Source organism: Cellvibrio sp. OA-2007 (genome assembly GCF_000953825.1).
In the GTDB taxonomy this organism is placed as follows: Bacteria; Pseudomonadota; Gammaproteobacteria; order Pseudomonadales; family Cellvibrionaceae; genus Cellvibrio.
This window is the reverse complement of sequence record NZ_BBUL01000093.1, coordinates 173,014-230,684: the sequence shown is the minus strand read 5'-3', so window position 1 is coordinate 230,684 and position 57,671 is coordinate 173,014. Positions and strand designations below refer to the sequence as shown.

The following is a 57,671-nucleotide window of genomic DNA, read 5'->3' as shown; positions in this document are numbered from 1 at the left end:
CCCTGGGCGCGGGCTAATATCAAACGTTTGCCTGAATCTGCGACGCAGGTATCTAGCGATGCCGTTATCGTCAATGAGGGTTTGGGGCGCGGTGAGGCGGCGGACGCAATTGAATTTTTAACCAATTTAAAATTATCGCTGGGCGATGATGTGCAATTTAAAGGCTTCGGTTTAAACAGTAAGTTGTCGGGTAAGTTGACTTTGTTAAAAGAATCCCAGCGGCCATTTTTTACCAATGGTTATGTCAGTGTGGCAAATGGTAGTTATAAAGCCTATGGCCAAACGCTCACCATTGATCGCGGCCGTTTAGTATTTCAAGGCCCCTATGAAAATCCGGGGCTTGATATTCGCGCGTCGCGCATTATTAAAGGAGAAGATGGCGTGAAGGTCGGTTTGGATATTAATGGCACCTTGCAGCGCCCGATCGCCGATGTGTTTGCGGTGCCGGCAGAGTATCCAGAAAGTCAGATGATGATGATGTTGCTCACCGGTAAACCGCCGAGCGAAGCCACCAAAGCCGACGCTTCCATGTTGGTTGGCGCAATGGGTGGTCTGGGGATGGATTCTGACGGCTCTATAGCTACCGAAATTACGCGTTTTTTCCGCTTGGATGAATTGGAAGTAAAATCCGATGATGGTATAGACCAAAGCCAATTGTGGATTGGAAAATATCTCACACCGAAATTATTGGTACGTTATGTGGTGGGTATTTTTGATAATGCATTTAGTTTGGGTATGGAATATCAGCTGACCAAACAGTTGCGTTTGGAGGCGGAATCTGGCGAGGCACAAAGTGTGGATGTAGTTTATAAAATAGAGCGCTAATTCTGTAACCGTTTAATCTGGGTAAACTTGCGTTATTCACACTGCATTGATTTTTTATTTATGTTATTTCTAGCGCCCCTAATAAAAATCATGGAGGCGCTGCTATGAAATTATTCCGCTATTGTGTGAAATTATTTTTATTTCCCATTTTATTTTTTACCTGTGCAAATACACTGGCCGATGATGCCTGGCAAAATGCAAGCGGTTGGTGGAATGCAACCGATATTCCCGCATTTGATAAAAGCAAAATCACCCAGCAACTTTCACTGGTGAAAGTGCAAGGCAATAAATTTGTCGATGCCGATGGCAAGGTAGTGGTATTTCGCGGGGTGAATATTGCAGACCCGGATAAAATCGCCAACGACAAGCGTTTCACCAAAAAACATTTTGAAGTCATTAAAGCCTGGGGCGCTAATGTGATACGCGTGCCAGTGCACCCTTCTGCTTGGCGTAAACAGGGCAAAAAAGCCTACCTTGCGCTGCTCGATCAAACGGTTATTTGGGCCAATGAATTGGGTATGTATGTGATTATCGATTGGCATTCAATTGGCAATTTGAAGTCGCAAATGTTCCAAAATAATTCCTACTACACCGATAAGGGTGAGACCAACGATTTTTGGCGCACAGTCTCTGAGCGTTACGCCGGTGTAAATGCGGTGGCCTTCTACGAAATTTTTAACGAGCCAACAGTTTTTAGTGGCCGCTTGGGTGTGGTGAGTTGGGCGGAGTGGAAGGTGATTAATGAAGAAATTATCACTGTTATTCAGGCGCATAACCCCAAGGCTATCGCACTCGTTGCCGGGTTTAATTGGGCTTACGATTTAACCCCAGTGGCAGCGGCGCCTATCGAACGCGACAACGTAGCCTATGTAAGTCACCCCTATCCGATGAAAGTGGGCGCGCCCTATGAAAAAAATTGGACCCGCGACTTTGGTTATCTCGCCGACAAATATCCGGTTTTTGCCACTGAAATTGGCTATCAGTTAGCAACTGACAAAGGCGCCCATATTCCAGTGATTGACGATGGCAAATACGGCAAACGCATCACCGATTATTTTGCGAGCAAAGGAATTAGTTGGGTGGCTTGGGTATTTGATCCAGACTGGTCGCCGCAATTAATCAGCGATTACAACACCTACTCGCCGACTATGCAGGGCAAGCATTTTCGCGAGGTTATGCTGCGCGAAAACAAAAAATAAGGCATAGGTAAAGTCGCTTTGTATACCAGCACACAAGTTGTTTGTGTGCTGTGTCCTGCTTTTCGATATTGGCGTCTAAGTGGAATTGTCTTTTGCTGCTGGGCACGTAGACTCGCTGCCGAGCATTTATTTCCCGGGCTGTGCCCAACCCTCAAGCGCTTCTTCGTCCGTAGCGCATTGTTTCTGCCCAGCCTGCAAAGGCTGGGCAGTTTTTTTATGCGTGCAAGTTGGATTTTCTTATTTGGGATAGGCCAATTTTTTTTGGCATTGCCCTGGTGCGGGCAAGTAGGGGGATTTTAAGCAGAATATTTTACGTTGGCTGAGGTGTAGTTGCGCTATGTCGGCGGCGTGATGTTGTTTAAACAGCTGATCAAACTCACCGCTGCGCTGCAGCTTTTGTAAACCCAATTCCACTCGCTGGGCTAATTGCGGAAACTGCTTGCTGATGTACAAATAAATCGGGTAGTCGTAGTAAATGAGTATGTTGGGTTCTACCGCCAAAAAGGGGTATTTGTTTTTTTTGTCGCGCCAACTGTACATAACTTCATCTGCGCCCAGCGGTAGGCATTGATAACGTTTGGCCGCGAGCATATCAAACAGACCTTCAAAGGAGGGGGCTTGTTTGGGGTAGATGCCATTGTGCTTGTAAATTTCGTTATCGGCCCAGTTGAGGCCTTGTGCAATTTGCAGTTGGTTGAGCGATACCAGTTTTTTGCTATCGGGGAAGTTGGCAGGGTTGATTAAACAGACCCGGTAGCCCAGTAGGCCGCGCAGTATATCGACTGGGACAGACGTGACATCGGCGCGGGCGATAACCGTGCCGGGTGAAGCCCAGAGCAGATTGAGGATCTTGCCTTCGCTGATGAGCATTGCTTGACGTTTGGCACTGGGCTCCTCGCCAAACGGCTCGGTGCGATAGTCGCCAAACTCGGGGCGAGTCACCTCTAAAATGCGTTTAATTAATTCAAATTTGTAGGCGTGGCGCGCATCCTTTAAGCCGCGGTCGTAATAGCGCACCACCATAGGGGTGGCGACGGGCTCGGTTATATCGCCCGCGATTTGCGCACTGGTGCTGAAACTCGCCGTTAGCGTTAATAGCCATCCACACATTAGCTTGTGCCATATCGGCTTGAACATACTCGGTTCCATGGGGTTTATTCTGACCCAGAAACTATAGCAGTTGATTGGTGGCTTTCCCTCTTTGCGGTTCTGCAAAGTGAGACAGACCCAGTTTGTGTTTTGCTATCAACATGGGACGACCTGCTTGAAAGAGAAGTAGAGCATGGCAAGACTGGAGTACATCTCGCTGGTCTCTCTGGCTTTTCCTAAAATAACAACAATAACCCTAACAGTGACGTTGAAGCAGTACCCATCAGAGACGCTGTGCTCCTGGTTTCCATGATTAATAACTACGAATAATCAATAACAACCATTGGGTCACTAATATGAAACGATTCAACAGAGTCTTGCTGTTGCTGGGCGCTATGGGTTTTGCCCAGATCAGCCAATCTGCCATTCTCAATTACGGCGCTGGCAATATCAGCGATACGATTAACCCCGCGGGCTGGAAGTGCACAGTTGACTATGGCAACTGGATCCACAATGCCGGCGTGGTTAAACCCGGCGTTAGCAGTTGTAATCCAATCGGCGCACCAACGTCTCTTTACCCGCAAAAAGTCGCGCCGGCTAGCAATCAGCCCACCATGACACACCGCTGGTGGGGTTCTATCCCGTTTATGGGTGAGATGCGGGTAGGTTCCTCAAGTGATTCCGGCTATATCACCCCCGACCCGATTACCGCGCGGATTACCGAGCGCGGGGTGCGTATTTTGGGTATCCCGGGCGGTTTACGTACCGGCACTAACGAAACAATTTATGCGATTCCCGATCCTTTTAGCGAAGTGTTTGATGGCATCGCCGTAGGCAACTCGGCCTACTCCAACCTCGATGCCTTCCTTAAGGACTACAGTGATGGCTCGGTGACTGTGCAGTGGAAAAGCGGCGCTACCGCAGTGATGGAAGCGACTTTTGTGCACGGTTCACCCTATGTGTATTTCACCGCGCTGCAGGGCAATCTGGTGGTGCGCACCAAATCTGCCGATGGCGGCGAAAAGGGCGTCTTTCATCAAAGTGGCAACAATCTGGGGATCTGGACTGAGGTGGCGGGTAATCGCAACGCGTTCCTTATCGTCGGCCACGATGCGACTACATTCACTGGTGTGAATACCAACAGCATCGGAGTGAATAATGGCACCAAGCGTATGACGGTGGCTTGGCTGCCACAGTTAACCGGTACGCCCTCGGCGGCGATGATCTCCGCTTTTGCGCAATACGCTACCCAGCGGGTAGACAAGGTGAATATCAACTATGCCGTTGACCGCAACACCAATAAGGTCATCGTAAGCCATCAGTACCAATTCAATGGTGCCAACGTGACCACTATGGCGGGTCTGCTGCCGCTGCACTGGAAGAATTCCAGTCAGGGGGTGACCAGCTATAAAGTCCGCTCCGCCCGTGGGGTTACCAAGTTTGCTACCACTAGCAATTACAGCTACACCATTCCTTATGTGGGTGTATTGCCTTACTTCCCGGAAAACATTGGCGATTACAACGCCACCCAACTGCGCGCGCTGGTCAGTGAATTTATCAACCAAGGCAGCGCCAAGTGGAATACTGCGACCGACACCTACTGGGCGGGCAAAAACTACGGCAAAGTCGCCGAACTTGCCGCTATCGCACGCTCAATTGGCATGACTGCCGAAGCCAATCAGTTGATCACCTGGCTCAAAGGCGAATTGCAGGATTGGTTCCGCGCCAATACCACGGGTGCTTTGGATACCACCAAATACTTCGCCTACGACAGCAACTGGAACACGCTGCTCGGTTTTGACGAATCCTTTGGTGCGCAGCAACAGTTGAACGACCACCACTTCCACTACGGTTATTTTGTGCGTGCGGCGGCGGAGATCTGCCGTGTCGATGCCAGCTGGTGTGGATCTACCCAATACGGGCCAATGGTGGAATTGCTGATCCGCGATTACGCCGCTGGCCGCGATGACAGCATGTTCCCCTACCTGCGCAACTTTGATCCGGCCTATGGTTTCTCTTGGGCATCGGGCCACGCCAACTTTGCCTTGGGCAATAACAACGAATCCACCTCGGAAGCGGCCAACGCCTACGGCGCAATCGTGTTGTACGGCATGATCACTGGCAACAATGCCCTGACCGAGCGCGGTATGTATCTACATGCCTCATCTACTGCGACTTACTGGGAGTATTGGAACAATATCGACCGCTTTAAAGGTTTGGGTGGTGACTACGACAACTTCTCATCCACCTATAACAAACCCACCACCTCGATTATTTGGGGCAATGGCCATGTATTTTCTACCTGGTTCTCTGGCGCCTACGCGCACATCCTTGGTATTCAAGGTCTGCCGCTTAGCCCGTTGGTATTGCATATAGGTCAGCACGCCGATTATCTGAATGGCTATGTCAGTTTGGGGTTGAGTGAATCCAGCAACGGCAAGCCATCTGGTTTACCGAATGGCCAATGGCGCGATGTGTGGTGGAATATCTGGGCGATGACTAATGGCCAAGCGGCGGTAGACGATATGCTCGCCTATGGTCTGAACAATCTGATTCCGGAAGAGGGTGAAACCAAAGCCCATACCTATCATTGGGTTTACACCTTGAAACAACTGGGTCATCTGGCGACCGGTACTGGGGCATTAACGGCCAACCATCCGGCCGCCGTGGCCTTTAACAAAAATGGCACCCTGACCTATATCGCCTACAACTTTGGCTGCTCGGCGATCAACGTAGCCTACTCGGACGGCACCAACTTCTCCGTTCCCGCCAAGGGTTATGCGTTGAAACGCACCGGTCAATCGGTCGTGTCCAGCGGTGCGGGTTGCGGTGGCGCTAGCAGCTCAGCACCCAGTTCGGTGGCACCGAGCAGTGTGGCCTCTTCATCCAAGTCATCGGTTGCCCCTAGCTCTGTCGCCAGTTCCACCGCGGCCACGCCTTATGGCTATACAGTGCTAACCAGCAACAGCGTGCGCTTCCATGCGAACAATGCGGCCTGGGCGGATATTCACTACACCATCAACAACGGCCCGCAGCAAAATATCCGCATGACCCACAATGCCGATAATTCCAATACTTACAACCTCGGCAGCATCCCCGCAGGTGCCGCGGTGCGCTACTTCTTCACCATCGCCCAAGGTGCGGGAGCAATGGATACGGCTTGGGCGCAATTCAATTGCTGCTCTGGCGGCAGCACCTCCAGCACCCCGGCAAGCAGTGTTGCGGCAAGTAGTTCTGCTCCGGCCTTTACCCAGCTGGTGCAAGCCGAGGCATTTACTGCGATGAACGGGGTACAAACCGAAGCGACTACCGATGCCGGCGGCGGTCAGAATGTATCCTATATAGATGCAGGTGATTGGATGGCCTACGCCAATATCACTATTCCGACCACCGGCAGCTATCGCATCGAATATCGCGTTGCCAGTCCGTCCGGTTCACTGCTGTCATCCGACCTAAATGCGGGTGCGACTCAACTGGGTAATGTGACTATTCCGGCAACCGGCGGTTGGCAAAATTGGGTGACCGTGAACCAAACCGTGACCCTCAATACGGGGACTGTGAGCTTCGGCATCTTCGCGCAACAGGGTGGCTGGAACATCAATTGGTTCCGTATCACCAAACTCTAAACGCCACCAAGCAGCCCGCAACAAGGGCTGCAATAAACGAAATATGACGCTTAACCCCTGACAAAAATTAGTTTGTCAGGGGTTTTTTATGGGTGCCACTTTTTTCACTGAGTAGAACTTACACACCCTGCGTAGTGCGCAATTTTTTATTAACTTATTGAAATATATGAATATTATCGATTCCCACTCAGGGTGATAAAAAGTGACAAGCCTCAGGTTTGGGTAATTTTGAAGGTGGGACGACACTCTTTCGAACCAATTGTAATTATGACTGGGCTAGAAAAGCGGTTCTGGCCAAGGCTTAACGCCCAGTGCCAAGGGCGCTGGTGGATTAAAAGGTCATTACATAATTTCATACCAATAAATAAATGGAGAACTCCATGAATAAGACACTAACAACAAAGCAGTCTATGGGCTTTAAAAAGAAGCTAATCGCAACAACCGTAGCATCGGTTATGACAGCGGGATTGAGCAACGTCACTTTTGCTCAAGGCGATGGTGTAATTGAAGAGGTAGTGGTAACGGGTATCCGTGCTTCTCTGCAAAGATCGATGGATCAAAAGCGTGAAGCAGTAGGTGTGGTCGATGTTATTTCCGCAGAAGATATTGGTAAATTCCCCGATACTAACCTCGCCGAGTCATTACAGCGCGTACCCGGCGTGTCAATTGACCGCTCCGGCGGCGAAGGTACTCGTATTACAGTACGTGGGATAGGCTCAGATTTTAACCTGGTTACGCAAAATGGGCGCACTATCGCGCGCACTACCGGCGGTCGCGGCTATGACTTTGCCAACATCGCATCAGAAATGGTAACCGCAGTTTCTATCGCAAAAACCAGCAACGCTATGTTGGATAGCGGCGGTATGGGTTCCACAGTTGATATCAAAAGTGTGCGCCCGCTTAACAGCCCAGGCCAGAAAGTGGCTCTGAGTGCAAAAATGATGGATGACCAATCAACTAACAGCGGCAGTGCAACGCCGGAAGTGTTTGGTCTTTATTCCAATACCTTTGCCGATGACACAATTGGTGTTTCTATTTCTGCGGCTTATCAAGAGCGTGAGAGTGGCAGTGCAGTTGCTGAGGTTGGCACAGGCTGGCGCAGTTTTGAAGGTACGGTTGACCAGGATTGGAGTGGTGCAGCAGGCGCAAACCCGCAGTGGGGTGGTGTTCCCAAGACCCAGCAAGTTAATCGTCCAGGTCAAGGCGATATTTATTCTGTACCACAAACCACCATCTACCGCTTCAGTGAAGAACAGCGTGAGCGTTTGAATGGGCAGTTGGTATTGCAATGGCAGCCTACCGACAGCGTGAAAGCGACTTTGGACTATGACATGTACGAGCGTACTGTTCATGGCCAAACCAATGATGTGTCCGCCTGGTTTACCTTTGCTCCGTCGCAAAACGTGTGGACCGATGGCCCGGTGTCATCACCTCTGATCTACTCTGAAACCTATGCAACTCCGCAAGATCTATCCATGGCGGCAGGCATTAACGCCAACAAGTTTAAGGGCGATACCCTGGGTCTGAACCTGGAGTGGGATGTTAGTGATCGTTTAAGTCTTGCCTTTGATGTCGCCTTATCTGAGGCGGATCGCACACCGGATAGCAACTTGGGTTCAAGCGCCAGCTTGTCCACCGCAGCATTTATCAGAACCAGCGCCACGACCGATTTCTCTGGCGATATTCCCACCCTGATCGTAGGTGGCGGGAACGGCGTGCAGCCAGCCAATATGATTGTGACTGGTGGCGTAGTGGGTAACTCTGAAGATCACTCTACTGTTGATCAATATCAGGCCAAAGGTAAGTTCGAATTTGATGACATCAACAGCATCAATTTCGGTATTTCATCCACTGAAATTTCTAACCAATCCCAATCGATTAATGTGCAGCGCAACGATTGGGGCGGTGTCGGTAAAGCCGGTGATCTTGCCGGTGTATTTGTTGGCACTGAAGCCAGTGTTGGAAGCTATTTTGGCGGCTCCTTCTCCAACTTTAGCGATGCACAAGCGCTTACCGATGCGGGCATTATTACCAACAATACCCTAGCCGACGGCACTGTGCTGAGCTCGGCAAACATTCAGGATAAGTTCTTTGCCTGGGATTATGTAAAAGGGCGCGCAGCCGCTGAAGCACTTTACAACACCCCGGCGGCACAGGCTGCTGCTCCTTGGGTGGGTGATTGTGGTAGCGGTCCATCGGTGTTCTGCCCATCGGACGAATATGACCGCGATACCGACCGCACTACCGTAGAGACAACTACTGCTCTCTATTTGCAATACAACTTCAAAACCGATTTCGGTTCAATGCCATTTGAAGCCCACGCGGGTGTACGTTATGAAGAGACCGACGTTGAGTCTACTTCGGCCACGGCTACCTACGGCGGCGCAGTGTGGATTGCTGATACCGAGATTGAACTGCAACCAACTGGCAAACGCGAGTTCCTGACCAAGACCGCCAGCTACGATCACTACTTGCCTAACCTGGATTTGAGTTTGGAAGTGGCGGACGGCGTGATTCTCCGGGCTGCGGCCAGCAAAACCATTGGCCGTGCAGATTACAACTCATTGAAGGGCGGCACTGTTGTCGGCTCCCTGGCAAACCGTAATAACGGTGGTGGCTCAACCGGTAACCCAGCCTTGAAGCCATTAGAGTCGGTTAATTTTGATTTGTCGGCAGAGTGGTATTTCGCCGAGACCAGCTATGCGTCGATTGGTTATTTCCAAAAAGACATCTCCAACTTTATCTCTGCTAGTAAAGTTGTTGCGCCGCTATGGGATATCCGCAACCCGGCTTCAGGTCCGAAAGTAGATCAAGCAATCGCTGCAACCGGTTCGTCTGACGCAGGTCTGATCCGCAAGTGGATTTTCGACAATCTCGCCAGTTCAGAGGGTGTTAACGCCACGACCAAACGCATTACCGGTGTAGCTGCAGATGATTTCTTGAACTTTGAGCTGGATACCCCCGTGAATGGCAGCGAGGAGCGCTCGATCGATGGTTGGGAGTTCGCGGTTCAACATATGTTCGGTGAAACCGGCTTTGGTGGGCAGGTTAACTACACTCTTGTTGATTCTGACCTTACCTATGACAACTTCTTGTTGACGGATCAGCAGGCATTACTTGGTTTGAGCGACAGTGCAAACCTGGTGGCGTTTTATGAGAACTTTGGCTGGAATGTTCGTGTTGCCTACAACTGGCGCGATCAGTTCCTCAGCTCACGCGGCCAAGGTACTGGTGCAAACCCTCAATACACCGAAGAGTATGCGCAGATTGACTTGAGCGTAAGTTACGACGTGACAGAAGACTTGCAAGTATTCCTGCAGGGCATCAACGTTACGGACGAAGCCAACCGTGTCGTAGGTCGTTCAGGTGAACAAGTTCTTAGCTACACTGAAACAGGCGCACGTTGGATGGTGGGAGCAAACTACTCCTTCTAATCTGGCAGCACTGTTTTAGGCTAAAGGAAAGCCGCTGCTAGTCAGCGGCTTTTTTATTGAAGAATATTCTAATAAGCACGATAAAAATTAAGGGGAGCGCTAATGGCAAATCACGTACAACTCAACAATATTGAACACAAAGATTTAAAAGTTATCACCCAGCGGTCGCCTGAGTACGGCGATGATTTATGGTATGCCTTAATTGTTCCGCAAGAATTCCGCGCGGTGCAAAGTTGCTACCCTATTTTCTTTCAAAAAGACCCTACGACAGCAAAATTCTTTGCACTGAGCCTTTTTGGTTTTCAGCAGGGCGAAAATTTATTTCTTGATAACACTGGCTGGAATGCGGATTACATTCCGTTGAGTGTGCTGCGCCAGCCTTTTCTAATCGGTAAGCAAAATTTTACCGAAGATGGACAAGAGCAATCGCGCCGCGTAATTCACATTGATATGGACAGCAATCGTGTCAGCACTACAACCGGCGAACCTCTGTTTAAAGAATTTGGTGGTAATACTGCCTATCTTGATCGCGTGGCCGGTGTGTTAGAAACCCTGCACAAAGGCTTACTTGAGTCCGAGCAATTCATCAATATGCTGCTCGCACAGGATTTGTTAGAGCCTTTTACACTATCGGTTACCTTGAATGATGGCTCTGCTCATCAACTGATTGGTTTTTACACCATCAACGAAGAAAAATTAAAAACCTTGTCCGACGAAGCCATTATCAAGCTGTATCGCGGCGGATATTTGGAAGCTATCTATATGATTCTTGGCTCTCACGCGCGAGTGAGTTTTTTAATCGAGCAAAAAAATCGTTTGATTCAGGCGCGCAATGCGTGACTGTCGCGGCAACTAAAAAGAGAAAATGCTTATGAAGCCCGTGTTGCCTATGCCCAAGGAAGTCGCTGTATTGAATGGGTATCACCCCGGGAATATTCAAGATGTTTTATCCGGGTTATCCCAGCCAACCCTGCTTCCAGGGTTCGGCAATTCATGGCCTTTGGTGCAAGCCGGGAAATTATCGGGTCAAAAGGCGCTTGAATACCTCGGCGAATTCTATTCAGGTGTGCCGCTCACTACCTGTTATGGTGACTCAGAAACCAAAGGTCGCATTTTTTATAATAGCGACATGACGGCTTTTAACTTTATTGCGAAGCGGGAGCCGCTTGCGGTATTCGTGCAGGAATTACTCGCACAACAATACAATGACGGTGCGCCAACACTTTACATTCCCTCTACGGATACGGCGCAGTGGTTTCCGGGCCTTGCGCAGGCGAATAATGCGGGATTGGATGGGTTAAGCCCCATCAAATTATTGTGGGCGGGCAATCGCTCGCGCATCGCGGCGCACTATGATTTCCCCAATAATTTGGCCTGCTGTGTGACTGGGCGCAGGCGCTTCACTTTGTTTCCGCCAGAGCAAATTGCCAATCTTTATCCCGGGCCATTGGAGTTCGCGCCCGGTGGACAAGAAATCAGTTTGGTGGATTTTGCCGAGCCGGATCTTGAGCGCTTCCCTAAATTTTCCGAAGCCATGGCAAATGCCTTTGTCGCAGAATTAACGCCGGGTGATGCACTATTTTTGCCCGGCATGTGGTGGCATCACGTTGAGGGTTTGGACGCAATTAATATTTTATATACCCATTGGTGGCGAGAGTCGCCCGCCTATTTGGGGCGGCCAACCAATGCGCTATTACATGCAATAATGAGTTTGCGCAATCTGTCGTTTGAACAGCGCCAGGCGTGGAAAAGTATATTTGATTACTATGTTTTTGAGCGGGATGAAACTGATCTGCGTAATCTACCGGAACATGTTCGTGCGATGCTGGATATACCTATGTCAGAGTTGGAGGCGAGAAAACTGCGCGCCGATTTGCTTAAACGTCTCAATATTTAATGAGTAGTTATGATGACTGAATTAAAAAAACAGCGTGTCGTCATCGCCGGTGGTGGAACAGCAGGGTGGATGACCGCAGCAGCTCTTTCTAAATTGCTGGGTAAAAATCTGGCGATTACGCTGGTGGAATCCGATGAGATAGGTACTGTGGGTGTAGGTGAAGCAACAATTCCCACCCTGCATATTTTTCATCAATTACTCGGACTGAAAGAAAGTGAAATAATGGCGGCTACCAACGCCACATTCAAATTAGGAATTTCATTTGAAAATTGGCGCGATAAAAATGAGGATTACCTTCATTCATTCGGATTTTTGGGTAAGGATTGTTGGGCAGCGAAATTCCATCATTTTTGGTTGAAAGGATCCCGCATGGGGATCGCGGCACCGATTGGTGATTACTGTACAGAACATCTTGCGGCGCGCGAGCATAAATTTGCGACCTACCCGAATCAGGAGCGCAATCACGCCTATCATATGGATGCGACGCTCTATGCAAAATATCTGCGTGAATTTTCCGCGCAACATGGCGTAACGCGGGTCGAAGGTAAAATTGCCGATGTTCGCTTGCGTGAAGACAATGGATTTATCGAATCTCTAGTGCTTGAATCGGGTGCCATTTTGGCGGGAGATTTATTTGTCGATTGCACGGGTTTTACTGGATTGTTAATCGAAAAAGCCTTACACACAGGCTACGAAGACTGGTCGCATTGGTTGCCATGTGATCGCGCAATCGCGGTGCAAACAGAATCCACCGGTGAATTTCTACCTTACACTCGCTCAATTGCGCATGAGTCGGGTTGGCAGTGGCGCATTCCATTGCAAACGCGCACTGGCAATGGTCTGGTTTTTTGTAGTCGCTACTGGTCAGACGAAGAGGCCATCGCAACACTTACCGCCAATATTGAAGGTGAAATGCTCACCAAGCCGCGGGTGATTGCCTTTAGAACGGGAAGTCGCCGTAAACACTGGAATAAAAACTGTGTTGCGATAGGTTTGTCGGCAGGTTTTATTGAGCCACTTGAATCCACCAGTATTCATTTAATTCAGCGCAGTATCATTCGCTTGATGCAATTATTTCCGGCGGGTGCTGTACACCAGTCCGACATTGACGAGTTTAATGAACAGACGCGTCAAGAAATGGAAAATATTCGCGATTTTATTATTCTGCATTATCACGTAACCGAGCGTACTGACTCCAAATTTTGGCGCTACTGTAGCGCAATGACCGTGCCCGAATCGCTCGCACATCGATTGCAGCATTTCCGTGAAACTGGGCGCGTCTATAAATATGGAGCCGATCTTTTCAGTGAATCATCCTGGGTGCAAGTTATGTTGGGGCAGGGGCTCATGCCCGAGTCTTATCACCCTATTGTTGATTTAATGACAGATGCTGAGTTAAACGGTTTTCTAGAGCGAATCCGGCTGCAAGTAAAACAATCGGTAGATGAGCTTCCCTACCATAAGGAATTTGTAAAAAGTTATTGTCCTTCGCTAACGTCAGCGGCGGCGGATAATGCCGAACAATTGGCTGCAGATTTTTCTGTGAATCCACTGGCCAAACCCATGCTGTATCAAATTGGTAATAGCAAAACGCCTATTATTGTTATCGATGATTTTGCGCGCGACCAAGGCAAATCAATACGCGCAGCTGCCGCGAGTGTGCGCTTTACCCATGATGAAGCAAATTTATATCCCGGTATTCGTGCGCCCTTGCCAGTGGATTACATTAACTCCGTGGTGGCACTTATCGGAAAAAGGCTTCAAGAAGTCTACGGTATTCCCGCCGAAATGAAGTTAAAAGTCACCCAAGCCTGTTACTCGTTAGTAACTCAGCCGGCCAGTACTTTGGGGTTGCTGCAGCGCATTCCGCATTTTGACAAGCCCAGCCCATATTCCTTTGCTGTTTTACATTATTTGGCTGAGGGTAAACACGGCGGCACTGGTTTCTTTCGGCATGCTCCCTCGCAACTCGAGCGAGTGGATGAGGCCGATAAGGAGCGCTATTTCAGTATTGCGAATGATTTTATTCGTCGCGTCGGAGAACCAGAAAAATCCTATATTGGTCGCGATAATCCTAATTATGACCTCTACCATGAAATAGATTATTTGCCCAATCGGTTGGCAATTTACCCTGGTAATTTATTGCACTCTGGTCTTATTTCTCCGCAGCAGGATATCAGTGGCGATTTGGTTTCTGGGCGATTAACCGCCAATATTTTTATCGATTTTGAATAAATCGCTCATTGATTGAGGTGTAATGTGAAAACAGATGCAGTGAAAAAGGTGGTAATAGCCGGCGGCGGAACGGCGGGTTGGATTGCTGCTGCGACCCTATCCAAAGCATTTGGTCACAAGTTGGAAATCTGTTTGATTGAGTCAGATGATATTCCCACTGTTGGTGTGGGCGAGGCGACTATTCCACCGCTGCTGAGCCTGCATAAGATTTTGGAGTTGGATGAGCGCGAATTTTTAGCATCGGTAAAGGGCACGTTTAAACTCGGTATTCAATTTGAAAATTGGCGCGAGCAAGGCGACCAATATATTCACTCTTTTGGCTGGGCAGGAAAAGACAGCTATGCCTGTGGCTTTGTAAATTTTTGGCTGGCTGGATTACGGCAGGGCATTAATATCCCTTATGGTGATTATTGTGTGGAGCATTTAGCAGCAAGGTTAAATAAATTTGCAATTTTGCCCTCTGCTAATTTGAACTACGCATACCATTTTGATGCAGGCTGCTACGCAAAATTGCTCCGCACCCACAGTGAAAAACGTGGCGTGCAGCGTATCGAAGGAAAAATTGCTCAGGTTAATACACATGTTCACAATGGCTTTATTAAAGAGTTGGTGCTGGAATCAGGGAACGTTGTGAATGGCGATTTATTTATCGATTGCACCGGGTTTCGCGCCCTATTAATTGAGCAGACTCTGCATACAGGCTTTATTGATTGGAGCCATTGGTTACCGTGTGATCGAGCTGTTGCGGTGCAAACTGAAGCCGTTGGTGAACCTATTCCCTACACTCGTGCAATCGCGCATGAGGCGGGTTGGCGCTGGCGCATTCCGCTTCAGCATCGAGTTGGAAACGGATTGGTTTATTGCAGCCGCTATCTCACCGATGAACAAGCCACAGAAAAATTATTAAACAGCATTGAGGGTGAACCCTTAAACACGCCGCGAGTAATACAATTTCGCACTGGCACGCGCACCAAACACTGGAATAAAAATTGTGTTGCGCTGGGGTTGGCCAGTGGTTTTCTTGAGCCGCTTGAATCCACCAGTATCCATATGATTCAGCGCAGTGTGTTGCGGCTGTTGCAGCTGTTCCCGAGCGAAGAAATTTTGCAAGATAGTGTTGATGAGTTTAATGCACAGACCTCGCTTGAAGTGGAGCGTATTCGGGATTTTATTATCCTTCATTACTGTGTCACTGAGCGCAATGATAGCGCCTTTTGGCAACACTGCCGCACTATGGAATTACCTGAATCGCTGCGCCGAAGAATTGAATTGTTTAAAAAAACCGGGCGCGTATTTAAAGGTGATAGTGAATTGTTCGGCGAGGAATCCTGGATTCAAGTTATGCTGGGGCAGGGGATTGTACCCGCCGCACATCACCCTTTTGCCGATGCTATGCCCAGCGGTGAACTCGCATCATTTTTAGCTAAAATACGCGAGTCAACACGCAACCGAGTGGGGCAGTTGCCCTTGCACGCCGACTTTATTGCGCATTACTGCGCGGTGCAAAAATAACAGTGCAATAATTGTTTCTACAAAATACTAGCGAGATGTGAGTTGTTAATGGCCAATGAAAATTCTATTTCTACGTTGAATGCTCAGCCACTAAAAAAAATAGTTATTGTGGGTGGCGGGGCTGCGGGTTGGTTAACGGCGGGAATTATTGCGGCAGAGCATTTGGTTGATAAGCACAATGGCATAGAGCTGGTAGTAATTGAATCACCCGATGTAGCCACTATTGGTGTGGGGGAGGGAACCTGGCCCTCAATGCGTAATACGCTGAAAAAAATGGGTGTTTCAGAAACTGATTTTATTCGCGAGTGTGATGCCAGTTTTAAACAGGGCTCTAAATTTATTGGTTGGTCCAGGCCGGGCGAAGAGTTCTACTATCACCCGTTCACCTTACCCGAGGGCAATAATGACATTAATCTCGCTGCTCATTGGCTGCCATTTCGCGAGACAATTAGTTTTGCTGATGCGGTCTGTGCCCAAAGTCATTTATCCGATCGCTACCTTGCGCCCAAACAATTAACCACGCCGGAATTTGCAGGCAATGTAAATTACGGATATCACTTGAATGCTGGAAAATTTTCGCAATTTTTACAAAAGCATTGTATTGATAAGCTTGGCGTCACGCATTTAATTGATCATGTCACAGGCGTTAATAGTGGCGAAAAAGGCGATATATCGGCGCTAATCACTAAAATAAATGGTGAGATAAACGGCGATTTGTTTATCGATTGCACTGGTTTTGCCTCGCGCTTAATCGGCGAGCATTATCAAATTCCACTGGTTGAACAGAGCCATATACTGTTTAACGATAGTGCATTAGCGGTGCAGATTCCCTACTCCAATCCCGATGAACCCATAGCCTCTTGTACCTTATCAACTGCACAAGATAGTGGTTGGATTTGGGATATAGGTTTACCTACTCGTCGCGGTGTGGGGCATGTATTTTCAAGTGCTCACACCCAAGACGACGAAGTCGAAAAAAATCTGCGTGTGTATCTTGAGGCGTCTATTGGTAAAGCGGCCGCCGCTAATATTACGCCGCGTAAATTGAGCTTTACGCCGGGCTATCGCGCAAAATTCTGGCATAAAAACTGTGTTGCAGTGGGAATTGCTGCGGGTTTTATTGAGCCTTTAGAGGCGACTGCATTGGTATTAATTGAGTTATCCGCGCAAACGATTAGTGAGCAATTGCCTGCAAATCGCGCGGTGATGGACATTACCGCGAAGCGCTTTAATAACAAATTCGCGGGCAATTGGCAGCGAATTATTGAGTTCCTCAAATTACACTATGTGCTAAGTGAGCGGCGTGACACTGAATATTGGCGCGATCACTGTAATCCAACAACCATGCCAGATGGGTTGCGCGAGCAGCTAGAGTTGTGGCGTTATCAGGTGCCTTGGAAACATGATATTCGCGGCGACGAAATGTTTCCCTGGGCGAGTTACCAGTATGTTCTCTACGGCATGGGTTTTAATACTTTGCCTCGCGCTTTGGCTAAGCGCGCTGCGCAAGCGGAAACCAATGCAGCCAATCGGTTATTTAATGAAACAGTGAAAAAGACCAGTGTTGCGGTGGCCAATCTTCCAACCAATCGTTATCTATTAAGTAAGCTGGGTGAGTTTAGTTTTCAGAAAATTTAACCGGTGTACGTTGCGGCGCGATACAGCAAATCTATTGCATGCTAACGCCGGTGTTGTCTCACTTTTTGCAAATAGACGCGTTCGGCTAAATATTTAAACACGATCCCTATACCCGGTTGTCAGAATCTCTCCTGCAATAAAGTGGATCGCCCCATGTTTCGTTAATGATGAAAGTGGGACGACGCTTAATCCCGCTAATGTCACTATGGGTTCATCAAGTCTTGCTTGTGCCCGTGGTTGAGCCAATCAAGAGTTGTTGCTGATGTGTGTTTTCAGCAGATGAACCCCTGGGTGATGTCAGGTCCCCATGGGTGTTAGCAAGCATGGCTAGGTACACAATGCCAACCCTATCTGTACTTGTTAGCTCTCCTTGCTTAGCCCCCGCGTTCTTCCTCTCAGCAGAAAGCGGGGGCTTTTTTACATCAGCAGTTGTTTTTTATTTTCCAATCAACCTGTGACCCTGACTCTGACAACAACAATATTCTTACAACTACAGTTTTAATGGCGAGGTAATTTATGCCTAATTTGTATAGACCGGGCGCTTTAGCTGCCTGCAGTTTGGCCGTGCTAGCCGTGTTGAGCGGTTGCGATAAAAAATCTAACGAGGCAGCCGACAGTACAGCAAACAATTCAGCTGCAACAACGGAAGCATCTCTCTGGCCACAAGTGCAAAGTGCGGTTAAAAAAGATCCGGCTATTGAAGCAAAAATTACCGAGCTGCTCGGGCAATTGACCCTTGAGCAAAAAGTGGGACAACTGATTCAGCCGGAATTGCGTCAGGTGACACCGGCGGATATCACTGAGTATTCAGTCGGTTCGATTTTGAATGGCGGCGGCTCGTTCCCCGGCGAAAACAAACACGCGAAAGTGGAAGATTGGCTTGCACTGGCCGATGGTTTTTATCACGCCTCCATGAGCACCGAGGGTGGCCGTGTGCCAGTGCCAGTCATGTGGGGAACCGATGCAGTGCACGGCCACAATAATATTATTGGTGCAACGTTATTCCCGCACAACATCGGGTTAGGTGCTGCGCGCAATCCGGATTTGATTCGCCAAATCGGCGCGGCAACAGCTGCTGAAATTGCGGTGACTGGCATAGATTGGAGTTTTGCGCCGACCCTTGCGGTAGTGCGCGATGATCGCTGGGGGCGCACTTACGAATCCTATTCCGAAGATCCAGCGGTGGTGAAATCCTACGGCGGTGCGATGGTGGAAGGTTTGCAGGGTATTGCCGGTAAGGATTTGCTCAGCGAACACCATGTAATCGCTACAGCAAAACATTTTCTTGCCGATGGTGGCACCGAAGGTGGTCAAGATCGCGGCGATGCGAAAATCAGCGAAGCAGACTTGGTGCGAATTCACAACGCGGGTTATGAAACTGCACTGGCGGCAGGTGCGCAAACGGTGATGGCCTCCTTCAGTAGTTGGCAGGGCACCAAAATGCACGGCAACAAATATTTGCTTACCGATCAATTAAAAACCCAAATGGGTTTTGATGGTTTAGTGGTCGGCGATTGGGCGGGTCATGCATTTGTACCCGGCTGTACGCCGGTGAGTTGCCCGCAATCCATCAACGCCGGTCTGGATATTTTTATGGCGCCAGACGCGAATTGGAAAGAGTTGTATCACAACACTCTCGCGCAAGTGAAAAGTGGCGAGATTTCCATGGCGCGGTTGGATGACGCAGTGTCGCGCATTTTACGGGTGAAATTGCGCGCTGGTTTATTTGAAAAAGGCGCGCCCTCTACCCGTGAATTGGCGGGTAAACGCGAAGTGATTGGCTCGCCTGAGCATCGCGCAGTCGCACGTCAAGCGGTGCGTGAATCCATTGTGTTGTTAAAAAATAATGGGCAAACCTTACCGGTCAATGCGAGCAGTAAAATTTTGGTGGCGGGTGATGGCGCTGACAATATCGGCAAACAATCCGGCGGTTGGAGCATCACCTGGCAGGGTACCGGTAATGTGAATGCGGACTTCCCCGGTGGCACGTCTATTTATCAGGGTATTGCCGATGCAGCAAAAGCGGCCGGTGGTTCAGCCGTGTTGAGTGTGGATGGTAGCTACAGTGAAAAACCCGATGTGGCCTTTGTAGTATTCGGTGAAGATCCCTACGCGGAAATGCAAGGTGATGTAGGTGCATTAATTTATAAAGATGAAACCAATCTCGCGCTGCTAAAAAAATTAAAAGCCGACGGTATCAAAGTGGTTTCATTGTTTATCACTGGCCGCCCACTCTGGGCCAACAATTTTATCAATGCCTCTGATGCGTTTGCCGTAGTTTGGCTGCCTGGCTCAGAAGGTGTTGGTATTGCCGATGTGGTGCTCAGCAAAAAAGATGGCTCAGTGAATTTTGATGTGAAAGGTAAGTTGCCTTTCTCTTGGCCATCATCGCCGACGCAGTCGCCGTTGAATGTGGGTGATGAAGATTATCAACCACAATTTGCCTATGATTTTGGTCTAACCTACAGCGATAAAATCGAAACCGGTTTGCTCGATGAAACTGCTGCGCAAGCGATTGCGACTAACACGCCTGATGTTGCATCGATTTTTAATCAGCGAGTGCTGAATCCCTGGGCGTTAGTTTTGCTTGATCATATGAACAACATGTTGCCGGTCACCACTAGTCGCGGTGAATTGGGTGCAGTGATTGTCTCCTCTGAAGATAAACAGGTGCAGGAAGATACCCGCCGTTTGCAGTTTGATGGCTCAGCCAAAGCGACAGTGACCTTAGGTTCTACTACCCGAACTGACTTTTCTGCCTATGCCGAAAGTAAAGGTGCGCTGATATTTGATGTGAAAGTAAATAGCAAACCTAATGCAGACGTGAACCTGGGTATGTATTGCGGTAGTGATTGTGGTGGCGAGATTGCAATTACTGAGCAATTAAATGCTGCAAATCCGGGTGAGTGGATAAGTGTCGGTATTGCACTTGAATGCTTCGCGAAAAAACGCGTGAAAATGGATATGGTGCTGGCACCCTTTATGTTGAGTACGGCGGGTAGCTTGGATGTATCTATTTACAATGTACGCATCGAGAAAAACGCAACGGCTCAAGCCTGCGCCGAATAATTTTTCAACAATAACAATAGAGGTAATTATGAAAAATCACGAGCTCAGCGTTAAACCCCTGTTAACAAAAATCTGCGCGGCTATTGCGTTGGTCAGTTTGGCTGGCTGTGGTGGTTCGGGTGGCGGCGGCAACAATAAATCCAGTGCGGCGCTTTCCTCCGCAGCACTTTCATCGGTAGCGCCATCTTCAACCGCAGCGAGCAGTTCATCTGCACCGGCTACCGCTGAATGGAAGTTGGTGTGGAGCGATGAATTTGATGGTGCCAGTATTGATACCAGCAAATGGAATTTTGAAAAAAATTGCTGGGGCGGTGGTAATAACGAACAGCAGTGTTACACCGATCGCGCGACCAACGCTTACGTTGCCGATGGTGTGTTGAATATTGTTGCCCAACGCGAAGATTTTACCGGTTCCGATTCACCGGAAGGTGACAGCCCGAGCACTAAAACCCTGCCTTATACCTCGGCGCGTTTGCGCACCAAAAATATTAAAGAGTGGACCTTTGGTCGCTTTGAAATTCGCGCAAAATTACCGGCAGGCCAAGGTACCTGGCCCGCGATTTGGATGTTGCCGACCAACTCGCCTTATGGCACCTGGGCGTCTAGCGGTGAAATCGACATTATGGAAGCGGTCAATTTAAAGGTAGTAACTAATGGCAGCGAACCGGAAGCCAATGTACACGGCACCTTGCATTTTGGTCGCAATTGGCCGGGCAATGTAAATTCCGGTGCAGCTTATAAATTGCCGAATAAGGCTAACCCTGCTGACGATTTCCACACCTATGCGGTTGAATGGGAAGAAGGCGAAATTCGTTGGTATGTGGACAATGTACATTTTGCCACCCAACGCGAAACCGGTTGGTATGGGCAATATATGCAAGACGGTGTATTAAAGGATGCGCCTTTGGGCGCGCCGTTTGATCGCTATTCAAAATTTCATCTGTTATTAAACCTGGCGGTTGGCGGCAGCTGGGCCGGTAACGTGAATAATAAGGGTATCGATGAATCCGTATTCCCGCAAAAAATGTTGGTGGATTTTGTGCGCGTGTATGAATGCACTGGTTCACCTATAACCGGTAAAGGCTGCGCCACGATTGATGCCAATGCTGAAATTGTTGCCGGTCATCAGCGCCCGGTAATTGGCGCGGTGAAATTGCCAGAGCCACCATTATTTTTGATGTACGACAATGCGCTGGCGAGTGTATTGCAATTTGATTCCTACAATCCCGATGGCGCCATCAGCCATTCACAAGTGGAAGAAGCTGGCCGGGGCAATGTATGGAGTGTGGTAAAAACCGGCGCTAACGGTAATGTGTATTTCAAAATTAAAGGCGACCCTGCCGATATGAGCAATTGGTCAACCGATAGCGAAATTGTTTTTGATTACAAGGTAAATAGCAAAGCTGATGGCGCAAAGTTATTGGTGAAAATTGATAGCGGTTGGCCCAATGTGAGTGATGTAAGTGTGCCTGTTGCTGAACTGGGAGTGTGGAAAGAATTTCGCATCACTCTTGCCAACCTAATCGCCAACGGCAATTCCTTGGCGAGCGGAAAAGCGACCTTGACTTCGGTGGTGAACAGTTTTGTTGTCGATCCATCGGCAGCGATGAATGTTTCGCTGGATAATATTCGTCTGGAAGGAAAAGCTGCTACCGGTGGCGGTACTGAATTTGCCGCTCTGCCATTATTCACCGCCTATGGCGATGCAATTGGTGAGGGTTTGCAAGTGCAAAGCTATAACCCCAGTGGCCATATCAGTTCATCTGAAAAAGACGAAGCTGGACGCGGAAAAGTATTTAACGTGGTAAAAACCGGCACCGATGGCAATGTGTTTTTTAACGTAATTTCCAATCCCGTCAACTTGACCAAATGGAGCGCGCAGGGAAAATTAAAATTTGATTTTAAAGTCAATAGCAAGGCCGAAGGCACTGCATTGTTAATTAAAATGGATAGCGGCTGGCCCAATGTGAGTGACGTCAGTGTGCCGCTGCCTGCCAATGGTGTCTGGACTTCATACAGTATTGGCGTAGCTGAGTTAATCGCTCGTGGTAATTCAGTTGCCTGCTGCCCTGGTATCGCCAAACTAAACGCTATCACCAATTTATTTGTAGTAGAACCATCGGGTGCCATTGATGTTTCCTTTGATAATGTTCGTTTGGAAACTGAATAAACATACGCGCTACAAAAACCATAGGTTGCTTTAAAGCCGGGACATTCCCGGCTTTTTTGTATCGCAATTAAGTGCAGTAAATAATGCATGGAAGGGATAATGACGTTATGCGTTTAGTGAATTTTCTATTGTTTGTATTTCTCTTAAGTGGGTGTGTCAGTGCTAATAAAAACGCAACTGAAACACCAAAAACAATTACGCTGTCGCGCGCTGAGTATCGCGATGCACTCTATGGCTTTTGGTTGGGGCAATGTATCGCCAATTGGACTGGGCTGGTCACGGAGATGGATAAGATTGGCAATATTGGCGAGATAAAAACCGGAGAATTTTATACGCGCAATGACTGGGGCAAGCCAGATCAACCGAGTATTTGGGGGCAGGGCGTGCCGAGTGATCTGTCGGCGACTATCGATTTTGTCACGGTCAAACCCGATGGTATTTGGGGCAGTGATGACGACACCGACATTGAATACATTTATCAATATTTATTAAAAAATAGTGAGTCGGTGTTGTTAACATCGGAGCAAATTCGTACCGGTTGGATGACGCACATTTATTCTGCTGCTGAGCCAACACCCTTTGGTCGCGATCCTGAAGGTAATTATGAAAACTTTTTATGGGTGTCCAATCAAAAGGCGCTAGACCTTATGTATGAAGGCGTTCTTCCTCCGCTCACCGGTAGTCAGAGCTTGAACCCTCACTACGATATGATCGATGCACAACTCACGACAGAAATTTTCGGATTTTTTGCGCCTGCAAGGCCTGATGTTGCATTGCAGTTAAGCGACTTGCCTGTACGTACTGTGGCAGACAAAGAGGCAGCTGATATCGCACGCTTTTATATCGCAATGTATTCCCTTGCCTCGGCAGTGGATAAAACCCTGCCGATGGCGGAGCAACTTAACTGGATGGCAGAGCAGGCGCGCAAGCAACTACCCGATGATCAATATCCTGCCGCCATGTACGATTATGTCAAAGCATTGTATCTGGCGAATACTCCCTGGGAAAAAACCCGCGATGCCATTTATCAGCGCTACCAAGTACAACAATTAGACGGCTACACCATCAGTTCACGCAATTTATATTGCAACGGTTGTTTTGCTGCCGGAATTAATTTCGCTGCGAGTTTGGTGAGTCTATTTTATGGTGAAGGCGATTTAAAACAGACCATAAAAATCGGTGCACTGATGGGTTGGGATTCCGATAATCCAACCGCGACCTGGGGTGGTTTACTGGGTTTTATGCACGGAAAAAATGCGATAGAAGAGGCGTTTGGAAAAACCTTTTCCAACCGCTTTAATATTCATCGCACGCGCAAGAATTTCCCAAACAATGGCATAGATACGTTTGAAAATATGGCAGATGACGGCGTCGCGATTGTGGATAAAGTGGTGGTTCAGTTGATAGGCGGGCGGATAAATCCCGATGATGATAGGTGGGTGATTCCGCTTTACCCTTAGGCGGAGAGAAGAGCCGCCTTAATGGGCAGCCTTCTCCGAGTGCAATTGCTGCTTACGAAACTCAGTTGGCGACATGCCCACCAAGCGATTAAAGAAACGATGAAATGCCGATTTACTGTTAAAGCCCGCATGTAACAATACGTCCATTACTGTCATATCCGCATGTTGTGCATCCCCCAGCAGACGTTTCGCTTCTTCAACTCGGTAGCTGTTCATAAATTCAAAAAAGTTGGTGCCATAGTGTTTGTTGATCACTGCGGACACTTCTTTTACTGGCAGGTTGATGCGCTTGGAAAATTCTTCGATATTGAGGTTTTGTTTTAAAAATAACTTCTGCACTTGCATGCCCAGCTGAACCTTTTCGATTGCTGAGTCGGTTAATTTTTCGTCGGTTTTGTCTTTGGCTGCTTCTGGCTTGGTGGTGAGCAGTTTATGGGTGTGTACCACACTGTTGATAAACAGCGCATTGATCAAAATAAAAATAATGTAGTTTTCAGTGATGCCAAATAAGTCGGCTATCTCCGGTGCACCCAAGGCTACTGTATTGGCAATAACATGCACGAGAATGGAAAAACTCCAGGTAAACAAAAAGCCCAGGCTCAACATATTTAGCCAAGTGGGTTCAGTGGGTGAAAAATTGGAGTATTGATTGTGCAAGCTAATCCGGTATAAACGCACGCGATTGGCAGCGGCGAGGGCGTAAAAGAACGGCATTATTTTAATAAAGTGCCAAACAGAATTGGCAAGTTGCCGCTCTGTTTCAGTTTGCCCCGGCGTTTTAAAGCGCAGATCAGAACTATCGATTTGAAACACGAGTAACCAGACTAGTGCGAGCGCAATTGGAGCCAAGTGCGGCAGGTGGCGTCGGCTAAATTGAAACGCATCTTCCGTTAGGGCAATCACATAAAACAGTAGCATCGGCCCCTTGAGTAATTGCGTCGTGGCCAAAAAGTAGGGCAGTAGGGCTTCGTCAAATAAATTAAAGAGTCTTACGTCATCGTTCCAGAGCACCAGAACGCAGGCGGAACTAATGGCAATTGAAAGCAGGAATATACTTAATAAACGATTGGCGAGTTGATTTTTGACCGGTAGTATCGCTTGAAAGATTACCAACAGAATACATTCCGCGACGGTCATAAACAGAATCACGTCGTGTATGTTGAAAATATGTTTTTGCATGTGTTTAAGCCCTGCCTGTCATTGTTATGTATTTTTTTAGTATGGCTTTATAGTTGATTAGCGGATTATAGAGGATGGCATTGGCTGTGTCGCATCGAATTCCTGATCGCTGTGATTTCGTTGCCATTTGTGTTGCATCACTTTTTTACTGGATACCCAAACACCGTATGAGTGACTCCCGATCTATCTCTGTTGGTTTCGATACTGCAACGCGCGATCTTTTGCTTGCGCAGCTGCCTGATCTTTTATTTGATCTAGAGCGCGACTCAGATTGGTGTGCGAGCCCGCCGGCGCAGGCCTATCTCAACTTCTACGGCATCAATTTTGCCAAAACTATGCCCAATGTCATCCAAGGGTTTGGTGCGCTAAAGACCCATGGGTTTCGCATCGCCAGCCACTATTGGTTGCCCGCCAATCCCAAGGGCACCCTGATTGTGGTGCACGGCTACTATGATCACATGGGAATTTTTGGCAATGCGATTCAATTCGGGTTGGAAAATGGCTTGGCGGTACTGGCGTTTGATTTGCCCGGCCATGGTTTGAGCAGTGGCGAACAAGTGGCGATTGATTCGTTTAATCAGTATGCCGATGTGTTGGATGCGCTGTTACTGGCGGCGCAGAAACTCTTGCCTGCACCTTATTTTGCCGTGGGGCAGAGTACCGGTGGCTCGGTGCTGCTAAATTATCTCTGGCGCTATGACGCGTTGCGTACTGAGCCTTTATTAACCCACATCGCCCTGTGCGCGCCTTTGATTTTGCCCAGAGGTTGGCGTTATTCAGGCCGTTTGTTGTACGCGCTGGTACATCGTTTTATCAAGCGCTTGCCCCGTGGCCGTTCGCACAGTTCACACGATGAGCGCTTCAACCGTTTTGTTGATGCGCAGGACTGCTTGCAATCGCCCACCTTGTCGGTGCGCTGGGTGAGCGCTATGAAAGAGTGGGATAAACAGTTCCGCCAATTTCCACCTTTGTCGCAGCCAGTGTTGGTGGTGCAAGGGGATGAAGATATGACCGTCACCTGGCGCTATAACCTGCGGCAGATTCAGCGTGTTTTGCCCAATGCTCAAATCGCGATGGTTCCTGGCGCAGGCCATCAGTTAGTGAATGAAACAGATGAGTTGCGTGCGCCAGTGTTTGGTGCGATTAGTCGCCACTTCTTCGGCAAGTGACTTGTCGATCGGCGTGGGTATCAGGCACACTCGCGCCAGTCTTTATTTCCCTCTTTTCCTTTCATCGCTCTGCAGATCCCTGTAGAAAAGGAGCTTGTTTTGCATCAGCCCAATCGCACCATTAAAGATTATCTACTCATTATGCTGAAAGGCCTGTGTATGGGCGCCGCCGATGTAGTGCCCGGCGTGTCTGGGGGCACTATCGCGTTTATTACCGGTATTTACGACGAGTGGCTCGATTCACTCAAACGCTGCACCCCCGCCGTGCTGCTCATGCTCAAGCGCGATGGTCTGGTCAAAACCTGGCAGTACATCAACGGCAATTTTTTACTGGCGGTGTTTGGCGGTATTTTGATTAGTGTGAAAACCTTCGCGCTTGTGATTACCTTGGCGTTAGAAACCTATCCGATTTTAGTCTGGGCATTTTTTACCGGCTTGATTCTCGCTTCGATCTATCTACTTGCTAAGCAGCAACCTCATTGGCGGTTGCCGCAGTGGATTGCTCTATTGTTGGGTGTGTTGGTGGTGTTGGTGATTTCACTTTCTGCTCCCGCACAATTGCCCGGTTATTGGTGGGTTTTATTTTTGGGTGGTTTTGTCGCTATTTGTGCCATGATTCTACCGGGGGTGTCAGGCAGTTTTATCCTGCTCTTGGTAGGTTTGTATCCGGTTATGCTTGATGCGGTGAATAACTGGGATTTTATAGCGCTCGCCTCTTTTATTGCTGGTTGTATATGTGGATTGGTGGTTTTTTCTCGTTTTCTCTCTTGGCTGCTTTCCAGCTATCATGCTACGACTTTGGCCACGTTGATTGGCTTTTTGGTGGGTTCGCTCTACGTCACCTGGCCTTGGAAAGAAGTGCTGCAGACCGCACTCAATCGCCACGGCGAAACCGTGGTGTTGCAGCAGGCGAGTGTCAGCCCTGCACATTTTGCCCAGCTCACCGGCAATGACCCCATGCTGATCGCCGCCATCGCCTGCGCCTTGGCGGGTGTGTTGTTAGTGGTGGGGGTGGAAGTGGTAGCGGGTTGGATGAAAAAGCCCGCTGCGGTTTAAGATTAGAGAAAATTGAAATAGCATGATAGCCGTGATACCGTTATAGCATGATTAACTCTTTCAAGGACAAAGCCACTGAGGATATCTTTAATGGTATCGACTCAAAATTGGCGCGCAAAGCTTGCCCTCAAACGCTTTGGCGTATTGCGGCTAGAAAGCTCGATTTGCTTGATTCCGCTGCGTATCTGGATGATTTAAAAATTCCTCCGGGCAATAAACTAGAGGCTTTATTGGGGAATCGTAAAGGGCAGTACAGCATACGTATTAACGAGCAATATCGAATCTGTTTTCGCTGGACTGACGCCGGTGTTGAAGAGGTCGAAATAGTTGATTATCACTAGAGGTGTATATGGTTCGCATTCCAACAAATAGGCCGCCGACCCATCCCGGTGTAATGCTGGTGGAGGAGTTTCTTACCCCTATGCAGATTACCCAGCGTGAATTGGCGGACGCTATTCATGTTCCCTATCAGCGTATTAACGAGTTGGTCAATCAAAAACGGGGCGTCACGCCGAGTACTGCGTTGCGCTTGGCACGCTTTTTTGGTGTATCAGCTGATTTTTGGTTAAACCTGCAAATGCGCTGGGATTTGTTTAAGGCCGAGCAGTTAGAAGGTGCAGAGCTGGACACCATTCAGGATTATCATCATTTGCGTCAATTGGCGTAGGTTGCAGCCAGACAAAACAAAAACGCCGCGCTCATTACTGAGCGTGGCGTTTTTTATGGTGCTGCAGTTGTTCTTTAGAGCATCACTCTGCAACGACTAGAACAACACTCTGCAACGCACAGTCCCTTCAATATTTTTCAACTGCTCCAGTGCGATCTCATCGTAAGGTGAGTTAATGTCTACTACTACATAGCCAACTTTCTCATTGGTTTGCAGGTATTGTGAGACGATATTGATTTGGTTGTCGGAGAAGATTTTGTTGATCTTCGACAATACGCCAGGAACATTGGCGTGAACGTGCAGCAAACGGTGGGCATCCGGGTGACCGGGCAAGGCCACCTCGGGGAAGTTGACCGAGCTGGTGGTGGTGCCGTTGTCGGAGTATTTGATCAGTTTTTCCGCCACTTCAATACCGATATTTTCCTGCGCTTCCATGGTCGAGCCGCCGATGTGCGGGGTCAGGATCACATTGTCCAAACCGCGCAGCGGGCTGATAAATTCATCGCCATTGGCTTTGGGTTCTTCGGGGAATACGTCAATTGCGGCGCCAGCGATATGGCCAGATTTGATCGCATTGGCCAATGCATCAATGTCTACCACGGTGCCGCGTGAGGCGTTAATCAAAATACCACCCTGTTTCATCAGGCCGATTTCGCGTGCGCCAATCATCATTTGGGTAGAGGCATTTTCCGGCACGTGCAGGCTGATGATGTCGGAAGTGGCGAGCAGTTCATCCAACTCGCGCACTTGGCTGGCGTTGCCCAGCGGCAACTTGGTGACAACATCGTAGAAGCGCACTTTCATGCCGAGGGATTCGGCCAATACGCTGGTTTGGCTACCAATCGAGCCGTAACCGATCAGGCCGAGGGTTTTGCCGCGAATTTCAAACGAGCCATTAGCTGATTTGTCCCAGCCGCCGCGATGGCAGACAAAGTTTTTCTGCGGAATATTGCGCAGCAACAAGATCGCTTCAGCGATAACCAATTCAGCCACTGAACGGGTGTTGGAGTAGGGCGCATTAAAGACGGCTACGCCATGCTCTTGTGCCGCTTTCAAATCCACTTGGTTGGTGCCTATGCAGAAACAGCCAGCAGCGATCAACTTGGGCGCGTTTTCAAATACGCGGCGGGTCAGTTGGGTGCGTGAACGCAATCCAACAAAGTGCGCGTCTTGAATGCGTTCGATCAACTCATCTTCACCCAGTGCGGTTTTCAGGTAATCGATATTGGTATAACCCTGTGCGTGAAGTGTGTCTACCGCTGACTGGTGAACGCCTTCCAGCAACAGAAACTTGATCTTGCTTTTGTCTAACGAGGTCTTGCTCATGGGAACAACTCCTAAAATGGGAAATCGGTGCAGCGCGTCTCCGGGAGTGGTGTCATCGACGGGAGACTGAAGAGGCCGGGCAGGAAACACGGCTGGCTGAAAAAGGCGCGCATCATACCACAGGCTGCAGCGTTTGCTGGTAGGCGACTTAGCGGGAATAGATAAAAAAGCAGCTCTGGCGACTTATAGTTATTTTCAACATTACTCTGGTAGGGTCGGGGCTTATAATTCCGGCTCGGATTGTCTGCTGTAGAAGATCCCCCTTCCTGAGGTTCTAGGATTTGTTATCGTCGTCACCTGATTCATCATCTCCACATTTATCACGCGAAAAACCAACTCCCACTTTTTTTATTGCACTGCTCGCGATGGGCTTGGGCAGTTTTGCGATTGGCGTGGGCGAGTTTATTTCCATGGGGCTGCTGCCCGAAATTTCCTCATCGCTCGGGATCAGCATCCCGCAAGCCGGTCACACCATCAGTCTCTATGCGCTGGGCGTGGTGATTGGCGCACCGGTACTGGCCATGCTCAGCACCGGGCGGTCGCGTACACGCATGCTCGTCGTGCTAATGGGGCTTTACGCCATCGCCAATATCGCCAGTGCGATGGCGCCAAATTACGAGGCTATGCTGGCGTTACGCCTGCTAAGCGGCTTACCCCACGGAACCTTCTTTGGCATAGCCTCGCTCGTGGCGGCCACACTGGCGCCTTCGCATATGCGCACCCGCGCGGTGGCCTATGTGATGTTGGGGCTCTCGACGGCGACGCTCGCGGGTGTCCCTATTGCAACCGCGCTGGGGCAGTGGTTGGGTTGGCGTGCTGCATTTGTATTGGTGGGGGTAATTGCACTGGCATCGGCTGTGTGCATTGTGAAGTTTGTCCCCTACGAGCCGCCGCAATCCGGTGGGCGCGTCTCCCATGAACTATCGATGTTTACCAATCGTCAGGTGTGGATCACTCTGGGGATTGGCGCTATAGGCTCCGGCGGATTGTTCGCCATCTATTCCTACGTCAAACCCACGTTGATGAGCTTGGCGGGGTTGACTGAAATGGGGGTGCCCTTTGTCTTGGCACTGTTTGGTGCGGGCATGGTGACGGGCAATATTTTTGGCTCGCGCATGGCCGACCGGGATCTGCTCGGCACCATCAAGCGCTGTTTGATTTGGTCGATGATTGTGTGTGGCGTTTTTGCCTTGGTTGCGCCGATTCTCTGGCTCGCCTGCATTGCCGTATTTTGCGTGGGCACTGTGGTAGTGATAGGCCCTGCGGTGCAAATCCGCCTGATGGATGTGGCGGGCAAAGCACAGACCATGGCCGCTGCAATGAATCACTCCGCGTTTAATTTCGCCAACGCCGCCGGTGCTTTTTTTGGAGGGTTGGTGATTGATGCGGGTATGGGTTACGCCGCGACCGGTTGGGTGGGGGTGTTGTTATCCGCGGCTGGGTTGGCGATGTTTTACTGGATGGTAATTGACGCCAGGCGCGCGCTTAATCACTAGCTGCGCGCCCGGATATCAGTCTATTTCTGCGCAAATACCGCACCGATAATCTGACTGCCGCGCCCGACCGGGTCTTTGCGGATCAGCTGTTCTTCTACGGCGACTTGTTTAAACAAGCCATCCAAGGCCGCATTCAGCACGTGCTGCTCCAAATCCAGATCGGGCTTGTTGGCGATGGGCAACATTTTGTAAGTTCCCAGCAGTTGTTGGTACTGATTGTAGAAACCAATTTGTTGCAGGTTCTGTTGAATGATGGGCTGATAGCGCTGGCGCAAGCTGGCTTCTGTTTGTGCGCGGAAGTAATCGGTCGCTGCCGTGCTGTTGCCGCGAATAATGCCCAGCGCATCGGTCACGCTCATCTTGCGCACTGCATCGACAAACACCGCTTGCGCTTCAACTGCCGCTTTTTCGGCGCCCTGATTCATCAGGCTTTCTACTTTGTCCATTTGGCTGCCTAAACCTAACTGCCGCAATTTGCTCGCAAGCGGTTGTACATTGTCTGGCAATTCAATGCGATAGAGTGGGTTATTGGCGTAACCACCGGTGGCGGACAAGCTGCTAGCAGCGCGATTGCTGCCCAGCTCCAGTGCTTCTTTAATTGCGCGAATCAGCTGCGCCTGATTGTTGTAACCCGCAGCGCCCGCCACGGCTGCACCGGTTTCCGCCATTTGCGGCAGAGTCGCGTTACAGGCGGCAAGGCTGAGTGGCAGGGCTAATAGGCAGGTTTTAAGAAAAATTGATTTGCTGGTCATTGCTGATTCTCCAGGCGTGGTTGAAGTGTATTAGGTGATGAGTTCGGTGACTTGGATTCGATAGCCTTCTGACGCAGTGAAATAACGCCAGCGCACATCTAAATCCAATAATTTCATGCCGTATATCCGCTCAGAATCTGGCTGTTGATATTGCGGGCGCGGGTCTTGTTGCAGGATTTGGGTAATCAGTCCGGCGAGGTCAGTGCCGGTGCGCTTCCAATATCCGACACAGATTGCCATCAGGGGTGCGGGTATATCGACTGGGATCAACTCTGGCGCTGCGGCGGCAAAGCTGTTTTCGGCTTCCAGCACGCAGTCCACATAGGGTACGTAGGGTTTGATATCCAAAATCGGCGTGCCGTCGAGTAAATCTACCCCGCTGATCTGCACGAACAATTTTCCCTCTCGCTCGCTAATTCCCTCAAACCGCACTACCGACAAACCAATTGGCGCAGGCCGTGTGGGCGAGCGAGTCGCAAATACGCCGAGGGTTTTGTTGCCGCCCAAGCGCGGCGGTTTAACCTTGGCTTTCCACTCATCGCTTTTGTTGGCGTACTTATTTGCATGGAACACAAAGTGAATCCACAGGTGCGTGCAGCCTTCCAAACCATCAAATGCCGAGCGCTCGTTATAAGGCGGGATAAGTTCGATTTCCGCCCGTGCCAGTGGCGCCAAACCGGGTTGGCGGGGAATGCCGAACTTCTCTTTGAAGCATGAGTGAGTGATGCCGATGGCGGGGAAGCTGAATTCCATAACAAGTGGCTGCATAAAAGGTGAGGCGCAAGGCTAGGCAAAATAGTGGGTTGGCTCAACCATTTTCATTGTTTTTTCGTTTTCTGCCGGGTTGATTTCTCGATGAAATGTGATTGTTAATTTTTATCAATAAAAACATGTCTTGCGCTGTCATTTTATAACTGTCGGTTAAATTGACAGTTTTGTGTGACACACTTCGCAACTTTTACTGTGAATTATTGATGCCAAAAGAAAATCTAAAATAGGCACTAAATATGCATTAGTGACTGACATAAATAATATGACACTACTACAAAGGCATTTTTTATGAACTTTTATTCCAAGCTATTGGCAATCGCCGGTGTTGCTGCTATGCCGATGATGGCGTTGGCGACCCCCATGAGTGATTACAACCTGATGCTGTTTGGTGATTTAAATACCACCAGCAACGTCAAGGTCTACGGCAAGGCATTAATTGGTGGCAACCTGAATTCCAGTGGCGAGTTTGGCTCGCATCTGACCGATGCCTCCTTCAATGCCACCAATAATGTTGAAGTGATTGGCAATGTTTCATCGCCTAACTTGACCATTCAAAATGGTTATTTGGGTTATGGCGGCAGCAAAAGTATCGGCAATCTGAATTGCAATGAAGCTGGGCTGGCGCAAAATGCGTGTGTCAGAGCACTTGCTAATACCGGCGCAGTGGCTGCGCAACTTGCAGATTTTTACAATGTGCTGGACGCAGAGTCAGCTTACTACCGCGACTTTGCGCTGACGGGCGATGTAACTGGCACTACCTTGAGTTACAGCGGTTTTGCGGCCGACTTGGTAGCGTTTAATATTGCCGGTAGCGATCTGTTTGCGATGAACTCAAATTGGCAGTTGAACTTTGGCAATGCTGCCAAGGTTGTTATCAATGTTTCGGGTGCTAACTTAAGCAACCCAGGCTCGGTCAATTTGAGCGGTAGCGGTTTTACCTCCAGTACCTACTCCAACATTCTGTGGAATTTCTACGATGCCACCAGCTTAAATCTGGGTAATGGCTGGAAAGGCAATGTGATGGCTATTGATGCCGATGTAAGAATCATGAACGACATCGACGGCTCTCTGGCTGCTAAATCCTATACCGGCGCTGGTCAAATCCATCACTACTACTGGGATTACACACCGCCAGCAACCGAGGTTCCCGAGTCTTCAATATTGATGTTGATGTTGGCAGGATTGGGGTTGATTGGTTTGGGGCGTTTGCGTCGTCGGTAATGTCATAGCGATACATAAAAAAACCGGGTCGCAGCCCGGTTTTTTTATGTCTGCTATTCACCCTAAATCCCTTTCGGGTTAAACCGCAAAATGCGCGATTTGGGTTTCCAGGTTTTTGGTGGTGTCATCCAGCCGCAGGGCTATTTGTGCAGACGCGCGGGCGTCCTGATTCAAGCTATCGATCAAACTCACTACTTGAATAATGTTTTTGTTGATCTCCTCTGCGGTATAGCTCTGCTCTTCTGCGGCGGTGGCGATTTGCATATTCATGCCCAAAATCGCAGTGATCGCCTGACTAATCTGATTGATTGATTGCCCCGCTTGGCCAGCCATTTCCAGGGTTGAGCCAGTTTTACTTTGGCTGGTTTTCATTGCATTCATGGCATGCGCCGCGCCGCGTTGCACGGCTTCGATAATCTGTTGAATTTCTTCAGTAGAATCTTGGGTGCGTTTGGCGAGTGAGCGCACTTCATCGGCCACCACCGCAAAACCGCGCCCCTGCTCACCGGCGCGCGCTGCTTCAATCGCGGCGTTAAGGGCGAGTAGATTGGTCTGTTCGGCTACATTTTTGATGACATCTAACACGCCGCCGATGCGGTTGGTATCCGCTTCCAACTGAGTCATTGCGCTGCCTACATTATTGACCTCGTTGCTCAGTTCGTTGATCGCCTGCAGGGTGTTGTCCATCACCTTCAGGCCTTGATGTGCGTTTTGATCGGCGCTTTGGGCTGCATCGGCGGCGCCACCGGCATTACTGGCCACCTCTTGCACGGTAGCGGTCATTTCGTTAATCGCCGCCGAGACCTGATCGGTCGAGTGGTGTGCTTGATCGGTATAGCGCACCACAGTTGAGGCGCTTTGGTTGATCTGGCTCGATGCCTCGGTCAGCTTGTGCATTGAGTTTTGTACTGTGGTTACTACTTGCACAATGCTCTGCTGTACTCGGTTGACGTTGCGCCCGAGTTTGCCTAATTCGCCAGTGCCACTAACGTGTAGCGACTCGAGGAAGTTGCCTTCCGCCAGCAGCGCGAGATGATCGTTGACGTTGCGCAGTGGGGCGATGAGGCTTTTGCGCAAAATCATTAGCACCATAGCAATCACCAGAATCCCGCCAATAATGATCATGGCGTCGGCCCAGAATGATATGTGAGCGCTGGTAGCGGCGTGGTGTGCTGTTTCATCGGCTACTTGCTGGGAGATTAAATTAGCCGATTCTTCTAATAGCTTTGTTGGTTCACGGTCTATGCCGGTCACGGCGGCATCGCCCGCTGCCGGGTCAAATCCTGCAGCCTTGAATGATTCGAGCCCCTGCCGATATTTGGTAAGGGCCCCATTGTGAGCGCTTAGGAAGGCCTCAATTTTGTCGCGGCTATCGCCCTGTAAGGTACTTTTTAGCTGGGAGCCCTGTTGCTGGATAGATTCGTGCAGCGCCTCAAATTGTGCCCAGTACTGGTTGAGTTTGGCGGGGTCTTTGCCGCGGAGCAGCACATTTTTCCACTCTTGCACCTGGGTTTTGAACTGGTAATTCATTTTGTTGATGCTGCGTTCTTGCGCCACTGAGTTGGTAATCAGATGGTTGTAGTCAGCAATAGTGTTGCTCAGCAGGGCGATTGCGATAGCCCCAATAATGACCAATAAAACTACACCGGCACTGACGGCCATAATCAAGCGGCCTTGGATACTGGAAAGGGAAAACATGGATAAAAAGCCTCAAAGAGTCGGGATAACTTTTTGAGTATAGGAAACAGCCAGCGATAGGCCTGATTAATTTTAGGGCTTTACCCACGCACTCAGCGTGGATAAAGCGTTTTCACGCCGTCATTGGTGCCAAGCAGTAAAACATCGGCGCCCTGCGCGGCAAACAATCCATTGGTGACCACACCGGTAATTTGGTTGATGCGAGTTTCCAGGCCGACCGGGTCGATAATCTGCAAGTTGTAAACATCGAGAATCACATTACCGTTGTCGGTTACCACGCCGTCGCGGTACACCGGCGTGCCGCCCAGTTTTACCAGTTCCCGTGCGACGTAGGAGCGCGCCATAGGGATAACTTCGACCGGCAGCGGAAATTTACCCAGCACGTCGACCCATTTACTGCCATCGGCGATACACACAAATTCCTTGGATACCGCGCGCACAATTTTCTCGCGCGTCAACGCAGCGCCGCCGCCTTTGATCAAATGCAGGTAGGCATTGCTCTCATCGGCGCCATCGACATACACCACTAATTCGCTCACTGAATTGCAATCGAGCACATCGATACCGAGGTTTTTCAGGCGCGCGGCAGAGGCATCGGAACTGGCCACTGCACCGGCAAACAGGTGTTTGATCTCGCCCAGGTAATCGATAAAAAAATTCGCGGTAGAACCTGTACCAACGCCGATGATGGAATCTCCACCCAGTTTGGGTTTGATGTATTCAATCGCCGCGCGGGCAACGGCTTGTTTGAGTTGATCTTGAGTCATGGCAGATTGTCCGGTGTGGTAGGGCGGACCTCGCGTAGCAAGCCGCCGAAGCTGATGTTTATTTATTAGCCCGCCTAGCATAACCGGTTGGTAGTGTGCGACACGCCGTAAATACGTCCTTGTAGGCTCATCTTCGACATCCATGTCTCAGACGGTCGCCCACCACCAACCGATCACGCTAGGCTAGATGCGTCGATCAGTAAAATAGTGCTCGCATTATACGGATATTCGCCGTGCTAGCAGCGGCTAAATTGTTTACACTGCGACGACATTTTTATTCTTCTATTCATTCCTCCACGTAAGAAGTGACATGCCTGAATCCTACATAAAACGTATTCTCAACGCCCGCATTTACGATCTGGCGGTAGAAACTCCGCTCGATGAAGCGCGCCTGCTGTCCCTGCGCACGGGCAATAAAGTCTTGCTCAAACGCGAAGATTTACAGCCGGTGTTCTCGTTCAAATTGCGCGGTGCTTACAACAAGCTGCAGATGCTCACCGAAGCGGAGCGCGCGCGCGGTGTGATCGCCGCCTCGGCGGGCAATCATGCGCAAGGTTTGGCACTCGGTGCGCAGCATCTCGGCATTAAAGCGACTATCGTCATGCCGCGCACGACACCGGCGATTAAAGTTGATGCGGTAAAAGCGCGTGGTGCCAAGGTGGTATTGCATGGCGATAGTTATGACGAGGCCTCGGCGCACGCGAAAAAACTGGTGGAAGAAAAGGGCATGACCTATGTCCACCCGTTTGATGACCCCGATGTGATCGCCGGGCAAGGCACTATCGCAATGGAAATCCTGCGTCAGTATCCCGGTAAAATTGATGCGATTTTTATCGCCGTCGGCGGCGGTGGTTTGGCTGCCGGTATTTCTGCCTATGTGAAATATGTGCGCCCTGAAATCAAAATTATCGCGGTGGAAGCAGAAAGTTCCGCTTGTTTGAAAGCCGCGCTGGAAAAGAAAAAACGTGTAGTGCTACCGCAAGTGGGCATTTTTGCCGATGGCATCGCGGTGGCGCAAATCGGCGAGGAAACTTTCCGTGTGCTACGCAAAACAGTCGATGAATGTATCACCGTGTCTGACGATGAAATCTGCGCGGGCATCAAAGATATTTTTGAGGATACCCGTTCCATCGCCGAGCCGGCGGGTGCAACCGGTATCGCCGGGCTGAAAAAATACGTGGCTGAACACGGTATTACCGGCCAGACCCTGATTGCCATCGACTGCGGCGCGAACATCAATTTTGATCGCCTGCGCTACATTAGCGAGCGCACCGAAATTGGCGAGCAGCGCGAGGCGATTTTGGCGGTGACTATTCCCGAGCGTCGCGGTGCCTACAAAGAGTTTTGTAAGGCGCTGGGCAAACGCAATATCACGGAATTTAACTATCGTTATGCCGATGCTAAAGATGCGCGCATTTTTGTGGGGGTGCAGGTCGCAGCAGGCGGCACCGACCGCGCTGATCTGGTGAGTGAATTAACCACCCAAGGCTATGACTTGGTGGATATGACTGAAAACGAGCTGGCGAAATTGCATATCCGCCATCTAGTCGGCGGCCATGCCCCCCAGATTACCGACGAGGTTCTCTACCGCTTTGAATTCCCCGAGCGCCCGGGAGCACTGCTGACGTTTTTGAATAAAGTCGCTGGTCGTTGGAATATCTCCCTGTTCCACTACCGCAACCACGGCTCCGCTGCCGCCCGTGTATTGGTGGGCTTACAGGTGCCGAAAAAAGATTACGGCGAGTTGAAAGTGTTTTTGAACGAGTTAAATTATCCCTACTGGGATGAAACCAAAAACGAAGCGTATAAATTCTTTTTAGGCTAAAACCTATGGATCCCCGCAAGCGGGGATGACGACTCCCTGCGTTAACAAAAGAATCTTTCTATTAGCACTTCGTCACTCCCGCTCGCGGGAGTTCAGCTTGTGCTTTTAAAACCTATGGATCCCCGCAGCGGGGATGACGATTCCTTGTATCAAAAAGACAATCGTCTTATCTGCACTTCGTCACTCCCGCTTGCGGGAGTCCAGCTTTTGCTTTTAAAACCTGCATATCCCTCCTATCAGGGATGGCGACTCCCTGCATTTTCCCCATCTCTGTCTATCCTTAAGCCAATGCCCGCAAGGGTTAATTTATGTTCAGACGCTGGCGCGAACAAGTTTTTGGTGTAATCTGGACAACGTTGTCAAGAAAATCCACATGCCAAATCAACTCACTAAATACAGGCAGGAGTTACTAATGAAATCTGCAGGTCAACACATAGCCATGCGTTTGGGTGCCCTGACGCTGGCGCTTGGGCTTACCCAGAGCGCTTTTGCCGCTAATCTCAACCAACAACAACTCAGTGAATTTGCGGGCAAGGCTCAGTTGCGGTTTGCCGTGGTGAACAATCTCGCCGCCAAGCCGCAAGCACAATTGACGCTGACCAATGACTCTGCCGCAGATTTGCCCGCAGGGCAGGGCGACTGGCGCATTTACTTCCACTCGGTGCGCAAATTAGATCCGACCTTGGTTGAAGGCTTGAGTCTGCGCCATGTGCAGGGCGATCTCCATGAGCTATCGCCCACTGCCGGATTCAAAGGCTTGGCCAAAGGTGCCAGTCTGCTAGTGCCCTATACCGCTGGTGCGCATCTGGTGAGCTATACCGATTTTATGCCGCGCGCGTTTATCGCCCAGCAGGGCTTGAACCCCGAAGTATTTGCTAATACCAATACCGAAACGCTGCAGGATTTTGTCGCGCCGTTCACCAAGCCTGAACAGTTGCAGCGTTTCGCGCCGGATTTGTACCCCATCGCCACTGCGGCGACTCGCTATGAAGGCAATCTCGCTGTTAATGCTGCTGCGGCCAAGTTGGATACCAGCGCCAAAATTATCCCCAGCCCGGCTGAGGTGAAATATCGTAAGGGCACAGCGGTAATCGATAGCAGCTGGAAAATCAGCTACGCCGGTCGCCTGACCAGTGAAGCAAAATATTTGGCCGATCAACTCAAAACTGCGGGCATCACACTGGAAATCAAACCGGCCCATGGGGGTGCGGCGGGTGATGTGCTGGTCGCCTCGGGCAAAACCATTGAGTTGCAAGTAGATGCATCGGTTGGTGAGGCGGAAGCCTATAAGCTGAGTATCGCTGCCGAAAAAATTACCATTGTCGGCAGCGACAATGCCGGAGCGTTTTACGGTATTCAAAGTGTGCTGAGTTTATTGCCGGCACAAGTCTCATCAAGTCACAGCTTGCCGCAACTCACTGTAAGTGATGCGCCGCGCTACCGCTGGCGCGGCATGATGTATGACATGGGGCGCAACTTTCACGGCAAAGACGTCACCCTGCGGTTGATCGAGCAGATGGCGCGTTACAAACTCAATAAACTGCATCTGCATTTAACCGAAGATGAAGGCTGGCGCCTGGAAATTCCCGGTCTGCCGGAGTTGACTGATGTCGGTGGCAAGCGCTGTTTTGATCTGAGCGAACAGACCTGTTTGCTGACCCAATTGGGCACCGGTCCGCACAAGTCCGGCTCGGGCAATGGCTACTACAGCACGGCCGACTTTATCGAGATTATAAAATTCGCCAGCGCCCGTCATATCGAAGTTATCCCGGAAATCGATATGCCCGGCCACGCGCGGGCGGCGGTGAAATCGATGGAAGCACGCTACAAAAAACTGCTCAAGGCCGGTAAAAAAGCTGAGGCCGAGCAGTATTTGTTATCCGATCCACTGGATAAATCCGAATACATGACGGTGCAGAATTACACCGATAACTCCATCAATGTGTGCCTGCCATCGACCTATGCGTTTGTCGATAAAGTCGTGTACGAACTGCAGCAGATGTACCGCAAAGCCGGAACCACATTGGTGACTTTCCATATGGGCGGCGATGAAGTGGGGGTAGGTTCCTGGACTGCATCACCAGCCTGTAATGCACTGTTTGCCAAAGGCGAGATGGGTGTTGCAGGCCCGGCTGACCTCAAGCCGTATTTCGTGAGTAAAGTTGCGGCGATTACCGCTATGCGCGGTTTGGATCTGGCCGGTTGGGAAGACGGTTTGATGTACGACGCAAGCAATACCTTTAACCGCAGCCAATTTGCCAATAAACATGTGTTGGCAAATGCCTGGGACAATATTTGGGAGTGGGGTGTTGCTGATCGCGCCTATCGTTTAGCGAATGCGGGCTATGAACCGATTTTATCGGCGGCCACTCACTTGTATTTCGATCATCCACACGAAGCTAATCCTGAAGAGCGCGGCTACTACTGGGCAGCGCGCTACACAGACGCAAACAAAGTGTTTGGATTTATGCCCGACAATTTTTACGCTAACGCCGACAAAACCCGCAACGGAGCTGCAATCGATGACTTGGAAGCGTTGGTTGGTCGCGCTATGCCAGCATTGGAAAAACCGGAAAATTTGCGCGGTATACAAGGGCAAGTCTGGAGTGAAACCATTCGCTCCGCTGCGCAACTGGAGCAGATGATTTATCCACGTTTAATTCCACTGGCTGAGCGTGCTTGGCACAAAGCTGCTTGGGAGGGCGATAAACCAAATACAGCGGCGCGCATGGCGGATTGGGCGGCATTTAGCGTGCAATTAAGCAATAAAGAATTACCGAAGTTGGCTGCCTTGGGGGGTAGTTTCTACCTGCCGCCACCGGGTGCAATTATTCAAAAGGGCAAGTTGCTGGCTAATTCATCGCTGCCCGGCTTGACGATTGAAGTCAGTCTCGATCAGGGCGAGACATGGCGCGAGTACACTGGCGCATTAGCCGTTGAGAGTGTGGTATCGGTACGCACCCGTCTTGGCGATGCCACTAGTCGGGTAGTTACTGCTGCGCCTTAAGAGCCGATATATCTCGCGCAAGGATGCGCGGTATCCATTGTTATGCGTTAGAAATCATTCCTCTCAATTGCAAAAATACTGGTGTTTCTCGCTATTTTTGTAATGTCGCTACTGAAAACAGCTAAATTCCCGAGAAAAACGCATTATTTTGCTAAAAATGTGTGTTTTTTTGCAGTTTTATCCATGAGTTGTATTTCATTCTGTTTGATCATTGCCTATTCTTTACCCACGCCACAGCCTCGTGCTGTTTTGTGGTCGCTTATAAAAGATGTTGTTTTTTTTAAAATAATATTGCGCAAGGTTACCACCATGAAAGTTGATGTTCTCTCCGCAGTGATATTGTTATTTTGTTTAGGAGTTTGTGTGACCCTGTTAGATGTAGGTGCTTTAGTGTCGTTGGCAGAAGCTGCTGTAGAATCGACCGCTGAATAAGCCGCAGGTAAGTAAACGGAATTTTCGACAATGACTCCCGCTTCGGCGGGAGTTGTTTTTTGGGCGAGAGAAAAATTATTTTTGCTTCAGGTTTGGGTAAAAATCAGTTCTTTGTCGGTGGCTATAGCCAGCAGTGGAATGTCCCATTCGGCAGTGGCGAGCGATTCGACTTCCTGGCAGGCGTGCGCTAAACCAATTAACACCGGTTTGCCGGCCGATTTTTTTTGTTTAAACGCAAAGGTCGCATCGTAAAAACCACCGCCCATGCCCAAACGCGCACCGCTGCGATCAAATCCCACTAGCGGCATCAACACCACATCCAATAATTGCGCCGACATTTTGTGTTGCTTGCGAAAATCCGGTTCCGGAATGCCAAAGCGATTGTTCGCGAGTTGTGTATCGGCTTTGTATTCAACAAACCACAAGTCGCGGCGTTTATCGGGGCGCAGCACCGGTAAAAAGCAGTGCTTTTCCATTTTCCACAGTTGCCGGGCAATAGGTGCTGGGTCGATTTCACCATCATTTGCCATATAAATCGCCACATTGCGCGCGCGCATAAATTGCGGCACTTTCATTAAATGGCGCAGTAGAAACAGCGAAGCCTGCATTTGTTGGGTGGGGTTGAGCGCTTGGCGCCGCGCACGCAATTCAAGCCGCAATGTGCTTTTAGTTTGGGCTAGAGTGTCGGCCGGAGGGTTATTGTCGAACGGATCAGCGAGCGAATCGGCCATAAACAGCCTTATCAAAGATAAATACAGAGAGAGTTAAGAGACCCCGAAATGCCGCAACCAAGCTGGCCTTGAACCCATAGGTTCAAGGAGGTAGCACCTGTGGTTTTTAAGGCTTTCCGTCAAGCGGACATGCACACCAAACACAACGAGACACCACCAGTTTTGTGGAAATCGGCTCAAGGACTTGTCGGTTTGCAAACATTCCAGGGCGTGCCGACAGTATAACCCAAGGTTACCTTGCTTCCGCAAATGAAATTAAGCTTGGGTTCTATTATCGGTTAGCAATTAATGGTCTTAAACCGCACTGGTAAAAAGCGGGAAATTGCGCTTGTGTTTATGAATTCGGCAATTTGTGTGTTGTGTGTTCGGGTTGCAAAAACAACTGCGCCCGCAAAGGCGGGCGCAGTGGCGTGAATAGAATATTTGTTTCCTATCCCAATTTGTTCAGGGTGTTATCTAATTTGTCATTCAAGCGCAATAAATCCGTGCGATTGACTGAACTGCCGGCTCCGGCGCTGGCCGCCACTGTTTTGGCTTGCAGCAATTCATGGCTCAAATTGAGCGCCGCCATAACGGCGATGCGCTCAAGGCCGATCACTGCGCCAGTGCCGCGAATTGCTTTCATGCGTTCATCGAGCAATTGCGCCGATTCCACCAGTGCTTGACGCTCTTCACGCGGGCAAGCGACTTGATATTCTTTATCGAGGATTTTTACAAAAACAGTTTCGTTGCTCATCAATGCCTCGATTACTCTGCGTCCAGATTACGTAAATGGGTGATCATGGCTTCTACGCGGCTGCGCGCCACTTCATTCTTTTCGATCAGGCGCACCCGCTCGCGCTGCCACTCGCTTTCGCGGGTTTTGAGTTCGGCGTTTTCTTGCTGCAGGCGATTGCACAGCAGGATCAGCTTATCCAGCTTGGTTTCGAGGGCGAGTAACAGATCGTCAGACATGATAATAAATAACCAATAAATAGCGCAGGTCGCCCACTATATTGCGCGCCCAGCGGGTGGTCAATCACACAGCCCAAGTTAATGTGAATTCGAGAAGTTGAGCTGTATTAAATTGATAAACAAACAGGTTTTACTCAGGTGGTTTTAACCTTAGAAATCGCTATATAAAAGTTTGCAGAGTCGACAAGCGCAATCGTGATAGCATTCGTCCCACTGCGATGAGAGGCCACTATGACCGATACCACTTCCACCGAACAACTGCTCGCCCCCCTGAATTTTGATGATCTCGCCAACCTGTTGGCACCCCTCGGCACCCTCAATAGCCCTTCTGAACTGCACGGTTTGCTGTGCGGTAAATTGGCGGGTGGTGCGACCTTGAGTGAAATCAACTGGCTGTTGGAGGCGGTTGAATTTCTCGATTTTATCGCCGCACCCGACGAGCAAGTGCGCATCGCCCTGAGTCGTTTGTATCACACCACGAGCGATCAACTGCGCGGCCAATTCAGTTTGAAATTGATGTTGCCCGATGATGACAACACGCTCAATGATCGCGTGCGCGCGCTGAGTGAGTGGTGCCACGGTTTCCTCACCGGTTTTGGCAGTGTTGATCATCAAGGTAAGCGAGTGATCAACGAAGAATTTGAAGAAATGCTCCAAGACATGGCCAACATCGTACAAATCCAGGCCGATGATGAAGAAGACGAGCCAAGTGCAGAAGCGGACTACATGGAGGTAACCGAATATGTGCGGGTGGTGGTTAACTCACTCTATTTTGAATTTTCAGCCGAGCATGCCGAAGGGGTAAATCCTGCGAGCATGGCACCTGGGTCTAATCAATTACATTAATTGTTTGCGAGTGCCTACATGAGAATATCCAAAGCCGAATTTGCCCGCCGCCGCAAAGCCTTAATGGCACAAATGGAGCCTAACTCCATCGCCATAGTGCCCGCCGCCCCTGAGCGCACTCGCAGCCGCGATACCGAATATCACTACCGTCAAAACAGCGATTTTTTATACCTCTCGGGTTTTGAAGAGCCGCAAGCAGTGCTGGTATTAATTCCTGGCCGCGAGCACGGTGAATATGTGTTGTTTGTGCGCGAGCGCAATCGTGAGCGGGAAATTTGGGATGGCTATCGCGCAGGTCCAGAAGGCGCCTGCAGTGAATTTGAAGCGGACGATGCATTTCCTATCGATGATATAGATGAAATTTTACCCGGCTTACTCGAAGGTAAGCAGCGTGTTTACTACTCCATGGGTAAAGATAATGAATTCGATAAACACGTCATGGATTGGGTCAACACCATCCGTGCCAAAGTGCGCTCTGGTGCAACGCCACCGGGCGAGTTTTTGGATTTAAGCCACTTTCTCAATGAGCAGCGTTTGTTTAAAAGCGCTGCCGAGTTGCGGGTAATGAAAGAGGCGGGCGAAATTTCTGCCCGCGCCCATGTGCGCGCCATGAAAGCGAGCAAAGCGGGTGTGATGGAATATCAGCTCGAAGCAGAAATTCTGCATGAATTCCACATGAGTGGCGCGCGTTTTCCGGCGTACAACACCATTGTCGGCGGCGGTAAAAATGGCTGCATTTTGCATTACATTGAAAACTCCGCGCCGCTCAAAAATGGCGATTTGGTTTTAATCGATGCCGGTTGTGAATTGGATTATTACGCGGCAGATATCACCCGCACCTTTCCCGTTAATGGAAAATTTTCGCCCGAACAAAAAGCCCTCTACGAGATTTGTTTGCAAGCCCAACTTGAAGCCATCGCCGAATGTAAACCGGGCAAACACTGGAACGATCCCCACGAAGCAACCGTGCGTGTGATCACCCAAGGTCTGGTAAAAATCGGCCTGCTCGAAGGCGATGTAAACGAATTAATTAAAAGCGAAGCCTACAAAGAATTTTATATGCATCGCGCCGGTCACTGGCTCGGTATTGATGTACACGATGTTGGTGATTACAAAGTCGGCGGCGAATGGCGTGTACTCGAACCCGGCATGGTCATGACCGTAGAGCCGGGCATTTACGTCGCGCCCGACAACGAACGCGTCGCCAAAAAATGGCGCGGCATCGGCATTCGCATCGAAGACGACGTCGTCATCACCAAAGACGGCAACGAAGTCCTCACCAAAGACGTTCCCAAAACCATTGCCGACATTGAAGCGTTGATGGCCAGTTAAAATCTAGGTTGGATTTTTTATGTCGCACCTACTCGAATTTGATATCGCCATTATCGGCGGCGGCATGGTGGGCACGAGTCTCGCCAGTTTGCTTGCTGCCAGTCAGCCTCAATTGCGCATTGCGTTAATTGAAGCGCAGCCCTTTGCGCGCGCCGATGATATTCATTTTCAGCCAAGTTTTGATGCGCGCTCTACTGCGCTTTCTTACGGTACGGCGGCTATTTTGCGCGAGTTGGGTTTGTGGGAAAAACTGCAGCAACACATTACACCGATTGCGCAGGTGCATGTGTCGGATCGCGGGCATTTTCTTGGCGGTGTGATTGACGCTGCAGAAAATAATATCGCGGCGGTCGGTTATGTGGTTGAAAATGCGTGGCTGGGAAAAGTGTTACTCGGCCATGTGCAAGCGCAAAAAAATATTCAGTGTTTTGCTTCATCAAGCGTAACCCAATTGTTGCCGCAACAGGATGGCGCACTGCTCAATGTAAAAACCGATGCGCAAGAATTTACCATCAGCACAACGCTTGCCGTGATTGCCGACGGTGGCGATTCACCCTTGCGCAAGGCGTTGGGCATAGGCACGCAAGTGCGTGACTATGGGCAGACAGCGATTATCACTAATGTGGAATTTTCCGAGCCCCATCAAGGTGTGGCTTATGAGCGTTTTACGGCCGATGGCCCGGTTGCGCTTTTGCCTCTGGGTGAATCCAGCCATGCGCAAATATCGGCGCTGGTGTGGACTTTGCCTGCCGCGCAAGCCGATGAAACTCTCGCGTTAAACGATGCGGATTTTCTCGCACAATTGCAGGCGCAATTTGGTTTTCGGGTAGGGCGTTTTAATCGCGTGGCCAAACGTTTTGCCTATCCCTTGCAGTTAGTTTTAGCTGAAGAGCAAGTGCGCTCGCATGTGGTATTGCTCGGCAATGCTGCGCATTTTTTGCATCCGGTTGCCGGTCAGGGGTTTAATTTGGCGCTGCGCGATTGCGTTGGCTTGGTAGAAACCCTGCGCGAGGCGACTGAAAAAAATAAATCCTACGGCGATTTGGCCGTGTTGCAATCCTATCTGCACAAACAATCATTCGATCAGCAACTCACTATTGAATTTAGCGATAAGTTAGTGCGTTTGTTTTCCAGCGATCAACTGCCGTTGATTGCTATGCGTCATCTCGGGTTATTAAGCCTTGAATCTATTCCGCTGATAAAAAATCAATTTATCGCCCAGACCATGGGCACCGCTGGCCGCGGGTTTCGCTGGCTGTTAGATGAAGTTTCGGACGAAAAATTAGCGGCTTACAATGGTGAATCAGTTGCAAGTAATGAACCGGCTGAGCAACAAAATAACCTGGATTACGATGTAATTATCGTCGGCGCCGGTTTGGTGGGTGCCGCACTTGCGTGCGCCATTGCACAAACAGATGCGGCGCAACATTTGCGCATCGCTGTGATAGAAGCAAGTGGTGATGTACAACACTTTAGCGGCGAGCAGTTTGATCCGCGGGTGGTTGCGCTCACCCATGCATCGCAAACATTATTTACCGATATTGGCTGTTGGGACGAAATTGTCGCACAGCGCGCTTGCGCCTATCGCGAAATGAAAGTATGGGACGGTGAGGGCACCGCCGCGATTGAATTTGATTGCGCTGAGGTGCAGCAATCTCATCTCGGTCACATTGTGGAAAACTCGGTGATTGTGAAGCAACTGCGTGAACGTATGGCGCAGCATAACAATATTTTTCTGCTGCAGCCTGTTGCGGTCACGCAGATTATTTCGTCACAAGACGGCGCGGTGCGCACGCGGGTGCAACTTTCTAATGGCAATGAAATTACCGCGGCGCTGTTAATTGCCGCAGACGGCGCGCACTCCAAAGTACGCGAATTGGCTGAATTTGCCACCCGCGAATGGGACTATGGCCAGCAGGCAATTATCACCACCGTGCGCACCGAGCTTCCGCACGAATTTACTGCGTGGCAGCGGTTTATGCACACGGGGCCGCTGGCATTTTTGCCGCTGCAACAGCAGGGCGATGCGCACAGTTGTTCAATTGTTTGGTCGGCAGAAGATGCATTAGCTGCAGAGTTGATGGCCTTGGATGATGAAACGTTTTGCGCGCGGCTCACCGCTGCATTTGAAGCGCGTCTTGGCAAGGTTATCTACTGCGATAGGCGCTATGCCATTCCTTTGCGCCAGCGCCACGCGACGACCTATATTCAACCGGGAATCGCATTGGTGGGTGATGCTGCGCACAATATTCATCCCTTGGCCGGGCAGGGTGTCAATTTAGGTTTGTTAGATGTGATCGCGCTTGCGCAGGAAATTGAGCGCGCATTGCTGCGCGGCATCCCACTGGCCGATTATTCCATTCTGCGCCGTTACCAGCGTCAGCGCTTGGCGGGTAATTTGGGCATGATGTCAGCAATGGAAGGTTTTAAACGCTTGTTTGGCAATCGCAGTCTGGCCGTAAATTGGCTGCGCAATACCGGCATGCGCCAGCTAAACTCAGTAGCGGCTATTAAAAAAATCATCATCAATACCGCGCTGGGCGTTTCCTGATTTGCGTGCTGAGGTAAGTCTATGGATCTAGATGTAATCTTGTCGGTCACTCCGTTTGATTGGAGTGCGATTGGCACTGCCTTGTTGTGCGGCAGTATTATCGGAATTGAGCGGCAGCTGCGTGGCAAACCCGTCGGTATTCGCACCTCCTCCCTCATCACCCTCGGCACCTATATTTTTATCGCTGCATCGCTATTTGCCTCGGCTCATTTTTCCGGCCCGGAAAAGGTGGTAACCGACCCCTCGCGCATTATCGGTCAGGTGATTACCGGCATTGGCTTTTTGGGCGCTGGTGTTATGTTGGCGCGCGATGGTTTTGTATTGGGGGTAACCTCGGCAGCGACCATTTGGATGTTGGCGTCGATTGGTGTGGTGATTGCGATAGGTTACAACCTGGTGGCGATCAAATTATCCTTGGTCGTGATTGTCGTATTAGTGGGAGTAGACTTCCTTGAAGATTATTCCCAATCCTTCACGCGCGGTGTACATAAAAAATATCAAGACTGGCGTGGTAAAGGTAAATCCAGTTCTGATTAGTTGGTGTAGAAAAGTAACGCTCCTAAAGAAGTATTTATGTCAAAACTCCTAATTGTTTCAAACGTATTAAATGGCCTACTGTTAATTGTTTTAGTTGCATCGGCCGCCGGTTTTATTTCATTTCTTAATATCTATGGCGTGTTTTTGGCGTCTGTTACTGCGGCTATTGCCTGGGGTGTTTTTAAACAACAGCGTTGGGGCTATTTTGCCGCGGCAGCTTGGGCGCTGGCCTGCTATCAATTAGCAAAACAAGGCTACGAATTTCAAAGCATTAAACGACATGTAATGATCTTGGGCTTTGTATTAATTCCGCTTGCACTGTTTTTGCACGAAACTTTGGGTAAAGCTACGGCAAAATCTGCACAAAAGAATGGCAAAAAAAGCGATGATGACTCCAAAATGCCCGATTGATTGTGTGCCTCATACCCAGCATTACAAAAAGTGGCGATAATCGCTAAATTCACGGTTAACTGCTTGACTCGACAAGATCAGTGTTTTAATTTTGAACCGCTACAGATTGAGATCCGCCCCAAGACTAGACTTTTGTAAGACACCCGCTTGCTTGCTCAAGACACTTGGACGTACCACGACCTGAGCAATAGCTTTATTTCAAGCTATTTCACTCTGGCTTTTAGTAAAGTCGGTTTTTTTGTTCGGTCAGCTACGCTGACGTTTTAAATGCAAGATGAGGACGCTATGTCAGATCTAGTCTCTGGTGTTGTTAAATGGTTCAACGATGACAAAGGTTATGGTTTTATTGAACGTGAAGGTGGTGCAGATGTATTTGTACACTTCCGTGCAATCAACGGCAATGGCCGTAAAACCTTGAAAGAAGGTCAGAAAGTGACTTTCGAAGTAACCCAAGGTCAAAAGGGTCCACAAGCAGAAAACGTAACTCCACTCTAATTTGAGTGAGTTTCGAAAAGGGTGATTGAGCAATCAATCACCCTTTGCTGTTTTAGAAGACTTGATTGTGATACCTCGGTGTTTATCGCAATTTGCTGCACTCTATTCCGTCATCCTGTGGTGATCGGCCTTCGTTAGTTTTTCTCATCGGCTTCTGTTTCATGTTCGATTTACAATCCGTCTTATGGCTTACCCTTATTGTTGTTGCTATCTATTACTGGCGTGGTGCATTGGTAGTAAAAGAGCGCGCATTTAATGCCGCACAAAAACGTTGCGAAGAAATGCAGGTGCAGCTATTGGATGAAAACGTATATCTGCGCCGCTTGTGGTTTAAACGCAACGAGCAGGGAAAGTTATCGCTCTGGCGCGCGTTCTATTTTGAATTTACCGTCTCGGGTGCAGATCGTTATTTAGGGCGAGTAATCATGCTGGGCTCGCGCATTACTCAGGTGGAGCTTGATGCACATCGTGTGCACTAAAGATTAATCTGGATTTTATATGGCTGAAAAATTTCCCATTGCAAAAGTTGGCGGTTGGCAAACCAAAACATCAGTGGTTGCATATGAAAACCCTTGGATAAGAGTTGCTCACGAAGAGGTCGTCACCCCTAAGGGTACCGACGGCATCTACGGCGTAGTGCATTTTAAAAATACCGCCATTGGTGTGGTGCCTATTGACGATGAAGGCAATACTTGGCTAGTAAAACAAAGCCGCTACACACTCAATCAATACACCTGGGAAATTCCGGAAGGCGGCTGCCCGCAATGCGAAAGCCCGCTTGCTGCAGCAAAACGTGAGCTTGAAGAAGAGGTGGGATTGCAAGCTCATGATTGGCAGCCCTTAATGACAATGCATTTGTCCAATTCAGTAAGCGATGAGTTTTGCGAAGTGTTTGTGGCTCGCGATTTGTTCGCCGGTCAGCAGCAGCTTGAAGCTACCGAGGATATTGAAGTCAAAAAAATTCTGTTAGTCGACGCTATAGAAATGGTTAAGCGCGGCGAGATCACCGATGCCATTTCAGTTGCTGCTTTATTGCGTATTGCACTCGACCTAAAATAGTTTTTAGAAATGAATGTAGGAATTGCTTTGTTGATTAATCATGCGTATTGGGTTTGATTAACGAGCGCAACCAATTCCACCAGCCGTTATTACCGAGCATATATTTATCTAGCTGATCCTGATTATAAAAATAATGTTCAGCATCAGAAAATAATAATTCCCGTTTTAACATTCTGCGGCTGGGATTAATTGTTTTAATAATCCGCGCAGGATTCCCCGCCGCCACTGAGTTGGCTGGAATATTTCTGGTGACCACTGAGCCTGCCCCCACTACCGAATTTTCGCCAATGGTCACACCTTTAGTGACTATCACTCGCTCCCCCAGCCACACATTATTTTCAATCACTACCGGTTTGGTGCAGCGAAATGGGCGAATGCGATTGTAAATGCCGTGCCAATCGCTATCGCTAATGATGACATTGGCCGCCAGCATACAGTTGTCGCCAATTCGAATCGACTGCGCCGCTGAAATACGCACGCCCGGTGAAATTAAACAGTAATCGCCAATAACAATTTCCGCATCGGCTTGTTTGCTTGGCCAGCTTGTGAAGCGCACGCAATTATCGCTCGCGCAAATAATTTGCGCATATTTGCCCAAATGAATATTGCGCCCGAAAATAACCAAGCTGCGTGGATGTGCAATTTCCGGGATGCTGCCTAGCGTATCAAATTGCGTTGCGACAAAACGCTGCACATACCATTGGTTGATAATTTTGTAGAGACGTTTGATCAGGTAAGGTGTGCTGCTGCGGCGCATGGGCGGGTTCGCTTAAAGTGTTTGTCTGGTAGAATTATTGCCACGATTATGAGCGAGAATAACAATGCTGCCAATTGATATAAATTCAGTAAAAGGTTTTTTAGATCCACAAGAGGGCGCTGCACTGTATGAGCAAGCCTTAGCGGTTGCATCGCTCGGCCCCTGTTTGGAAATTGGTAGCTACTGCGGTAAGTCTACCGTATATCTCGGCAGTGCTTGTAAAAAAGCGAATAGCATCTTATATGCGGTTGATCATCATCGCGGCTCGGAAGAGCATCAGTTGGGCGAGGAATATCACGACCCACTTTTGTACGATAAAGAATTCGGCAAAATGGATAGCTTTCGTGAATTTCGCCACACGCTTGCGCGTGCACAGTTGGAAGATTGCGTAGTGCCCATTGTTGCACCGTCGCAATTAGCTGCGCGCTATTGGTCAACGCCTTTGAGTATGGTGTTTATCGATGGTGGCCACAGCATGGCGGCGGCTCTAACTGATTATCGCGCTTGGGCACCTCATGTGGTGCGCGGCGGCTGGCTGGCGATTCACGATGTATTTCCCAATCCTGCTGATGGCGGTCGCCCACCATTTGAAATTTGGCAGCTAGCACAGCAGTCTGGTTTATTTGAAGCCATACCCTTAATAAAAACGCTTGGGTTATTGAGACGCTTATAAAAATCAGTACGATTATTTAATTACCCATATAAATGCAATACCTCCACGATAAACATCACGTGTTTTTACTAAGGCGCTGTTAGTGAAATCGGTGCCGCTGATATTGTCGTAACGAACAAACAACGCAAGCCTCGTATTAATGCCGTTAGTATTAAAACTGCGGCTTAATGCAATCTGATTATTCCAGCCGCTATAACCACCATCCGCGTTAAAGTAGGCACGCGTTTCAGTTACATATTCTTGTTCTACATTGTAGTAATAATCGTGATAGTCATCGCTCGCAAACATAATGCCGGCACGATAATTTAGCGCCCAGTCACCCAGTTTGGTGCGGTAAACCAGCTGGGGTTGAAAAACCGAACCTATGTAACCCGACTCAGCTGCACCTAGCGCAAATACCGCGCGCCAGGGAATTTGTGCGTGCCAGCCATGCGCAAAATTATCGCCGGTTAAATTAATGTTGAAAGATGGCCCTAATTCCAGCGTTGAGCCTAGTTCAGGCATATCTTCACGAAGTTCATTTTTATCGGCATCGGGTGTGATGGATGCGCTAGCGCTAAAGGTAAATTCATATTGATCAGTGCGCAAAAAATTGCCGCGAACGCCATCGCGATCAGTGCGAATAATTTTCCCCCGATACACAACATAGGGGATCGGGCTGATAAACGTGCGGTACTCATCTGACCCGCGATAATCTGGCCCGCTGATGGCGCCAATACCTAGGCCCAGCTCCCATTTTTTATTGTTCTCTTCTTGCGCGTGACAGATATTGCCAAGTGCGATAAGTAATAACGAGCCAAGAGAAAACTTCAGGCGATAAGGTAAATTCATAAAAAATGATCTAATCCTATAGTGTGTGCAGCCCTTATCCTGGGCGACTTGAGGGGATTTTACTGGTATTCTGCGCGCATTATCCACGTATTTATTTATTCCATCGAGACGCCTGTGACTACCACCGCTTTTTCTTCTTTATCGCTCAGTGCCGATATGCTCGCCAACCTTGAATCGCTTGGTTATAACGAAATGACCCAGATTCAGGCGCAAAGTTTACCGTTGGTGTTGCAAGGGCAAGATATTATCGCGCAAGCAAAAACCGGCAGCGGAAAAACCGCCGCGTTTGGTATTGCGTTGTTAGAAAAATTAAATGTGCGTTTTTTTGGTGTGCAAGCTTTAGTGCTTTGCCCTACGCGCGAATTGGCTGATCAGGTTGCGAAAGAAATTCGTCGTCTCGCGCGCCTGACGCACAACGTAAAAGTATTAACACTCTGCGGTGGTGTTTCAATTGGCCCGCAAATTGGCTCCCTCGAGCGCGGCGCGCATATTGTTGTGGGTACACCAGGCCGCATTGTCGATCATATCGCCAAAGGCACCTTGAAACTCGACTGCATTAATCAATTGGTGCTGGATGAAGCTGACCGCATGTTGGAAATGGGCTTTGCCGATGATCTGGAAACTGTATTGGCGGCCTGCAATACCGAGCGTCAGACCTTATTGTTTTCCGCCACCTATCCTGATGATATTAAAAAAATCAGTGCGCGTTACCAGCGCGAACCCAAGATGGTGAAAGTGGAAGCTATTCACAGCGAAACCAATATCGAACAACATTTTTATGAATTGCAGGCTGGTGATGAAACTTATCCTGCAGTGTTAGCGTTGCTTGCACATTTTCAACCGGCTAGCTCTATCGCATTTTGCAATACTAAAGTTGCTTGTGATGAGTTGCTGGATTATTTACGTGATCAAGATGTAAGTGCTTTGGCATTGCATGGCGATTTGGAACAAAAAGAACGCGATCAAGTATTGGTGCGTTTTTCCAATCGCAGTTGCTCGGTATTGATTGCCACCGATGTGGCTGCACGCGGCATTGATATCAAAGGTTTGGATGCAGTTATTAATGTCGATTTGGCGCGCGACAGCGACGTACACGTGCATCGCATCGGTCGCACTGGCCGCGCGGGTGAATCGGGTTTGGCATTAAGCTTGGTAGTGCAAAAAGAAGTGCACAAGATTAATCGTCTCGAAGATTATATGAAGCAGTCGATTGCGCTCGAAACCTTACCCCAGGCCGATAAAAACTTGGTGCCTTCACCCGCAATGGTGACCTTGCATATTGATGGCGGCAAAAAAGATAAGTTGCGCCCCGGTGATATCATCGGGGCATTAACTAAAGACGCTGGGTTGCCGTTTGAGAAAATCGGCAAAATTGATATGTTTGATAATTCTGCCTATGTCGCGGTCGATCACAGCATCGCACGGGCAGCATTAAAACAGTTATCTGATGGAAGATTAAAAGGTAGGAAGTTTCGTGCAAGACGCCTTTGATAATTTTCAATTTGAAAAATAAGTAAATTTTATCGTCAGTTTTCTCACCTTAATAGTATTAATGTAGTTAAAAACACATAGGGTTGGAGTTCTTGAGACCGTCTGAGACATGGATGTCGAAGATGAGCCTACAGGGGTGTAGTGCGCAACAAGCAAAACGTGTTTTGCGCGCACGGAACGACCGCAATTTATTGAGGGCAGGTCCCGAAGGGGGTTTACGGCGTGTCTCAAAGAGTGTGTCGGAGTGCGATCCGAATTTTTCAGATAAGCAATTCCAAAAAATAACAAATAAATAATAGGAAAATCCATGGCTATAGCAGCAGTCGTCATAGCAATCCTGATCCTTGTAGTGCTCATCACCGGATTAAAACTCAATCCCTTTCTCGCGTTTCTGGTTTCGGCAATATCCGCTGCGATAATGCTGGGTATTCCGCTCGATAAAATTCCGGCCACAATTGAGGCTGGAATCGGTGGCATGCTGGGATCCCTGGCGATTATTTTATGCCTCGGCGCCATGTTTGGAAAACTGGTTGCCGAGTCTGGTGCCGCGCAACAAATCAGCCGCAGTTTAATGAGTTGGTGCGGGCCAAAATATATCACCTGGGCGCTAATGCTCACCGGTTTTATTGTGGGCATTCCGTTGTTTTACAATGTCGGTTTTGTTTTGTTAGTGCCGCTGGTTTTTTCGGTAATGTATCAAACCAAATTACCCGCCGTTTATTTAGGAATTCCGCTACTCGCTGCGCTCTCGGTTACACACGGATTTTTGCCGCCCCACCCGTCACCTGTTGCATTGATTCCACAGTTTGGTGCAAGTATGGGCACTACATTGTTTTATGGAATTATGGTGGCTATTCCAACCATGATTGTTGCTGGGCCAATTTTTTCATCGCGGTTAAAATCTATACACAGTGTGCCTATGGCAACGTTCAAACCGTCTGATTTACCTGAACATGAATTGCCAGGCGTTGCAAATAGTTTTCTGACTGCACTTTTGCCGGTCATGTTAATTGCATTGAGCAGCATCGCCGTTTATTGCTTACCTACCGAAGTTGCCGCCGCACCTGTTGTACTGCTATTAAGTAACTCAATGATCGTGTTGATGATCGCGCTCGCTATAGCAACGGTGACGCTAGGATTAAAGCGCGGAATGAGTATTGGCAAGGTAATGAATATTTACAGCGATGCAATTAAAGATATCGCTGTTATTTTATTAATCGTCGCGGGTGCCGGTGCATTAAAACAAGTAATGGTGGTTAGCGGAGTGAGTGAGCAGTTAGCACATTCACTGCAAAATATTGCGCTCAATCCGTTGGTGTTAGCCTGGTTAATTGCTACGGTAATTCGTATCGCACTGGGCTCTGCGACAGTTGCAGGTTTAACCGCGGCGGGCATTGTTGCACCAATTATTCCACTGACCGGTGCCGATCCAAACTTAATGGTATTGGCCATTGGTGCCGGTAGTTTGATGTGTTCCCATGTAAATGATTCAGGCTTTTGGATGTATAAGGAATATTTTAATTTGAGTATAAAAGATACTTTTAAATCCTGGTCGCTGATGGAAACAATTATTGGTGTGATGGGGTTATTCGGTGTGTTGGTGCTGGATATTTTTGTTTGAGATTAGATGGCTGAGGGTAGCCTTTGCTCCCTACGTAGGGTGTTATATAAAGGGAGTCGTCATCCTCGTAAAACAGGTATCCACTATGTCAATGTCTTAAAAATTGGATACCCGCCACGCGGGTATGACGACAGATAAATTAATAAATTTAATGCAGCACATCACCACCCAATAAACCGCGCACTTCTTCGGCAGAAAAATGATAGTGTTGATTGCAGAACTGGCAGTCAATATCAATGCTGCCTTTCTCTACCAATAATGATTCTACCTCTTCTTTACCTATAGTCAGTAGCGCATCTGCACTGCGTTCGCGTGAACAGCTGCAGGCAAAACGCAAGGCTTTTGGTTCAAACAGGCGCAGTGGTTGCTCGTTGAATAAGCGATACAACACAGTTGAATGATCCAGCTCTAGTAGCTCATCTGATTTAATCGTGTTTGCGAGGGTGATGATGGTTTCCCACTTGTCGCGATTGTCTTCTTCGTTAGTAATTAATTGCTGTGGCAGTGCTTGAATCAAAAATCCGGTCACTGATTCTTCATTGGCGGCGAACCACATTTTAGTGGCGAGCTGTTCAGATTGTGAAAAGTAATGCTCCAAACAGCCGGCAAGATTATCGGCATCCATAGGGACTATGCCTTGGTGGCGCTCAATGGTGCCGCTAAAGTTTTCGCGGCGTTGCGGCTCAATGGTAATCACCAGCACACCGTTGCCGAGCAATTGTTGCAAATTACCTTGAATCGCAATGTCTTCGCTCAGTTCTATTTCGCTATTTAAACGCACTATGCCACGCAGGTTATTGTGATGATTACATTCCGCCATAATGGTAGAGATGGCACCGTCGCCACGCGCTTGCAAAATAATTTTGCCGTCAAATTTTAAGGTGCTGGATAATAATCCTACTGCAGCGAGAAATTCCCCCAGCAATCGGTGAATGGCGGGTTGTTGTGGGTTGTGGCTGAGCACTTCGCGATAGCTGTCACCCAGAGTGACTATTTCTCCGCGCACGTCGCAGTCGTCAAATAAAAAGCGGTGTAATAAATCATTGCTTGGCATTGTTTAATCTCTTCACAATAAATTCTAGTTTTCGTCGCCCAATAAATTAATGCGCTGGAAGCGGTGAATATGGCGGCGATCTTTTTTGCTGGGGCGCTGGTGGCTGATGATGTAACTACCCAGCCCGGCTTTGCGTTCAGCGGCGCGTTTTTCGCGTTGGACTTTACTTTCTTCCGTCTCTTCATAGAGCAGCGCTGCTTCCGGTGCGCCGCGGCGTTGATCGGAAAGTGCTTTCACCACGACAATTTTTTCATCGAGATTTTGGCGTATGGTTAATACCAAACCTACAGTCACTTCTTTGCTGGGTTTGATGCGCTGCCCATCGCAGTGGATTTTTCCACCGTCGATGGCTTCTTTGCAGAGGCTGCGGGTTTTATAAAAGCGCGCGGCCCATAGCCATTTGTCGATGCGGATTTTATCGTCATCAGCTTGCTCGTGTTTCTGTTTACTCATGCAGTTGTGTGCTCATCAATAGATTTTCCTAGGGCATAATTTCGTCAAAATGATGGATCGCAGGATACTCCTCCATACGGCGTTCAATTTTGCTGTCGGGCTGGTGAATACCCAATAAATGTTTAATGCCGAAGGTTTTGGCGGAGTCGAGAATGCGCACAGTGTCATCGATAAATAAGGTGCGCGCAGGATCAAACTGCTCGCGCGCTTGTAATTCCTGCCAGAATTTTTGTGATTCTTTTGGCTCCTTAAATTCGTGCGATGAAATAATCACATCCAACCATTGATCGATTTTTGTCACTTGCATTTTGAGCGACAAACTTTGCGGGTGCGCATTGGTCACCAACAATACTTT

At 49.1% G+C, this 57,671-nt stretch carries 47 protein-coding genes, 1 other RNA gene and 1 pseudogene (2 of these 49 only partly in view); 33 read left to right on the top strand and 16 right to left on the bottom strand.

Annotated features, from left to right (window positions below; translation table 11 throughout):
• A protein-coding gene (locus tag AWU77_RS14670) for a translocation/assembly module TamB domain-containing protein (RefSeq protein ID WP_062064786.1) crosses the window boundary here: on the top strand, positions 1–825 show its final stretch. The gene continues 3,006 nt to the left of window position 1, outside the view; only the last 825 of its 3,831 coding nucleotides appear in the window; the start codon falls outside the window, past its left edge; the stop codon is at positions 823–825.
• A gap of 104 nt (positions 826–929) precedes the next feature.
• A complete protein-coding gene (locus AWU77_RS14665) occupies positions 930–2,024 on the top strand; it encodes a glycoside hydrolase family 5 protein (protein ID WP_084618439.1) in 1,095 nt (364 codons plus the stop codon).
• A 237-nt stretch (positions 2,025–2,261) separates the two neighbouring features.
• Here AWU77_RS14665 and AWU77_RS14660 read toward each other — a convergent pair whose 3' ends face one another.
• Complete coding sequence (locus tag AWU77_RS14660) at positions 2,262–3,161, bottom strand: hypothetical protein (RefSeq protein WP_152625363.1); 900 nt, start codon at positions 3,159–3,161, stop codon at positions 2,262–2,264.
• A gap of 308 nt (positions 3,162–3,469) precedes the next feature.
• On the opposite strand from AWU77_RS14660, the gene AWU77_RS14655 reads away from it, so the two are divergent.
• The 11 genes and pseudogenes from AWU77_RS14655 (at position 3,470) to AWU77_RS14610 (ending at position 24,154) form a co-directional block, all read left to right on the top strand.
• Positions 3,470–6,739 carry a glycosyl hydrolase gene (locus tag AWU77_RS14655; protein ID WP_062064782.1) on the top strand — a complete coding sequence of 1,090 codons (3,270 nt, stop codon included), beginning with the start codon at positions 3,470–3,472 and terminating at the stop codon, positions 6,737–6,739.
• A gap of 380 nt (positions 6,740–7,119) precedes the next feature.
• Complete coding sequence (locus AWU77_RS14650) at positions 7,120–10,173, top strand: TonB-dependent receptor (RefSeq protein ID WP_084618437.1); 3,054 nt, start codon at positions 7,120–7,122, stop codon at positions 10,171–10,173.
• A 102-nt stretch (positions 10,174–10,275) separates the two neighbouring features.
• Complete coding sequence (locus tag AWU77_RS14645; protein ID WP_062064780.1) at positions 10,276–11,013, top strand: SapC family protein; 738 nt, start codon at positions 10,276–10,278, stop codon at positions 11,011–11,013.
• Between the two features lie 31 nt (positions 11,014–11,044).
• Entirely contained in the window at positions 11,045–12,070 is a 1,026-nt protein-coding gene (locus AWU77_RS14640) for a cupin-like domain-containing protein (RefSeq protein ID WP_062064778.1), read from the top strand.
• Positions 12,071–12,082: 12 nt separating this feature from the next.
• A pseudogene (locus tag AWU77_RS14635) lies at positions 12,083–13,555 on the top strand (tryptophan halogenase family protein); the annotation flags it as partial.
• A 78-nt stretch (positions 13,556–13,633) separates the two neighbouring features.
• Positions 13,634–14,305, top strand: coding sequence for a DUF6445 family protein (locus AWU77_RS20775; RefSeq protein WP_238582452.1), 672 nt, complete (start codon positions 13,634–13,636; stop codon positions 14,303–14,305).
• Positions 14,306–14,329: 24 nt separating this feature from the next.
• On the top strand, positions 14,330–15,817 hold the full coding sequence (locus AWU77_RS14630) for a tryptophan halogenase family protein (protein ID WP_062064776.1): 1,488 nt from the start codon (positions 14,330–14,332) through the stop codon (positions 15,815–15,817).
• 48 nt (positions 15,818–15,865) lie between these two features.
• Positions 15,866–17,455: a tryptophan halogenase family protein gene (locus AWU77_RS14625; protein ID WP_062064774.1), complete on the top strand. Its 1,590-nt coding sequence runs from the start codon at positions 15,866–15,868 to the stop codon at positions 17,453–17,455.
• A gap of 516 nt (positions 17,456–17,971) precedes the next feature.
• Positions 17,972–20,524: an exo 1,3/1,4-beta-D-glucan glucohydrolase gene (locus AWU77_RS14620; protein ID WP_062064772.1), complete on the top strand. Its 2,553-nt coding sequence runs from the start codon at positions 17,972–17,974 to the stop codon at positions 20,522–20,524.
• 28 nt (positions 20,525–20,552) lie between these two features.
• Positions 20,553–22,694, top strand: coding sequence for a glycoside hydrolase family 16 protein (locus AWU77_RS14615; RefSeq protein WP_084618433.1), 2,142 nt, complete (start codon positions 20,553–20,555; stop codon positions 22,692–22,694).
• A gap of 107 nt (positions 22,695–22,801) precedes the next feature.
• On the top strand, positions 22,802–24,154 hold the full coding sequence (locus AWU77_RS14610; RefSeq protein WP_152625362.1) for an ADP-ribosylglycohydrolase family protein: 1,353 nt from the start codon (positions 22,802–22,804) through the stop codon (positions 24,152–24,154).
• Positions 24,155–24,172: 18 nt separating this feature from the next.
• Here the strand turns inward: AWU77_RS14610 and AWU77_RS14605 are convergent, their stop codons facing one another.
• The gene (locus tag AWU77_RS14605; protein ID WP_062064768.1) at positions 24,173–25,333 is read right to left on the bottom strand and encodes a helix-turn-helix domain-containing protein; all 1,161 of its coding nucleotides are present in this window, start codon (positions 25,331–25,333) and stop codon (positions 24,173–24,175) included.
• Between the two features lie 167 nt (positions 25,334–25,500).
• On the opposite strand from AWU77_RS14605, the gene AWU77_RS14600 reads away from it, so the two are divergent.
• The 4 genes from AWU77_RS14600 (at position 25,501) to AWU77_RS14585 (ending at position 28,225) form a co-directional block, all read left to right on the top strand.
• The gene (locus AWU77_RS14600; protein ID WP_202966659.1) at positions 25,501–26,502 is read left to right on the top strand and encodes an alpha/beta hydrolase; all 1,002 of its coding nucleotides are present in this window, start codon (positions 25,501–25,503) and stop codon (positions 26,500–26,502) included.
• Between the two features lie 99 nt (positions 26,503–26,601).
• Positions 26,602–27,558: a DUF368 domain-containing protein gene (locus AWU77_RS14595; RefSeq protein WP_304413305.1), complete on the top strand. Its 957-nt coding sequence runs from the start codon at positions 26,602–26,604 to the stop codon at positions 27,556–27,558.
• A 47-nt stretch (positions 27,559–27,605) separates the two neighbouring features.
• Complete coding sequence (locus tag AWU77_RS14590; RefSeq protein WP_062064763.1) at positions 27,606–27,899, top strand: type II toxin-antitoxin system RelE/ParE family toxin; 294 nt, start codon at positions 27,606–27,608, stop codon at positions 27,897–27,899.
• 8 nt (positions 27,900–27,907) lie between these two features.
• The gene (locus AWU77_RS14585; protein ID WP_062064761.1) at positions 27,908–28,225 is read left to right on the top strand and encodes a HigA family addiction module antitoxin; all 318 of its coding nucleotides are present in this window, start codon (positions 27,908–27,910) and stop codon (positions 28,223–28,225) included.
• Between the two features lie 96 nt (positions 28,226–28,321).
• Here the strand turns inward: AWU77_RS14585 and serA are convergent, their stop codons facing one another.
• A complete protein-coding gene (gene serA, locus AWU77_RS14580; RefSeq protein WP_062064759.1) occupies positions 28,322–29,551 on the bottom strand; it encodes a phosphoglycerate dehydrogenase in 1,230 nt (409 codons plus the stop codon).
• 281 nt (positions 29,552–29,832) lie between these two features.
• Between serA and AWU77_RS14575 the strand changes: the two genes are divergently transcribed.
• The gene (locus AWU77_RS14575) at positions 29,833–31,047 is read left to right on the top strand and encodes an MFS transporter (RefSeq protein WP_062064757.1); all 1,215 of its coding nucleotides are present in this window, start codon (positions 29,833–29,835) and stop codon (positions 31,045–31,047) included.
• A 20-nt stretch (positions 31,048–31,067) separates the two neighbouring features.
• Here the strand turns inward: AWU77_RS14575 and AWU77_RS14570 are convergent, their stop codons facing one another.
• The gene (locus tag AWU77_RS14570; RefSeq protein WP_062064755.1) at positions 31,068–31,799 is read right to left on the bottom strand and encodes a DUF4197 domain-containing protein; all 732 of its coding nucleotides are present in this window, start codon (positions 31,797–31,799) and stop codon (positions 31,068–31,070) included.
• A 30-nt stretch (positions 31,800–31,829) separates the two neighbouring features.
• Entirely contained in the window at positions 31,830–32,552 is a 723-nt protein-coding gene (gene tsaA, locus AWU77_RS14565; RefSeq protein ID WP_062064753.1) for a tRNA (N6-threonylcarbamoyladenosine(37)-N6)-methyltransferase TrmO, read from the bottom strand.
• A 306-nt stretch (positions 32,553–32,858) separates the two neighbouring features.
• Between tsaA and AWU77_RS14560 the strand changes: the two genes are divergently transcribed.
• The gene (locus AWU77_RS14560) at positions 32,859–33,791 is read left to right on the top strand and encodes a choice-of-anchor A family protein (protein ID WP_062064751.1); all 933 of its coding nucleotides are present in this window, start codon (positions 32,859–32,861) and stop codon (positions 33,789–33,791) included.
• Between the two features lie 78 nt (positions 33,792–33,869).
• Here the strand turns inward: AWU77_RS14560 and AWU77_RS14555 are convergent, their stop codons facing one another.
• Entirely contained in the window at positions 33,870–35,489 is a 1,620-nt protein-coding gene (locus AWU77_RS14555) for a methyl-accepting chemotaxis protein (RefSeq protein WP_062064749.1), read from the bottom strand.
• Between the two features lie 92 nt (positions 35,490–35,581).
• Positions 35,582–36,256, bottom strand: coding sequence for a ribose-5-phosphate isomerase RpiA (gene rpiA / locus AWU77_RS14550; RefSeq protein ID WP_062064747.1), 675 nt, complete (start codon positions 36,254–36,256; stop codon positions 35,582–35,584).
• 310 nt (positions 36,257–36,566) lie between these two features.
• Here rpiA and ilvA point away from each other — a divergent pair, with 310 nt between their 5' ends.
• The 3 genes from ilvA to AWU77_RS14535 all read left to right on the top strand — a co-directional run bounded on the left by ilvA (position 36,567) and on the right by AWU77_RS14535 (position 41,520).
• On the top strand, positions 36,567–38,081 hold the full coding sequence (gene ilvA, locus AWU77_RS14545) for a threonine ammonia-lyase, biosynthetic (RefSeq protein ID WP_062064745.1): 1,515 nt from the start codon (positions 36,567–36,569) through the stop codon (positions 38,079–38,081).
• 412 nt (positions 38,082–38,493) lie between these two features.
• A complete protein-coding gene (locus tag AWU77_RS14540) occupies positions 38,494–41,088 on the top strand; it encodes a family 20 glycosylhydrolase (protein ID WP_084618431.1) in 2,595 nt (864 codons plus the stop codon).
• Between the two features lie 81 nt (positions 41,089–41,169).
• Positions 41,170–41,520, top strand: a complete 351-nt coding sequence (locus tag AWU77_RS14535) for a hypothetical protein (protein ID WP_152625361.1) — start codon at positions 41,170–41,172, stop codon at positions 41,518–41,520.
• 86 nt (positions 41,521–41,606) lie between these two features.
• On the opposite strand, the gene AWU77_RS14530 is transcribed toward AWU77_RS14535, so the two are convergent.
• From AWU77_RS14530 to AWU77_RS14515, 4 genes are all read right to left on the bottom strand, one after another.
• On the bottom strand, positions 41,607–42,251 hold the full coding sequence (locus AWU77_RS14530) for a 5-formyltetrahydrofolate cyclo-ligase (protein ID WP_062064741.1): 645 nt from the start codon (positions 42,249–42,251) through the stop codon (positions 41,607–41,609).
• Positions 42,252–42,287: 36 nt separating this feature from the next.
• A non-coding RNA gene (gene ssrS / locus AWU77_RS14525) (6S RNA) lies at positions 42,288–42,464 on the bottom strand.
• Positions 42,465–42,681: 217 nt separating this feature from the next.
• Positions 42,682–42,987 carry a cell division protein ZapA gene (locus AWU77_RS14520; RefSeq protein WP_062064739.1) on the bottom strand — a complete coding sequence of 102 codons (306 nt, stop codon included), beginning with the start codon at positions 42,985–42,987 and terminating at the stop codon, positions 42,682–42,684.
• 11 nt (positions 42,988–42,998) lie between these two features.
• The gene (locus AWU77_RS14515) at positions 42,999–43,205 is read right to left on the bottom strand and encodes a TIGR02449 family protein (protein ID WP_062064737.1); all 207 of its coding nucleotides are present in this window, start codon (positions 43,203–43,205) and stop codon (positions 42,999–43,001) included.
• Positions 43,206–43,436: 231 nt separating this feature from the next.
• Between AWU77_RS14515 and AWU77_RS14510 the strand changes: the two genes are divergently transcribed.
• From AWU77_RS14510 to AWU77_RS14475, 8 genes are all read left to right on the top strand, one after another.
• Positions 43,437–44,051 carry a UPF0149 family protein gene (locus AWU77_RS14510; protein WP_062064735.1) on the top strand — a complete coding sequence of 205 codons (615 nt, stop codon included), beginning with the start codon at positions 43,437–43,439 and terminating at the stop codon, positions 44,049–44,051.
• Positions 44,052–44,069: 18 nt separating this feature from the next.
• Entirely contained in the window at positions 44,070–45,383 is a 1,314-nt protein-coding gene (gene pepP, locus AWU77_RS14505) for a Xaa-Pro aminopeptidase (RefSeq protein ID WP_062064733.1), read from the top strand.
• Positions 45,384–45,402: 19 nt separating this feature from the next.
• The gene (gene ubiH, locus AWU77_RS20165) at positions 45,403–47,934 is read left to right on the top strand and encodes a 2-octaprenyl-6-methoxyphenyl hydroxylase (RefSeq protein WP_084618429.1); all 2,532 of its coding nucleotides are present in this window, start codon (positions 45,403–45,405) and stop codon (positions 47,932–47,934) included.
• A gap of 21 nt (positions 47,935–47,955) precedes the next feature.
• On the top strand, positions 47,956–48,471 hold the full coding sequence (locus AWU77_RS14495) for an MgtC/SapB family protein (protein WP_062064731.1): 516 nt from the start codon (positions 47,956–47,958) through the stop codon (positions 48,469–48,471).
• 36 nt (positions 48,472–48,507) lie between these two features.
• The gene (locus AWU77_RS14490; RefSeq protein WP_062064729.1) at positions 48,508–48,882 is read left to right on the top strand and encodes a hypothetical protein; all 375 of its coding nucleotides are present in this window, start codon (positions 48,508–48,510) and stop codon (positions 48,880–48,882) included.
• A gap of 285 nt (positions 48,883–49,167) precedes the next feature.
• Complete coding sequence (locus tag AWU77_RS14485; RefSeq protein WP_039912329.1) at positions 49,168–49,377, top strand: cold-shock protein; 210 nt, start codon at positions 49,168–49,170, stop codon at positions 49,375–49,377.
• A gap of 161 nt (positions 49,378–49,538) precedes the next feature.
• Positions 49,539–49,856, top strand: a complete 318-nt coding sequence (locus AWU77_RS14480; protein ID WP_062064727.1) for a DUF3301 domain-containing protein — start codon at positions 49,539–49,541, stop codon at positions 49,854–49,856.
• Positions 49,857–49,875: 19 nt separating this feature from the next.
• The gene (locus AWU77_RS14475) at positions 49,876–50,436 is read left to right on the top strand and encodes an NUDIX hydrolase (protein ID WP_062064725.1); all 561 of its coding nucleotides are present in this window, start codon (positions 49,876–49,878) and stop codon (positions 50,434–50,436) included.
• Between the two features lie 34 nt (positions 50,437–50,470).
• On the opposite strand, the gene AWU77_RS14470 is transcribed toward AWU77_RS14475, so the two are convergent.
• Positions 50,471–51,193, bottom strand: a complete 723-nt coding sequence (locus tag AWU77_RS14470) for a DapH/DapD/GlmU-related protein (protein WP_062064723.1) — start codon at positions 51,191–51,193, stop codon at positions 50,471–50,473.
• A gap of 64 nt (positions 51,194–51,257) precedes the next feature.
• Between AWU77_RS14470 and AWU77_RS14465 the strand changes: the two genes are divergently transcribed.
• Positions 51,258–51,866: a class I SAM-dependent methyltransferase gene (locus AWU77_RS14465; RefSeq protein ID WP_062064720.1), complete on the top strand. Its 609-nt coding sequence runs from the start codon at positions 51,258–51,260 to the stop codon at positions 51,864–51,866.
• 12 nt (positions 51,867–51,878) lie between these two features.
• On the opposite strand, the gene AWU77_RS14460 is transcribed toward AWU77_RS14465, so the two are convergent.
• Positions 51,879–52,697, bottom strand: coding sequence for a MipA/OmpV family protein (locus tag AWU77_RS14460; protein ID WP_062064718.1), 819 nt, complete (start codon positions 52,695–52,697; stop codon positions 51,879–51,881).
• A 114-nt stretch (positions 52,698–52,811) separates the two neighbouring features.
• Between AWU77_RS14460 and dbpA the strand changes: the two genes are divergently transcribed.
• On the top strand, positions 52,812–54,188 hold the full coding sequence (gene dbpA, locus AWU77_RS14455; RefSeq protein ID WP_062064716.1) for an ATP-dependent RNA helicase DbpA: 1,377 nt from the start codon (positions 52,812–52,814) through the stop codon (positions 54,186–54,188).
• A 307-nt stretch (positions 54,189–54,495) separates the two neighbouring features.
• Positions 54,496–55,809 (top strand): gluconate:H+ symporter, encoded by a 1,314-nt coding sequence (locus tag AWU77_RS14450; RefSeq protein WP_062064714.1) that lies wholly within the window; start codon positions 54,496–54,498, stop codon positions 55,807–55,809.
• A gap of 148 nt (positions 55,810–55,957) precedes the next feature.
• Here AWU77_RS14450 and hslO read toward each other — a convergent pair whose 3' ends face one another.
• The 3 genes in view from hslO to yrfG are tightly spaced (at most 28 nt apart) and all read right to left on the bottom strand, a layout consistent with a single transcriptional unit that may run on beyond the window.
• Positions 55,958–56,863: an Hsp33 family molecular chaperone HslO gene (gene hslO, locus AWU77_RS14445; protein ID WP_062064712.1), complete on the bottom strand. Its 906-nt coding sequence runs from the start codon at positions 56,861–56,863 to the stop codon at positions 55,958–55,960.
• 24 nt (positions 56,864–56,887) lie between these two features.
• Positions 56,888–57,316 (bottom strand): RNA-binding S4 domain-containing protein, encoded by a 429-nt coding sequence (locus AWU77_RS14440; RefSeq protein ID WP_062064710.1) that lies wholly within the window; start codon positions 57,314–57,316, stop codon positions 56,888–56,890.
• A 28-nt stretch (positions 57,317–57,344) separates the two neighbouring features.
• Positions 57,345–57,671, bottom strand: partial view of a GMP/IMP nucleotidase gene (gene yrfG / locus AWU77_RS14435; RefSeq protein ID WP_062064708.1) — the 3' portion only. The gene runs 321 nt beyond the window's last position; only the last 327 of its 648 coding nucleotides appear in the window; its start codon lies beyond the right edge, outside the window — the gene reads right to left on this strand; it ends in the stop codon at positions 57,345–57,347.

Coding starts and splice junctions, on each gene's coding strand:
- pepP (WP_062064733.1), top strand. CDS start 44,070: ATGAGAATATCCAAAGCCGAATTTGCCCGCCGCCGCAAAGCCTTAATG.
- AWU77_RS14510 (WP_062064735.1), top strand. CDS start 43,437: ATGACCGATACCACTTCCACCGAACAACTGCTCGCCCCCCTGAATTTT.
- AWU77_RS14600 (WP_202966659.1), top strand. CDS start 25,501: ATGAGTGACTCCCGATCTATCTCTGTTGGTTTCGATACTGCAACGCGC.
- AWU77_RS14585 (WP_062064761.1), top strand. CDS start 27,908: ATGGTTCGCATTCCAACAAATAGGCCGCCGACCCATCCCGGTGTAATG.
- AWU77_RS14485 (WP_039912329.1), top strand. CDS start 49,168: ATGTCAGATCTAGTCTCTGGTGTTGTTAAATGGTTCAACGATGACAAA.
- AWU77_RS14645 (WP_062064780.1), top strand. CDS start 10,276: ATGGCAAATCACGTACAACTCAACAATATTGAACACAAAGATTTAAAA.
- AWU77_RS14590 (WP_062064763.1), top strand. CDS start 27,606: ATGATTAACTCTTTCAAGGACAAAGCCACTGAGGATATCTTTAATGGT.
- AWU77_RS14460 (WP_062064718.1), bottom strand. CDS start 52,697: ATGAATTTACCTTATCGCCTGAAGTTTTCTCTTGGCTCGTTATTACTT.
- AWU77_RS14515 (WP_062064737.1), bottom strand. CDS start 43,205: ATGTCTGACGATCTGTTACTCGCCCTCGAAACCAAGCTGGATAAGCTG.
- hslO (WP_062064712.1), bottom strand. CDS start 56,863: ATGCCAAGCAATGATTTATTACACCGCTTTTTATTTGACGACTGCGAC.
- AWU77_RS14440 (WP_062064710.1), bottom strand. CDS start 57,316: ATGAGTAAACAGAAACACGAGCAAGCTGATGACGATAAAATCCGCATC.
- AWU77_RS14475 (WP_062064725.1), top strand. CDS start 49,876: ATGGCTGAAAAATTTCCCATTGCAAAAGTTGGCGGTTGGCAAACCAAA.
- AWU77_RS14665 (WP_084618439.1), top strand. CDS start 930: ATGAAATTATTCCGCTATTGTGTGAAATTATTTTTATTTCCCATTTTA.
- serA (WP_062064759.1), bottom strand. CDS start 29,551: ATGAGCAAGACCTCGTTAGACAAAAGCAAGATCAAGTTTCTGTTGCTG.
- AWU77_RS14650 (WP_084618437.1), top strand. CDS start 7,120: ATGAATAAGACACTAACAACAAAGCAGTCTATGGGCTTTAAAAAGAAG.
- AWU77_RS20775 (WP_238582452.1), top strand. CDS start 13,634: ATGCTGTATCAAATTGGTAATAGCAAAACGCCTATTATTGTTATCGAT.
- ubiH (WP_084618429.1), top strand. CDS start 45,403: ATGTCGCACCTACTCGAATTTGATATCGCCATTATCGGCGGCGGCATG.
- AWU77_RS14605 (WP_062064768.1), bottom strand. CDS start 25,333: ATGCAAAAACATATTTTCAACATACACGACGTGATTCTGTTTATGACC.
- AWU77_RS14450 (WP_062064714.1), top strand. CDS start 54,496: ATGGCTATAGCAGCAGTCGTCATAGCAATCCTGATCCTTGTAGTGCTC.
- AWU77_RS14540 (WP_084618431.1), top strand. CDS start 38,494: ATGAAATCTGCAGGTCAACACATAGCCATGCGTTTGGGTGCCCTGACG.
- AWU77_RS14660 (WP_152625363.1), bottom strand. CDS start 3,161: ATGTTCAAGCCGATATGGCACAAGCTAATGTGTGGATGGCTATTAACG.
- AWU77_RS14640 (WP_062064778.1), top strand. CDS start 11,045: ATGAAGCCCGTGTTGCCTATGCCCAAGGAAGTCGCTGTATTGAATGGG.
- ilvA (WP_062064745.1), top strand. CDS start 36,567: ATGCCTGAATCCTACATAAAACGTATTCTCAACGCCCGCATTTACGAT.
- AWU77_RS14465 (WP_062064720.1), top strand. CDS start 51,258: ATGCTGCCAATTGATATAAATTCAGTAAAAGGTTTTTTAGATCCACAA.
- AWU77_RS14555 (WP_062064749.1), bottom strand. CDS start 35,489: ATGTTTTCCCTTTCCAGTATCCAAGGCCGCTTGATTATGGCCGTCAGT.
- AWU77_RS14480 (WP_062064727.1), top strand. CDS start 49,539: ATGTTCGATTTACAATCCGTCTTATGGCTTACCCTTATTGTTGTTGCT.
- AWU77_RS14560 (WP_062064751.1), top strand. CDS start 32,859: ATGAACTTTTATTCCAAGCTATTGGCAATCGCCGGTGTTGCTGCTATG.
- AWU77_RS14625 (WP_062064774.1), top strand. CDS start 15,866: ATGGCCAATGAAAATTCTATTTCTACGTTGAATGCTCAGCCACTAAAA.
- AWU77_RS14520 (WP_062064739.1), bottom strand. CDS start 42,987: ATGAGCAACGAAACTGTTTTTGTAAAAATCCTCGATAAAGAATATCAA.
- AWU77_RS14495 (WP_062064731.1), top strand. CDS start 47,956: ATGGATCTAGATGTAATCTTGTCGGTCACTCCGTTTGATTGGAGTGCG.
- AWU77_RS14610 (WP_152625362.1), top strand. CDS start 22,802: ATGCGTTTAGTGAATTTTCTATTGTTTGTATTTCTCTTAAGTGGGTGT.
- rpiA (WP_062064747.1), bottom strand. CDS start 36,256: ATGACTCAAGATCAACTCAAACAAGCCGTTGCCCGCGCGGCGATTGAA.
- tsaA (WP_062064753.1), bottom strand. CDS start 32,552: ATGGAATTCAGCTTCCCCGCCATCGGCATCACTCACTCATGCTTCAAA.
- AWU77_RS14530 (WP_062064741.1), bottom strand. CDS start 42,251: ATGGCCGATTCGCTCGCTGATCCGTTCGACAATAACCCTCCGGCCGAC.
- AWU77_RS14655 (WP_062064782.1), top strand. CDS start 3,470: ATGAAACGATTCAACAGAGTCTTGCTGTTGCTGGGCGCTATGGGTTTT.
- AWU77_RS14490 (WP_062064729.1), top strand. CDS start 48,508: ATGTCAAAACTCCTAATTGTTTCAAACGTATTAAATGGCCTACTGTTA.
- AWU77_RS14615 (WP_084618433.1), top strand. CDS start 20,553: ATGAAAAATCACGAGCTCAGCGTTAAACCCCTGTTAACAAAAATCTGC.
- AWU77_RS14470 (WP_062064723.1), bottom strand. CDS start 51,193: ATGCGCCGCAGCAGCACACCTTACCTGATCAAACGTCTCTACAAAATT.
- AWU77_RS14620 (WP_062064772.1), top strand. CDS start 17,972: ATGCCTAATTTGTATAGACCGGGCGCTTTAGCTGCCTGCAGTTTGGCC.
- AWU77_RS14570 (WP_062064755.1), bottom strand. CDS start 31,799: ATGACCAGCAAATCAATTTTTCTTAAAACCTGCCTATTAGCCCTGCCA.